Origin of the sequence: Vogesella aquatica, assembly GCF_028548455.1 — a bacterium.
Classification (GTDB): Bacteria; Pseudomonadota; Gammaproteobacteria; order Burkholderiales; family Chromobacteriaceae; genus Vogesella; species Vogesella aquatica.
Genome location: NZ_JAQQLF010000002.1, coordinates 1 through 56,324 on the forward strand (window position 1 = coordinate 1; position 56,324 = coordinate 56,324).

Below are 56,324 nucleotides of genomic sequence, written 5' to 3' on the forward strand. Positions count from 1 at the left end.
ATCACCTGGACCGCCACGCTGACGCCAAGCGCCAACATCAGCGACGCCAGCAACACGCTGAGCGTCGACCTGAGCGGCGTGAGCGACGCGGCCGGCAACGCCGGCAGCGGCAGCAGCGAATCCGGCAACATCGCCATCGACACCGCGCGGCCAACGCTGTCGGTCAGCCTGTCCAGCAGCACGCTGCTGCCCAATCAGACTGCCGTGGTGACATTTACCTTCAGCGAGCCGCCGTTGGGTTTTGGCCTGGAGGATGTGCTGGCCAGTGGCGGGACCTTGTCTGAGCTGCGTCAGGGCGATAGCCCGACTATCTGGCTGGCGACCTTCACGCCAACCCCGGGCATTGTGGCGAATGGTAATGCCATTACTGTGCCGGGTGGCTGGACCGACCTGGCTGGCAATACCCAGCTGGCGTCGGTGCAATCGGACAGCTATGCGGTGAATACTTTTGTGGAAAACAGCAAGCCTGCTGCTCCCACGATTGAAGCGCCGGTGGTCGTTGAGGTAGTTGAAGTAACGCCACCTGCCGCGGCTATCGATAGCGCTAGCGTATTTGTGCAGAGCCAGACCGTGGTGGAGATCAGCAATGCGCTGTCGCCGGCGATTGCCCAGATTGCCCAGATTGCCCAGATTGCCCAGCCGGTACCTGCGGTGCCGCTGGATAATGCGGGTGGCCAGCCTGCCGGCAACCAGCCGGATCTGGCATTGACGCAGTCCCGTGCCGGTGCCTTCCAGGTCTTGGTACTGTCTAGAACGGGCGGTGACGATAATTTGTCGGTGAACAACCCGTTGCGCGATCAGACCGTGCAGCAGGGCGGCGGCGAGCAACAGATTACCTTGCCGGCTGATTTGTTTGCGCATACCAATCCGAATGAGGTCGTAGTGCTGCTTGCCACGCAGGTGGATGGTCAACCGTTGCCGGCTTGGGTACAGTTCGACCCGCTGACGGGCAAACTGGTGGTGGATGCCGATAAGGCACCGGCTGGTGAGGTGGTGGTGAAGGTGATCGCCCGTGACTCGCAAAACAGGGAGGCGGTGACGACATTCAAGGTGGTGGTGGGTGAGCGCCGTGCCGAACTGGAGCGCAAGCCTGCAGAAGGCAAGACCAAGCTGTCGGCACAGTTGCAGCTGGCCAGCCGGGCGCAACAACAGACCATTATGGAGAAGATCGCCAGCGGCCTTGGTCGCCTGGTAAAGCAAGGCTGACATGACGCAAGAGTTTGAACATAACCCGTTGTTGATTGCCCTGGACCTCGCGCACCGTGCCAGGCAGGTGACCGAGATCCAGGAGCTGTTTTTTTTGCTCGTGAATGACAGCAAGCGGCTGCTGCCCTACCGGCAAGCCGTGCTGTGGCGTGAAGGGCAAGGGGTGGCTTGTGTATCGGGGGTGTCGCAGTTTGATGCCAGTTCGCCCTATATGTTGTGGCTGGCCAAACTGTGCCGGCTGCTGTGCGCACAAACGGCGATGCCGCGTGTGCTGGAGGCCGCCGATGTTGACGCGCTCGACCCGGTGTTGGCCGCAGAGTGGTCGCAGTGGCTGAGCGGGCCGCTAGCCTGCTTTGTCCTGCCGGCCGATGGCGATGTGCCTGGTTTGCTGTACCTCGTGCAGCTGGAGCCTGCGCAGCACACTGCCGGCATGCCACTGCTGGAAGAGTGGTTTGCTACCTGGGCGTATTGTTACAAGTCGGTTGCGACGCCCCGTTTTCACCTGCGCCACCAGCTACGCCGGCGCTGGCAGCAGTGGCACAGCCTGGGTGCCGCTCTGCCGTGGTGGCAGCGCCGGCGGGTGGTCATCACGCTGGGGCTGACGGCGCTACTGCTGTTCCCCGTGCAGCTTACCGTGCTGGCACCGGCGGAAATCGTGCCGGCCAAACCGGTGATGGTGCGGGCGCCGCTGGAAGGCGTGATCAAGCAGTTTTTCGTGCAGCCGAATGCGCAGGTCAAGTCTGGCCAGCCCTTGTATGCCTACGACGATGAAGCCCTGCGCGCCAAGCTGGACGTTGCCAACCAGGCGTTTCAGGCGGCCGAAAGCGAATATCGCCAGTACGCCCAGCTGGCCTTGAGCGACCAGAAGTCGAAAAACCAGATTGCCGCCTTGCAAGCCAAGCTTAACGAAAAGCAGATCGAACTCGACTATCTGCAAGGTCAGCTGGCGCGCGCTACCGTGCTGGCCACAACGGACGGCGTGGCGGTGATCGACGAGCCTACCGAGTGGATAGGCAAGCCGGTGCAAGTGGGCGAGCGGGTGATGAAGCTGGCGCGCCCGGATGAGCTGGAAGTGGAAGCCTGGCTGTCCTTGTCTGACCGGCTGGACTTTGGCCGCGATGCGGATGTGCGCTTTTATCGTGCCGCGCAGCCGTTTTCACCACTGGATGCGCGCTTGCGTTATATCGCTTACGAGGCCCAGGCCAGGCCAGAGGGCCACTTCGCCTACCGCATTCGCGCTGCGCTGGCCGGGCAGCCCGATACGGCGCTGCAAATCGGGCAGCGTGGTACGGCCAAGCTGTATGCCGGCTGGACGCCCATGGTCTACTGGATCTTGCGCAAGCCGATTGCCACCGTACGCCAGTACCTGGCGCTGTAGCGCGGAGTGGCAATGGATAGCATGCTGGACCCGCTGCGTGAAGACCTGGAGCTGCTGGGCGATGGCCGTCTGGCCAATGGCCAGCCGGCCTGGAAGCTGTTCGACCCGCTGAAAAACCGTTTTTATCAACTGGACTGGCTGTCGTTCGAGATCCTGTCGCGCTGGCACCTTGGCCAGCCGGGCCGGGTACTGGACGCCATACAGCAACAGACGACCTTGCAAGCCAGTGCGGACGATATCGCGTCCTTGTACCAGTTTCTGCAGCAACACGAGCTGTTGCAATTGCCTGCCGGCCGCCATGCCGAGAGCCTGGGCCGCTATAAAAAGCAGCAAGGCAGCATTGGCAGCTGGCTGTTGCACAATTATCTGTTCTTCCGCCTGCCTTTGTTTAGGCCGGATGCGCTGGTGAGTCGCCTTGCTACCTGCAGCCAGGTATTTTTCAGCCCCCGTTTTTACGTGCTGACCTTGCTGGTGGGGGTTTTTTCCCTGTGGCACGTTGGCCGGCAGTGGGATGCCTATAGCGCCACCCTGGTGGACATGTTCAGCCTGCAAGGGCTGCTGTACTACGGTTTGGCGATTACCTTTGTCAAGGTGGCGCATGAGTTCGGCCACGCCATTGCGGCAAAGCGCTTCGGTTGCCGCATTCCTACCATGGGCCTGGCGTTTCTGGTGCTGTGGCCGGTAGCCTATACCGACACGAACGATGTCTGGCGTCTGCCCGACAAGCGCCAGCGCTTGCAGGTCTCTGCTGCGGGCATCGTCACGGAGCTGACGATTGCGGTGTGGGCCACGCTTTGCTGGCTGTGGCTGCCGGATGGCGGTTTACGGACGGTGGCTTTCCTGCTGTCGTCCACCACCTGGGTTTCTACCCTGCTGATCAACGCCAGCCCTTTCATGCGCTTCGACGGTTACTTTATCCTGTCCGATGCGCTGGGGGTGGTGAACCTGCACGAGCGCTGTTTTGATTATGCACGCTGGCATTTGCGCCGCGTATTGTTCGGCCTGCAGGATGCCCCGCCGGAATACCTGAGTCGTACCCATCATGGCCTGGCCATCCTGTTTGCCTGGGCCACGTGGTTATACCGCTTGGTGGTATTCCTGGGTATTGCGGTGCTGGTTTATCACTTTTTCATCAAACTGGTAGGCATCCTGTTGTTCCTGGTGGAGATTGTCTGGTTTGTGGCGGGCCCTGTCTGGAAAGAAATACAAGTGTGGATCACCATGAAATCTCGGATACAGGCGGCTGGCCGCTACCGCATTGTCTTGTTGTTGCTGGCGCTGGGCTGCATGCTTTGCTTGTTGCCTTTGCCAGGCCATACCCGCCTTACCGGCATGATCTATCCCGCACAGCTGCAAACCGTGTATGCCCCGGCCGATGCCTATCTGTTACAAAGCCAGATACGGCCAGGGCAGGTAGTCAAGGCCGGGCAGCCGCTGTTCGCCATGACCTCGCCCCAGCTCAGGCAGACCTTTCTGCTTAACGAGCAGCGCAGCAGCCAGTTGGCCGCACAGGAAAGCGGTGCCAGTTTTGACGACGACAGCCGCAGGGACTGGGATGTGCTGAACAGTAAATGGCAGCATGCGCAGAGCGAGGGCGGCTATTTGCAGAAAGAAATGATCAAGTACTTCCCGGTTGCTGCTTTTGATGGCCATGTGGTGGATGTCAGCCAGGACGTGCAGCAAAAGGGCTGGCTGAGTGCCCGCGAGCCCATGGCGGTGATTGCCGGCAACGGCCCTTACGAAGTGGTGGCTTACCTGCCGGAAAGCCATCTGCCTTTGCTGGCGCCGGGGGCTGACGCGATGTTCATCCGCAATGGTGTGCTGCCTGCCAGGCTGGTGCTGGACATCGTGTCGGTTTCCGCCGATGCGGAAAGCGAGCTGAGTGTGCCCGAGCTGGCGCTGGATGCCGGGGGCGATGTTGCCGTCCGCAGCCGCAACGGGCGCTTCTATCCGGAGAAAGCCGTTTACAAAGTGGTATTCCGTTCCCGCGAGGCAGTGGATTTCAGCCTGCCAGTGTCGCGCGAGCGCGGGGTGGTCGTCGTCAGCCTCAAGCCATCCTCTTCCATACTGGCATGGTTGCAGGATATCGCCGCCGTGTTTTACCGCGAATTCGGTTTCTGAGGATTTAGCTGCACAAGGCGGGTATGGTCTCTGCCGTGCAAAGGATGGTGCGGGCTGACGACCGGTGTCAGCAAAGTGGTACTGGGCGGGCCGCTTGCCGCGCGTCGTGCAGCCGCTGCCAGCGGCCGCCCCGCGCGGCGGGGCTTACCACAGGTGGCCGGGGACATAGGTCACACCCGCGACCAGCGGGCGGGCGGTGCGTACCACGCCTGCCTTGCTGATGTGCGGCCAACCTTCGGCGTCGGTGCCGGCTTGCGTTACCTGGGTATGCAGTTGGCCGCCGGGGTGTTCGATGGTGACCTGCTGCGGCGCAGCCGGGTCGAGCTGTGCCAGGCGGTGTGCCAGCGTGCCGGGGATGTGGCAGGCCGCGGCCACGCACAGCGCGCCGGTGACGGCGTGGGCGGCGTGGCAGTTCCACGGCACAAAGTAGCGCGAGCAGATCTGGCCGCCCGCCGTCGGCGGCGACAGCAGTACCACCTTGGGTAGCACCTTGTCGCTGACATCGCCCAGCCCCATGCGCAGTGCAGCGGCGCGGCGCAGTGTTTCTATGCGTGCCAGCAGCGCGTTGTCCGCATCCAGCTCGGCCTTGCTTTCGTCACCGCGTTTGCCTAGCGCGCTGGCGGCGATGAACACGATGGGGGTGGAAAAATCCACGCAAGACACTTCCACGCCGTCGATGACATCGATGGCCTGACCGGTGGGCATCAGCTTGCCGGTTTTGGCACCGGCGGCGTCCATGAAGTTGAGCAGGATGGGCGCGCCGCTGCCGGGCACGCCATCAATGTGTACCTCGCCTTCGTAGTTCACCTTGCCACCAGGCGTTTGCACGATGGCTTCCACCATCTTGCCGGTGTTCTGGTTGTAGATGCGCACCGATGTTTGTGGTTTGTCGGCGGCCACCAGGCCGTGCTCCAGCGCAAACGGGGCGACCCCGGCCAGCATATTGCCGCAGTTGGGCGAGGTGTCTACCGAGGCATTGTCTACCGATACCTGGGCAAACAGGTACTCCACATCGATGCCGGGCCGGCTGGAGGCCGACACCATCACTACCTTGCTGGACAGTGAGTCCCCGCCGCCCAGGCCGTCGATCTGGCGGCGGTCGGGCGAGCCCATCACGGCCAGCAACACCTGGTTGCGGCGTGCTTCGTCCTGCGGCAGGTCGCTGTGCAGAAAGAACGGGCCTTTGGAGGTGCCACCGCGCATGACGACGCAGGGAATGGGGATCAACATGGTTGTTACCTCGGTAGATGGATCATTTACCGGGGCATTGTCGGCACGGCGGTCACATAAGAGAAATGAATTTATTTCTGCAATTGATGCGCTTTTGTAAATTATAGATTTTGTGCCGGATAGGCTTTCACCATTTCGTACAGCGCCTGTGCTGCCGGTGACAGCTCGGCGGTTTTGCGGGTAATCAGCACCAAGCCGCGCGATACCACCGGGTTTTGCAGCCGCATCACGCGGATATGCGGGTAGGCATCCTGCTGCAGTGCCAGGCCGGGCAGTACTGCGGCACCCACGCCCTCGGCCACCAGGCCCAGCGCGGTAGACACACGCTGCACTTCGTACAACGACTGCAGCGTGACCTGGTTTTCTTCCAGTGCACGGTCCAGCAGCGGGCGGTTGCCGCTGAACTGGCCGATGGAAATCAGCGGGTAGGGCTCCAGATCACGCCATTGCAGCGTTGGCAGGGCGGCCAAAGGGTGGTCGTCGCGGCAGACCAGTACGAATTCGTCCTCGATCAGCGGCACGCCCAGCAGCTCGGCGTGGTGGCTGCCGGCAATGGTGATGCCGAACTCTGCCTCACGCTGCAGTACGGCGCTGGATACCCCGGCCGAGGTGTGGTCCAGAATCTTGATGTGGTTGTCCGGGTACTGTGCCGAATAGGCCTGGATGATACGTGGCAGGAAGCGCACGCCTACGGTAGGGACGCAGGCAATGGTGACACTGCCGCGCTTGAGGCGGCCTGTGTCGCGAATCTCGGTCAGCGAACCGGCCAGCTCCCCCAGCAGACGCTTGGCGTGCGGCAGAAACTCTTCGCCCACCCGCGTGAGCGCTACCGAGCGCGTGGTGCGCTCGATCAACTTTACCCCCAGGTAATCTTCCAGGTTTTGCAGGCGCCGGGTAATGCCGGCCTGCGACAAAAACAGGCTTTCGGCAGCGGTCTGGAAGCTGCCGCTCTCGGCGATGGCGATGAAAGCCTGTACGCCGATGGTGTCGATTTTCATGCGCTCAGCTCAATAATCGTGAAGATAAATTTACTTTACTACGGTCTGTAGGATTTGCACACTGGGTGCTGTCTGCTCCGGCAGTACAGCAAAAAGTACTCCCTTGTGTTGGCCACCTGACGAGGTGGCCATTTTTTTTGACGGATTACTTATCAGTTTTTAGCAATAATCATAAAAAACAATGCATTTAACAAAACAAAAAGACGCCACCACAATGCAGCGCAAGCAGCTGGCAAACGCCTACGCTGTAGGGCAAACACAATACGGAGAGACACCACCATGAAAAAACTGACTACCCCCTTCCTCATGGCCACCTTGCTGCTGGGTTCCCACGCGGTGTTGGCCGCAGAGCCTATCGTGATCAAGTTCAGCCACGTGGTGGCAGTGGATACACCCAAGGGCCAGGCGGCCGAGTATTTCAAGAAACTGGTGGAAGAGCGTACCAAAGGCCAGGTCAAGATCCAGATCTACCCCAATAGCCAGCTGTACAAGGACAAGGAAGAGCTGGAGGCGCTGCAGATGGGTTCGGTGCAGATGCTGGCACCCACCACCAGCAAGTTCGGCCCGATGGGCTTCAAGGAGTTCGAGGTCTTCGACATGCCCTACGTGTTCATGAACGAAGACCAGGTACACAAGGTGACCCGCGGCCCGGTGGGCAACAGCCTGATGCAAAAACTGGAAAGCCGCGGCATCAAAGGCCTGGCGTTCTGGGATAACGGTTTCCGTGTCTTCAGCGCCAACAAGCCGCTGAAAGTGCCTGCAGACCTGAAAGGCCAGAAGATCCGTATCAATTCATCCAAGGTGAACCAGGCCATTATCCAGTCGGTGGGTGCACTGCCGCAGACTATGGCACTGTCCGAGGTGTACCAGGCTATGCAGACCGGCGTGGTGGATGGCGCCGACGGCAACGTATCCAACCTGTACACGCAGAAGCAGTACGAGGTGCAGAAGTACGTGGTGGATACCCGCCATTCTTACAGCGGCTACGCCGTGGTGGTGAACAAGCCGTTCTGGGACAAGCTGCCGCCGGACATCCGAACCACGCTGGAAGGCGCGATGCGTGATGCTACCGTCTACAACGACCAGATGGCCGAAAAAGATACCAATCTGGCATACGAGCGTATCAAGGCCAGCGGCAAAACCCAAGTCTACGTGCCCAGTACTGCCGAGAAAGCTGATTGGGTAAAAGCCATGCAGCCAGCGTTCAACGACATCGCGCCACGTATCGGCATGGCCACCATCAACGCCGTGCGTAGCGCCATCGCCAAGTAAGTCTTTTCTGCGGGTGGCCGTGCCACTCGCACTCTCCTGCTTTCTGCGAGGTTGTCGTGAAATTCCTGGATCATCTGGAGGAATGGCTGATTGCCATTCTGATGGGCGCTGCCACGCTCATCACTTTCGTGGCCGTGCTGCACCGTTACGGTAGCGGCACCGCCTGGCTTAACCCTCTGCTGTCCGGCATCCATATGAGCTGGGCGCAAGAGCTCACCATCTACCTGTTTGTGTGGATGGCCAAATTCGGCGCGGCCTACGGGGTGCGTACCGGCATCCACGTAGGCGTGGACGTACTGATCAACAAGCTGTCCGACCGCAACCGTGGCCGCTTCATTGTCATTGGTCTGCTGGCTGGCGCGCTGTTTACCGGCATTGTCGGCACCCTGGGTGCCAGTTTCGTGTGGGAAATCGCCCATACCGACCAGACCTCGGTTGACCTGGAAATCCCGATGTGGCTGGTTTATCTGGCGGTGCCGCTGGGCTCTTACCTGATGAGCTTCCGCTTCTTGCAGGTCATGGTGAATTTCCTGAAAACCAGCGAGCTGCCCAAGCATGACCACAGCCACGTGGAAGGCATGGAAGACGTGGCTGAAAACAGCAACTGGTACGCGATGGACGACAACCTGCATCCGCAAGACGTGAAGCGCGGAGGAACACACTGATGAGCACCCTGATTATCTTTGGCCTGCTGATTACGCTGATGCTCACCGGCATGCCGATCTCCATTTCGCTGGGCCTCACGGTCCTGACCTTTCTGTTTACAATGACAGATGTACCTATCGAGTCGGTGGCACTGAAGCTGTTTACCGGCATCGAGAAGTTCGAAATCATGGCGATTCCGTTCTTCATTCTGGCGGGTAACTTCCTCACCCACGGCGGGGTGGCAAAGCGCATGATCAACTTTGCCACCAGTATGGTGGGCCACTGGCACGGCGGCCTGGGCCTGGCCGGCGTATTGGCTTGCGCCCTGTTTGCCGCCGTATCCGGCTCCAGCCCGGCTTGCGTGGTGGCCATCGGCTCCATCCTGCTGCCGGCCATGGTGAAGCAGGGCTTTCCGCCACGCTTCGGCGCAGGCGTGATCACCACCTCGGGCGCGCTGGGCATCCTGATTCCGCCGTCCATCGCCATGGTGATGTACTCGGTGGCGACTAATACCTCGGTAGGGCAGCTGTTTATGGCCGGGGTGATTCCGGGCCTGATGCTGGCCGGCTTGCTGGGCTTTACCACCTGGTACCGTGCCCGCAAGTTCGGTTACCCGCGCCTGCCCAAGGCCAGTTTTGCCCAGCGCATGCAGGCGCTGCGCGAAAGCTTTTGGGGCTTGTCGCTGATCGTGCTGGTGATTGGCGGTATTTATAGCGGCATCTTTACCCCCACCGAGGCAGCGGCCATGTCTGCCGTGTACGCCTTCATCGTGGCCGTGTTCATCTACAAGGACCTGACGCTGAAGCAAGTACCGAAGGTGCTGCTGGATTCGGCCAGCATGTCGTCCATGCTGCTGTACATCATTACCAACGCGGTGTTGTTCTCTTTCCTGATGACCAGCGAGGGGGTGCCGCAGGCCATGGCCAGCTGGCTGATCGACGCCGGCCTGGGCCCGATCGCCTTCCTGCTGGCCGTGAACGTGATCCTGCTGCTGGCGGGTAACGTGATGGAACCATCGTCCATCGTGCTGATCTTTGCCCCCATCCTGTTCCCGGTGGCTGTAGCCCTGGGCATCGACCCGGTGCACTTCGGCATCCTGATCGTGGTGAACATGGAAGTGGGCATGTGCCACCCGCCGGTGGGCCTGAACCTGTACGTGGCATCCGGCATCACCAAGATGGGCATTACCGAGCTCACCATCGCGGTATGGCCGTGGCTGCTCACCATGCTGGTGTTCCTGGGCTTGGTGACTTACGTACCGGCCATCTCGCTATGGCTGCCCAAGACGCTGGGCATGATGTAAACCGCCGCCGGGCCTTGCCCATTGCTTACCCCGCGTCAGACGCGGGGTTTTTTATGCAGCTTGGCCGCAGGCAGGGCGCGCTCCTTGCGCTAGCGGTGATGGCCCGGCACTTTTTGCATGGGGCAGACGGCGGTTTTACTGTGGCACAGAAAAATCCCCCCATCTTCTCCCTGCAGTGCGGGGAGAAGATGGGGGGATTGTTTGCTGCATCAGCGGCTGGGCTTCAGCCTGCCCGGCGGTGTAACCAGGCAACCTGTTGCCATCTTGAGTCTGGTGTTAAAGCAGCTTGGAAATATCCTTCGCGTCCCAGTGCGGGAAGCGAATTATTTATGGTTTTTATATAAAAATCAGCTATTTAGTGTTTTATTCTTTTGAATTGGGGGTACGTTGGGGGGTTCGTTTGGCCGTGACTGAGTTTTTGAGTCGCTGTGCCTCCCCAGACACAGAGTGGCTCTATCCTGCAATGCAACATTAGTTGAGTTCGGCCATACCTTTGTGAGTCAACTTCGTAACATCCTTGCGTCGATACTCTCCTGACGGTAAGCAAATCTCGACCTAGTAGAGCTGTTGGTGTCGGATCAGGCCGCTACCTTGATGGTGCTGTTGGGTGACAGCATGATCGGAGAGGTTATCGGTACCGGCGATATTCTGATCGTAAATTGTAGCATTACCCAGTCACACGGCATGACCGTGCTTGCCGAGGAGTTCACCGTTAAGCGCCTGTTCCGGCGCGGCACCCGCGTGGCGCTGATTCCCGAAAATCCCCCACCAGCCTATCGAGCTGCACGACGGGCAGGGACTGTAGATCTGGGGCGTGATCAAGTCCTGCATCAAGCAGTTCTGCTAGCCATGCCGCTGTTTGCCTTGGTGGACGACTGCAGCGTTTACCCCAGCTGTGAGCGAGTGTTCTATCCAGATTTCAGCAAGTCAATTGTGGTGGTTACGGCTGTTCGCTTGTGCATCAACCAAGAATGTATGCCGATCTTATCACTCTGATACGTATTCCAGATGTGCATGAGTACGTCACTTGGCTTTCTCGTGACACCGCTGTGCCGGAGGTGTCTGAGAACTCAATGTCGCTGACAATGCGTGGCTAGTTCTTTGGTCTTAATGTTAGCGTGCATATATTTTTTCTACATGTTGAATTAATTGCGATCATGGTTGTGATTTTTTATATTTTTTAAATAATATATTTCATGTCCTCTGGGTTTGGTAATGTATTAATTTCTCTATCCTCCCTTTGGATGAACTCTCTGATCGCTTGGCTAATAACTGCATTCTTCTTTTTGCCATGCTTAACCAGGTAATCAACTAGCATTGTTGATGTTAGGTTGTCTAATTCTATATTTGTTTGATTTCTATCTTTGTTTTTTCTTATATTGTTTATTTTTTTATCGTACTCAAGTTTAATTGTTCTTAATATATCAACTCTATTTCTGTGTGAAAACATGAGTGTCTTTATGATGTTGTCTAATTTTGTTTCTTGTTTAAATCTTGGTATTGATTGTGGTATTTCAAGTGCATGACGTCTGTTCTCTATGAATTTTATACTCATATCAAGTTTATCATTTTCATCATTAATGCTTGATTTAATCCATTTTTCAAAGTTTAACTTGAATTTAATGTGGCGAATCCAGGTTTCTTTTATTGTCAGCGAGAAGTTAAATCTGTCTGTGGCTGATTCTTGCATGACGTCAAAGTATGCGCATAGTTCTTCTTGTATATTCTTGAATTCCAAGTTTTTATTTCGGCCATGCATAGATATTTCTGCTATTTCTCCAGTGTAATATTCTAAGAATAATTCTAAATCGGCATGGTCACTTTCTTGTTTGATTATGAAGTCTAATGCCAGGCGCTGGCTTGCATTTGAAATAATGCTCATGGCTTGAAGTGTCTTAGGGTCTTTGACTCCTTTTTTGAAAGCCTCTTGTATGCTCGCTAGATAGTCGTTGTCTAGTCTAGGTACATGCTTAGTAACTTGAGTGGGCGTATCTGCTTCGTAAAGATCCAATAGGGAAAATGCATTGAATAAACGAGTTTGATAGTTATTTTTCATTTAAAATCTTTCATGACAAATAGGTAATTGCGGGGTTTGATTAGTTTTCTATCTTACTGAACTAGTATAGTGAACTAGTTCAGTATTGCTAGAGAAAAAAATCATTACTCTGCCTTCTTTAGGACTACTTCTTCCTTGAACAGCCTGAGCAGAATTTCTCAGACATGAGTTGGTTTTTCGTTGTACTTTTGCGTGCTCTGTAAAAATTTACACAGTGTCACCCATGGTGTGTTCTAACCCACAGGTGACCACCATGAAGATCCTTCGCATCAACCAAGTAATCGAGATGACTACACTGGGACGCTCTACCATCTACAAGTACATCAAGGAGGGTACCTTTCCGAAGCAGATCAAGATGGGTGCGCGAGCATCAGGTTGGCTGCAAGCTGACGTCGAAAACTGGATCCTTACTAGGCGATGTGGAGGCCAGGAGGTCCAGGAGAGTTGTTCTTCTTAGTGCGGCGATAGACTGGGATGGTGACTGTTTTGCCAAAGCCAAACACCAGAAGGCGTAAGCGCCTTCTGGTTCACTGTCTGGATGATTTAACTTGGTAGTCCTGATGGAGCCACTTTGTGCTTTGCTTCGAATGTATATATCTAATGTAGGCAATCTTGCTGTTTTGGCTGTGATTTTGTGTAGGGTATAATAGTATCTAGCAAATAAGTACTGTCAGGTACTCTACTGGCAGATACCCACTACCAGGTATCTATCCCCAAGTAACCATCCCTAAGTCTTCAGTCTCAAGTATCCATCCATAACCTGCAGAGTGATCTCAATCATCACCCTTAGCCAGAGTTGATGCTAAGCGATCTATGATCAGCACTGTGTTTGTCACGCAGAGCAATGCATCATGCTGTGCACCGGCAGAGTCAACTCTTGGATCAATACACAGCCATGCTACCGAGCATGGGCTGATGGGCGTTTAGATCTTCCCCGATTGTTTCCCTTAAGCAGATCCAGCATGCAGGCAGTATCGCTAAGATTAACTGCCTGATGCCTCGTCTCGTATTCTTCGATAGTCCCTTTAGCGGTTTATCTGCGTTGACCGTTGATGAGCATCCTGTAGCAGATCAGTCTGGTATCGATCATTATCCTACGATACCTCTTGGCTCGATCATGCTCTGCCATTCATTGGCTTTGGTTGCCATGAATGCCAGCTTTATCATCCGGGTCATTTACCAGGTTAAGCAGGTGAAATAGAAAGTGAACGGTGGGGGAGGGGAAAGGGTATTCCCAGGCTAGCAGGCCATCATCTGGGTGGATTGGCCTGTGCGGGTAAGGGTTAGGGGTGTCATGGCTGTGCAATCGCTGCTATTGGGCTTGGCAGGGCTGCAATACGCTCAGTGCCAGATGGCTGTATCGACCAGCGTGTGGTCTGCTTCAGTAAAAATTTACAGTGTTCGTGATCGTGTGAGACCAACCATCAGAAGCACTCACATGACACGTCATCCCGAGAACCGTAACTTACGTCTGCACTACGAAGACATCTTCCATAACCTGCCAGTGTTGGCCAGTGACGATAGGCCGCTGGTGGCAAACTATCTGGAGACCATGGAGCAAGTCATGAAGCAGGCGATGGAAGATTATTCCCGAGTCTTTGTCTTCAGGCTAGATCTTCGCTTTCCCTACGACTACGACCAAGACGTCAGCAACAACACAATCAGGCGTTTCCTCGACTCATTCACGGCCAAGCTTGAAGCCAGTGAGCAGCGCAGACGATCTAGCACGCGTGTGCAGGATAACCGTGTTCGCTACCTATGGGCGCGGGAGCAGGTGTCGTCTGACTATGCCCATTACCATCTGGCGATCTTGCTCAACGGACATGCTTACCGACGAGTCGGCAGCTACATGGCAGAGCACGGCCTTGCCAGAGCGATCAAAGAAGCTTGGGAGCGTGCTTTAGGCCTGGATAAGTCAGCAGACAATGCAGGGCTGGTCTCGTACCCAAGGGATAGCGAATTCATTCTGACACCTGACGATGAGCGTACCCGGCATAGTTGCTTCAGTCGGTTGAGTTACCTCTGCAAGGTAGCAAGCAAGCGCTACGGAGATCGTAGCCGTAACTTTGGCTACAGCACTAGGTAAGGGGAGGGGGCAACCCCTTCACTTTGAGTAAAAAAATACAGAGTTCATTAACCATGTGACTACAACCCACCAGGGCAATCACATGGCACACCTAGCATCGAACCCAATCCCTTCCCATCAGCAGATCGTCACCACAGATCAGTACCACTACTTGGCAGCGCAGCGCCAAGCGATTGCACAGACCAAAGCAAGTTACGGTACAGCGATGGTGGTATCGCTAGAGCTTTACTTGCCGCAGGGCAGCCTGGCACCTAGCCTCAGCCGTAGTAACGACATGATTGAACGTTTTCTGGAATGCCTGCAGGGGTCCATCGACCACGCCATGATCAGCCGGTCAAAGCTTGAGGGGCATCCGCTTCATTGCCGTGTGCGGCATGCATGCCAGTGCATCATGGCTGACGATGAACAGCCCGCCTTTGAGATGACGCTTTGCCTGAATCCCGACGCATTCAATGGCCTGGGTCTGTTGGACATGACAGGCAGGGGCTTGATATCGCAGATCAAACAGGCCTGGGCTAAGGCGCTGGGTATCTCGTTAAGTCAGGCTGCTGAACTGGTTAGATCAGGAGTACATGGTGTGGATTGCCGATAGTCACAACCTTGCTTAAGGGCCAGTGCCCATTGGGCTTCTCTTCCATGCCCCCTGAAGGGATCAGCGGCAAGACGCTGAACATTGCGTGCTAATAAGCTGGGAATTAAGGAGGGCCATCTCCCAATGAGAGGTGGTCATAAGTCTGTTCAGGGCATCTAGCGCACTGAATCTTCCCAGTGCCCGGGAATCAGACGATCTTCTACTTCTGGCGGGCGCTCGTGAATGCTGACCATGTGGGGCAGGCGGCCGCGTCTATCTTCGCCCTGGCTACGTTTGCGGCGACCATCGTGCCCCTGGCGCAGGCAACGGATCAGTTCTTTGCGTAGTTCACCGCGCGGGGTGGCGTAAATGGCAGCGTAGATGGTTTCGTGGGACACGTGATAGTTGGGGTCATCAGGATAGCGTTCACGCAGTCTGCCTTGAATCTGCTGTGGCGACCATCCTTGGTGCAACAGCTGGGTGACGACGAGAAAGGCGGCGGAGTGAGGCTGGAGCTTGCGAGGACGTTGTGGCTGACGTCGTCGCTGCCTGGCCTGACGCCCGGCGACTGCCGCATCGTAAGCGACGGTTGCGGTGGTATGGCGACGGATCTCGCGACTGATCGAACTGGGTGCACGCCGCAGCAGCGCAGCAATCTTGCGCAGGCTGTGCCCCTGGGCAGTCATCTGCATGATGGAGGCGCGTTCTTCTGCGCAAAGTTGGTGGTAGTGGGATGCCATGGCGACACCTTATCAGGGTGTTGCACTTGGTTCCTGAGACCGCCAAGCGATCACTAGATTTGGAATCCTGGATATTCAAGTGAGGTAGGATGGCTGCGTTTTATAGTTATCCTTAAGCAAATATTGCTATGATCTGAAGGGAAATGTAAAAAAGTATACTGACGGAGAGACACAATGCGGTTTATCGACAACCTGACCATGCGCGGCAAGTTCATGGTGAATTTCATCCTTAGTGGCGGTATTTTGGTAATGGCCATGCTATTCCTGCTATGGCAGGTAGGTAGCATTCGGCAGTCTGTACAAGCAGTCGCCGACAACGCCCTACCGTCTATCGAAGCGACCGGCGATATTAGTCAGTTACGATTGCGTTATCGAGTACGAAGCTTGGAGATGCTGCTCGCAACCACGCCTGAAGAACAAGCCAAGTTAGCTAAGTCCTTGCAGGAGCTTGATGGCAAGTTAGGCGAAGCACTAAAAGCATATGAGCCGCTAATCACTAATGATGAAGAGCGCCAGACTCACCGGGAAACTGTAGCTGCTGTTGTAGCCTATCGCGAAGCGGTAGAAAAAGCGCTGGTGCTGCGAACTCAGGGCCAAGATGCCGAAGTGCTGGCGCTGTCCAAGCAAGAATGGGTCACACTGGCAAATCAGTTACGCGACCAGACCGATAAGCTGGGCAAACTCAAGCATGACTACGCTGCTCAAGCGGCTACAGCCGCCCGTGACTCTGTTTCCAGTACGCTGTTGGTTGGTAATAGCGCGCTCGTACTGGCCCTCTTGTTGGCCATCCTAGTATCGTTCTGGATGGCTCAGCGCATCAGCCGTCGCCTGCGTGAGACGATCGATGCTGCCAGCCATATTGCTGAAGGTAACTTGTGCAGTGCTATGCCTGCTGCCACCCGAGACGAAATTGGCCAGATGATCCAGGCGATGTCGCGTATGCAGCAGCAATTACGCGAAGCAATGCTAGAAACTCGTGAAAGCGCGCACACTCTGCTGCAATCGTCACAACAGCTACATCATTCGGTGAAAGATATGGAAGCAGCGGTTAGCTTGCAAAGTGAAGCGGCTTCCGGTATTGCGGCCAACACTGAAGAGTTGACGGTTTCTATCAGTCATGTAGCTAGCAATACTCAGTCGGCTGCAGCTCTGACCCGTACTTCAGACGAACAGGCTGAGCATGGTTACGCCATGCTTCAGGATTTGGTTCTACGGACGAATGAAGTCGCGAGTGTAGTTACGGCAGCTGCGGCACGCATCAATCAACTGCAAGATGACTCTTCTCGCATCTCAACCATCGTTGCGGTCATCAAAGATATTGCTGATCAGACCAATTTGCTCGCGCTGAACGCTGCTATTGAGGCAGCTCGAGCTGGCGAAATGGGTCGTGGCTTTGCTGTAGTGGCCGACGAGGTCCGTAAGTTAGCGGAACGTACTGCGCAATCTACAAATGAGATTGTTGGTATGGTTAACAGCATTCAGCGGTCTACCCAGCAGGTGGTGGCGGAGGTCGGTAATGGTGTCGATATGGTAAATAGTAGCGTGACAGATGCCCGTGTTGCCGGGGAAAGTGTGGCTAATTTGCGCAATATGTCACAGCAAATAGCAGGTATTGTTGATGAACTGAGTAGTGCGTTGCATCAGCAATCTGCGGCATCTACTGAAGTGGCACAGAGGATTGAAAGCGTAGTGAATCATGCTCATGAGGTGACCAATACTGCCCTGCAGACCACTCAGACGGCAGATACCATGGAGCAAGTGGCACTGAGGATGCAAAAGCTGGTGGCTCGCTTCCAAGTCTAACTCAACTTTGCCACTTCCTTACCGTACGTAATAGTACGGCGTCCAAATGTATCTCGCAGATTCGAAGGTGTCGGGTGTTGCCAGGCTGGGGCCTGTCCGAATTTTTGTGTAAACGGGGTTTGGGTTACGCCTGTGGAATGCGTTCCTCGAATTGAATGGTAAAGCGAGTCAACGCCGCCTTCCAATCCCGAATCGGCATGGTCCACTTCTGGCTGATGTTCTTCAGCGCCAGGTAGAACAGTTTCAGCAACGCCTCATCACTCGGGAATGAGCCCCGATTCTTCGTCAGCTTGCGCAGGCTCATATTCACCGACTCGATGGCATTGGTGGTGTAGATCACTTTCCTGATCTCCGGTGGGTAGTCGAAGAATGGCGTCAGCCGAGCCCAGTTGCGCCGCCAGGACTGACCAATCGGCAGATACTCGTCATCCCACTTGGCCTCAAACTCGCCCAGCAGCTGCTCTGCTTCGTCCAGGGTCGCGGATTGGTAGATTCGCTTCAGGTCGGCCGCCACCTCCGGGCGCCGCTTCCACGACACGTAGTTCAGGCTGTGCCGCACCATGTGCACGATGCACAACTGCACGGCCGCTTGCGGGAAGACGGCCTCGATCGCTTCCGGGAAACCTTTCAGACCATCGACACAGGCGATAAAGATGTCCTGTACGCCACGGTTCCGCAGCTCGGTCACGACCTGAAGCCAGAACTTGGCCCCCTCTGTCTGGGCCAGCCACATCCCCAGCACCTCCTTCTCCCCGGCCAGTGTAACGCCGATGGCCAGATAAACGGCCTTTACGCGGACGGCCCCTTCACGCACCTTCACGTGAATGCAGTCGAGGGGTAATCCCCCCGTTTTTAAGGGGAGTCAGAAGTAGAGCTACGCGGCCATGGCCAGCCGCTGCTTTGGTGTAATGCCGCCCAAGGCCATATTTGGGCGCTCATGATTGTAAAGCCAGAGCCAACGGGTGGCGTAATCCTGTACCTCAGCGACTGACTCGAACAGGTAGTGGCCTAGCCAGTCGTAGCGAACAGTACGGTTAAAGCGTTCGACATACGCGTTTTGCTGTGGCTTGCCGGGCTGGATGTGGTCGAGCCGCACGCCGTTTTTCTGCGCCCACTCGGCCAGTCTCTGACCCACGTACTCCGGTCCATTGTCGCTTCGAATGGCGATCGGCTTGCCCCGCCATTCAATCACTTGGTCCAGCGCACGCACCACCCGCTCAGCAGGCAAAGACAGATCAATCTTCATTGCCAGCGCCTCGCGGTTGAAGTCATCAATGATGTTGAGTAACCGGAAACTACGCCCATCGGCCAGCTGGTCATGCATGAAGTCCATCGACCAGCACTGGTTGATTGCCTCGGGCACCACCAGGGGTTCAGGCTTCTCGCGCACGATCCGTTTGCGCGGTTTGATGCGCAGATTGAGTTCGAGCTCGCGATAGATCCGGTAGACCCGCTTGTGATTCCAGCGGTAGCCCTTCACATTGCGCAGGTATAGAAAGCACAGCCCGAAACCCCAGTTGCGTTGATTGTGCGTCAGGCGAATCAAATGGTCGGCGATTTCGGCATTTTCCGCTGAGCACTTCGACTGGTAACGATAGCAGGTTTCACTGATACCAAACGCCGCACACGCTACGCGAATGCTCGTGCCGCAGTGCTGCACTGCCTGGTGTGCCATCTCGCGTCGGCGAGATGGTTTCACCACTTTTTTTCGAGGGCTTCCTTGACGATCTCGGCCTTGAGCCGCTCTTCGGCGTACATCTTCTTCAGCCGAGCGTTCTCGGCTTCGAGTTCCTTGAGCCGCGCCATGAGCGACGCATCCATACCGCCAAACTTGGCTCGCCATTTGTAGAACGTCGCTGAACTGATGCCGTGCTCTCGGCATAACTCCGGAACCGGCTTACCAGCCTCTGCCTGCTTGAGCACCGCAATGATCTGGCTGTCCGAAAACCTTGATGTCTTCATCTGGTAAAACTCCCTCGATTCGAGAAAATTCTACTTCTAACGCCGCTGGTTTTCAGGGGGGGATTACCAGTAAAATGCACCCCATGAATGCGAGGGTCAACAGCGATCAACATGGGTAGTCGCCATGGTGGGCATGGTGTCATGGTTGACATTGCACTGTATTGGCATATTGTTGTAGTCGGGATTGGTTTCGATAAATTTAACGTATGGCAAGGCTTCTCATGAGAATGACGGTGTTGATTGTCGATGACAATCCGGCCAACTTGATGGTGCTGCGCCACTTGGTTGGCCGCATAGACCATTGCGAGCCAGTCACGATGCAAGACGCACTCGCTGCGTTGGCATGGTGCCGCAATAACACCCCGGATCTCATCCTGACCGACTACATGATGCCTGGCATGGACGGCCTGGCGTTAATCCAGGCGCTGCGGGCCATGCCGCATATTCACGACATCCCCATCATCATGGTGACCACCAGTGATATGAAGGGGGTGCGCCAAAGTGCGCTGGAGGGTGGGTCAACCGATTTTCTGACCAAGCCGGTAGACCCGCCGGAAACCCGTGCCCGTATCCAGAACCTGCTGCAGCTGCGTCGTGCCCAGCGCCAGCTGCGCGAGGTGGCGGCACAGGATCTGGTGATCCGCCTGTCGCATATTGCCGAATCGCGAGACCCGGAAACCGGGCGGCACATTGAGCGCATGGCCTACTACGCCCGCATTATTGCCAGTGGCTTGCAGTTGGGGCTGGAAATCGAAGAGCGTATTTTTCTGGCGGCACCGATGCACGATATCGGCAAGGTGGCGATTCCGGACCATATCCTGCTCAAGCCGGGCAAGCTCACCCCGGAAGAGTTTGACATCATGAAAACTCACCCCACGCGCGGGGCAGAGTTTCTGCAGGACAGCGAGCTGCCGCTACTGCGCATGGCATACGATATTGCGCTGGGCCACCATGAAAAGTTTGATGGTAGCGGCTACCCCTCAGGCTTGCGCGGCGAGGCCATCCCGTTGGCCGCACGCATCGTGGCCGTGGCCGATGTGTTTGATGCGCTGACTTCGGCCCGTCCTTATAAACCGGCCTGGGAAATAAGCCGTGCACTGGATTTTATGCAGAGTCAGCGGGGTGTGCATTTTGATCCTGCCGTGCTGGACGCCTTCATGGTGAGCCTGGAGCAGGTACTGGATATCCAAGCCCGCCTTCGAGATGACGCTTTGCCTGAATCCTGACGCATTCAATGGCCTGGGTCTGCTGGACATGACGGGCAGGGGCTTGATTTCGCAGATCAAGCAGGCCTGGGCCAAGACACTTGGTATCTCGTTAAGTCAGGCTGCTGAACTGGTTAGATCTGGGCAACCTAGTGTGGCTTACCCTTAAACCAGAATGTAAGCGAGCACCGTGCATGTCAGCGCAGGTCGAAATATCTCGCAATCTAGGTCGCAGGTATTGAAACCACTGGCTAGAGCTGTTTTTGTTTGCTGATTCAGTCGGCTAACTATCAGTTAGGAAGTCGCAAGGTAAAGCAATTCACACCCGTGGCTGAGTCGACGGTAATGTGCCCACCGTGCAGCTCGACAATCGACCGGGTAATGGCCAAGCCCAAGCCTGCGCCATCGGACTCCCCCGCGACGCGTGCAGGGTCTGCTCGGTAGAACCTGTCAAACAAGCGCGGGATGGCCGCTTCGGGTATGGCGTCCCCTTCGTTGCGTACCTGGAGGGTCCTACCGGTAGCGTCTTCTGCCATGACGATGCTGACGACACTGCCGGGATAGGCGTGGCGCAGTGCGTTGGACAGCAGGTTGCTGAGTGCCCGTCTCAGCATCAGACGGTCACCTTGCAACTGACTGTGACCCGTTTGCTGCAAGCAGATGTCTTTCTCTTCTGCTAACGCGTCGTAAAACTCGAACAGTGCCGCGACTTCATCCTCGATGACAATCGTCTCGCGGCTAGGCAAAACCAGACCATGCTCGGCTTTGGCCAGAAAGAGCATGTCTGACACGGTTCGGGCAAGGCGCTGAAACTCTTCTGCATTGGATGCCAGTATCTCTCGATACGCTTCCGCGCTACGCGGTTGGGCGATGGCGACCTGTGTTTCGGTCAGCAGATTGCTGATGGGCGTACGCAACTCATGGGCCAGATCGGAAGAAAATTCAGACAGTTTGTGAAAGTCGTTCTGCAGCCGGCGCAGCATGGCATTAAGGGTGTGCGCCAGGTCGGCCATTTCTGGTGGCACCGAGTCAACCGGCATTTGTGCGTCCAGATGTTGCCCGGTGATTTGCTGCGCTTTGGCTTTCATGTCACGCAGCGGGGCCAGACCATTGTGCGCCACCCACCAGGCCAGCAAACCGCCCAATAACGCCGAGAAAACGATGTATCCCAGCAGTGAGTGGCCGACGGTATGCATGAAGTGCTCATGCCTTTTGGTGTCAATCACGGCGCAGATGGTCAGCTCGGTCCGTTGCTGGTCGGCCAGTTGCCCTGTACCGCACAGGCCATGGTAGTTGGCACCCTTGTGCTGCCAGCTCTGCATGCTCTGGTTGGTGCTGGGCCGGGTATCGGGAAAGTAAAATCCTGCTGGCACGGGGGAGGTGTACACCGGGTAGCCCAGACGCTGTAATTGCACGTAAAGGTCGCGGTGGTTATGTACCACGTCATCGAGCCGGGTAGCCAAAGCGCCAAGGTTGGCCGTGGTGCGCATGACTTCCTGAATCAGGCCAATCTTGTCGCGCAGGTCATCTGCATCTTGCTCATCGAAGTGGCGATTCACCATCACGCCGACCAGCATGCCCAGGCCTGCCAGTAACAGAACGGAGACCAGCGCGTACAGCAATGTCAGTCTGGCCGTGAGTGACAGACGGTACGTCATGCATCCGTCTCCGGCACTTCCAGTACGTAACCCATGCCGCGTACGGTATGAATGAGTTTGGGTTCGAAGCCGTCGTCAATTTTTACCCGCAACCGGCGCACGGCCACATCGATGACATTTGTATCGCTATCGAAATTCATGTCCCACACCTGGGAAGCGATCAGGCTACGCGGCAGGACCTCGCCTTGGCGGCGCATGAGCAGTTCCAGCAAGCCGAACTCTTTGGCAGTCAACGTAATCCGCTTGCCTTCGCGACAGACCCGTCGCCGTAGCAGGTCCAGCTCCAGCCCGGCAATCTGCAACGTTGTCGTCTCTTGCTGGCTGCGACCACGGCGCAAGATGGTGCGTACCCTGGCCAGCAATTCTGCGAACGAAAAGGGTTTGACCAGATAATCGTCTGCGCCCAGCTCCAGGCCCTTGACCCGGTCCTCTACCTGGTCGCGTGCAGTCAGGAAGAGGGTCGGCATGGTTTTATGCCGCAGCCGCAACTGCGTCAGCACTTGCCAACCATCCATGGTAGGCAGCATCACGTCCAGAATCAGCAGGTCATACATCCCCTCCAGGGCAAGGTAAAACCCCTCCTGCCCGTCTTGTGCCAGATCCACCGTAAAGCCGGCCTCGCGTAGCCCCTGGCGCAAATACTCCCCGGTCTTGAGTTCGTCTTCGACAATCAGAATTTTCATCGCCATTCCCGTATCAAGCCGACAGTTTGCCATTTCCCGCGAAGGAATGCGCCAGATGACAGATTTGTAATCTGACTGTCAGTTTGTTGTTGGCTGCCGTCGGCCAGACTAGGCGTACTGAATACGGACCTGATTTTCTGCCAACGCGACGCAAGGTTTGGGCGGTGGCAGAAAAGGAGAGTGGAGTATGAATAAACACACAACATGGCTGGCCATCCTGTCACTGCTGGCCAGCCTGGCGCAGGCACAGCAAGCCCCGGAAAGCGAGTGGCGGCAAGCCAACCGGCGCGTGGCCGAATTCCCGCGCGGGCATGCAGATGTTTTGAAATGGGAACAGCAGCAGGCAGTCGCTGCCGTGCCGACTGTCACCAACGTTGCCCCATTGCGGATTGGGCAACTCGCCGAGGGCGTACGCCTTGCTTGGCAAGCTCACCCTGAGCTGGCGAGATCACTGAACCAGCTGGGCGCCGAGCAAACCGAGCTGCTAGCGACTGGGCAGTGGCAGGCCTTGTCGCTGACACAGTTGCGCCGAGTGGAAGACGCCGCAGAACTGATCGAGATTGCTCATGGTTCGCGCAAGGTTCTGCTCGCCGCTGTTGCCGCTACACAAGCGCAGCCGTATCAGCATCAAATCCTGAAGGCCGCCGAAGCCGCATCCGAGCTGGGTGAGCGTATGGCGAAAACCGGTAACTGGAGCCAGCTACAGGCGGCGCAGCGGCAGCTGATTCATCTTGATGCGCAGCAGCAGTGGCAGCGCGACCAGTATGCCGTGGCGCAGAACGAGATGGCGGTACTCAAGACAATGCAGCAATGGGCTCGCACCACCCCACGCAGCTTGCAGCTGCCAACCGCACTGCCCGAACTGCCGGTTACCCCATTGAGCGAGCAAGCCATGCAAAGCCGGCTGGCTCAGGTGCGAGATACGCTGCCTCAGCGTGAAAAAGTCACCGCGCTTCCCAATGCAGAGATGGCCTACCGCGCCTACCGTACCGCCCATGCGCTGGCTAGCAAACAGCAGCAGATACAGACATTGAAGCAGTTTGTGTATGACGAAACGGTGCTGCGTTACAACGGCATGCTGATGAATACCTGGGAATTGCTGGACGAAGCGCGAGCCTTGGCGGAAGCAAGGGTCCGGGCCATCAACGCCATTCGCGACTTCTGGCTGGCAGAGGCAGACCTGCAACTGGTTCTGCTGGGTGGTCAGCCCGAAAGCTTTGTAACGTTGGCCGCAGGCAGCGGCGATAGCCCTGCTGCTGCGGGACATTGAAAGGATAAGGCATGAGTATTGATCAATCCCGCCGCCAATTTTTTGCGGGCGCTGCCACCGCCGTCGTTGGTGCTACTGTCGCCCGTTCGGCACTGGCTACGTTACCGGAGCCCGTCATTCAGACCTCGGTAGAAACCGCGCCACCACTCATTCCCGATACCGGCCGCCCGTACAACCCGGTGGTAACCCTTAATGGCTGGACGCTACCTTGGCGAATGAACAATGGCGTCAAGGAGTTTCACCTGGTCGCCGAGCCGGTAGAACGCGAAATGGCCCCCGGCTTTACTGCCCAGCTGTGGGGCTACAACGGGCAGAGCCCGGGGCCGACCATTGAGGTTGTCGAAGGTGACCGCGTACGTATCTTCGTCACCAACAAGTTGCCGGAGCATACCAGCGTGCACTGGCATGGCCAGCGCCTGCCTAACGGCATGGACGGGGTGTCCGGGCTGACCCAGCGCAGCATCAAGCCCGGTAAAACATTTGTTTACGAGTTCGAAGCACGGCGCCCGGGAACATTCATGTACCACCCGCATGCCGACGAAATGGTTCAGATGGCCATGGGCATGCATGGTTTCTGGGTCACCCACCCCAAGGGCAAGCACCCGCTGATCGATGAGGTCGACCGTGACTTCTGCTTCCTGCTTAATGCCTTTGATGTAGAGCCCGGCAGTAAGACGCCCAAGGTCAATACCATGACCGATTTCAATATCTGGGCGTGGAACAGCCGCATCTTCCCGGGTATCGATTCGCTGAATGTGCGCCTGAACGACAAGGTGCGCATCCGGGTGGGCAACCTGACCATGACCAACCACCCGATCCACCTGCATGGCCACGAGTTCCTGGTGACCGGCACTGATGGCGGGCCAACACCCAAATCCACCCGCTGGTACGAAGTCACCACTGATATTGCCGTCGGCCAGATGCGCCAACTGGAGTTCATTGCGGACGAGGAAGGCGATTGGGCCATCCATTGCCACAAAAGCCACCACACCATGAACGCCATGGGGCATGACGTACCAAACATGATTGGTGTCGATCACCGGGGACTGGTGGGCAAGATCCAGCAAGTAGCACCGGATTACATGCTGATGGGCGAGCGTGGCATGGCGGATATGGGGGAGATGGAAATGCCGATTCCCGATAACACCGCACCCATGATGACCGGGCAAGGCCCGTTTGGCCCGCTGGAGATGGGGGGCATGTTCAGCGTGCTGAAGGTGCGCAAAGACCAGCCTGCCGGCAGCTACAAAGACCCGGGCTGGTTTCAGCACCCGGCGGGTACGGTGGCGTACGAATACCGGGGGGAACTGCCTGCGGCCTCACGTCAGCCCGCTGCGGCCAACCCGGCCGCTGCCACGGTAAAAGCCAAAAAACCGGGGACAACGCCCGGTCACCACTAATCACACCCTCAGGAATAAACCACATGAAAACCACCCGCCAATTGATCGCCATTGCCTTGCTGGCTAGCGTGGGGATTGCCCCAGCCTGGGCTGCCGGCAGTCATGCAGGCAGCCATGACGAATCTGCCATTGGTTTGCCGGGTAAGGCTGCTAATGTCACTCGCACCATCCAGATGGACATGTCTGACAACATGCGCTTTTCAGCGCCGTTGATTCGTGTGAAGCAAGGCGAGACTGTCCGTTTCGTTGTGCAAAACCTGGGCAAGGTAAAGCACGAGTTCAGTCTGGGGACAGAAAAAGAGCTGCTTGAGCACTACGAGCAAATGAAGAAATTTCCGGACATGGAGCACGACGAGCCCAGCAAGGTATCGCTCGCTCCGGGTGCCAAAGGCGAGGTGATCTGGCAGTTCACCAAGGCAGGTACGGTTCACTTTGCCTGCCTGCACCCCGGGCACTACGATGCCGGCATGAAAGGCTTGGTCAAAGTAAACAAGAAGTAAAACCATGCGGGCGAGCAGAAAGCCTGCCCGGCGTATTGATGTTTGAGGAGTATGAAACCATGACCATTCGTACCGTGTTTTTCGCTACCGCTTTGGGGTTGGCTGCGTTCAGCCCTGTCGTTCAAGCTACCCAGCACACCATGGCAGGCAGCCACATGAGCGCCAGCAATCACATGAACATGATGGCTGACGGTGAAGTCCGCAAGCTGGACCTGGCTGCCGGCAAAATCACCATCAAGCATGGCCCGATTGCGCATATGGACATGCCAGGCATGACCATGGTGTTCACCGCCAAAGACAAGGCATTGCTGGGTAAGGTCAAGGTGGGGGACAAAATCCGCTTCATGGTCAGTCATGAGGACGGCAAGATGATGGTTACCGACATCCAGCCAACCAACTGATACCCGTGCGGCCGTGTCACCACGGCCTTTTTCACCTTGCAGGATGTCGACTCAATCATGTCGTTGCTGATGTCTAAACCGAAAATGGCCTTCATCGTGTTACTCGGGCTGGTGGCTACAGGGGTTGCCGTTTATTTGACGACCGATCGCGGACCGGTGGCACAACCGTTTGCACTACGCCCGGATGATGCGGCACTGGTGACACGTGGCCATCAGGTGTACCTGGAAAACTGCGCCAGTTGTCACGGCAGCGAGGGTGAAGGGCAGGCGAATTGGCGTGAGCGTAACGCGCAAGGCATGTTGCCGGCGCCGCCACACGATGAAAGCGGCCATACCTGGCACCACCCGGACGAGATGCTGTTTGCGCTGACCAAGTACGGCGTTGCCAAGGTGGCCAATATGCCGGGCTACCAGTCCGCCATGCCAGCATACGAAGGCAAGCTCAGTGATAGCGACATCATCGCGGTGTTGTCCTGGATAAAAAGCCAGTGGCCAGAAGAAACGCGCAAGCTACACGATCAGGTAAATCAACGCGCACAGGTAAAGTGAGGGCATTGCCATAGCCTTTAGCGAGGCTTTAGTTTGGTGTCCGATTGCCATCAGGTTGCTGATTAGAGAGTGCCATGATGGCTATTGCCTTTGGTGTGGCATTTCTTTTTGCTCGAACAGCCCATCACCTCTCTGTACTAGCCACTGCTTTTTATTAAATCCAGTCGCTACTTGCTTGCGTATATCCCCCCAGGTAGGATGCTGAGCCATGAGCACACATACTTCCCATCCCGACATTATCAAGCGGCTCAAGCGTGCCGAAGGCCACCTCAGGAGCATCGTCACTATGCTCGAAGAGGGGCGCAGCTGCCTGGAGATCGCCCAGCAGCTACAAGCCGTAGAAAGCGCCGTGACTAATGCCAAAAAGACGCTGGTTCACGACCATATCGAGCACTGTCTAGAACACGCTGTGCGCGAAGGCGCGCAGACTGCAGACGATACCCTGCGCGAATTCAAAGCCATCACCAAATACCTCTGAGGCGCTACCTGCATGACTGAGTTTGCAACCCTTCTGCAGCAGGGCAATGCCTGGCTGTTTGTCCCTAGCGCCATCCTGCTGGGGGCGTTGCACGGTTTGGAGCCGGGCCATTCCAAGACCATGATGGCCGCGTTCATTGTGGCCATCCGCGGAACGCTGGGGCAGGCGGTTTTGCTAGGCCTGTCGGCGACCTTGTCGCATACCGCCGTGGTGTGGGCCGTGGCCATGACTGGCCTGTACTTTGGCCAGAACTGGGACCCGGGCAAGACCGAAGCCTATTTTCAGCTGGCATCTGCCGTGATTATTGTTGGTGTAGCCGCCTGGATGATCTGGCGCACCTGGCGCAACCAGCAATGCGCGCACGCCCATGACCATCATCACGACCATGACCATGATGAAGGCCAGACTATTGATACCGGCCACGGCAAGGTAAGGCTGCAGGTTTTCCAAGACGGCGTGCCGCCTCGTTTTCGCTTATATCACGCAAGCCAGCGCGGCCATGTCTGGGCGGCTGAACATATCCGCGTGGAAACCCTGCGCCCAGATGGGCAACGGCAGGCTTTTACTTTTGTGCCGCGAGATGGTTTTGTGGAGTCCGAGCAGCTCATTCCCGAGCCGCACGAATTCGTGGCGCGCCTGAGTTTGGGGCATGGGCAGCATAGCCACGATTACGAAGTGCAATATGTAGAGAATGGCCACGATCACGCTGTTAATGACTCGGATGGCCTGAGCATATCGGCAGACGGTTACCAAGACCCGCACGAATTAGCCCATGCAAACGATATCCGTCGCCGCTTTGCAGGCCGGGAGGTGACCACCGGCCAGATTGTCATGTTTGGCCTAACGGGCGGGCTGATTCCGTGTCCGGCTTCTATCACTGTCTTGCTGCTATGTCTGCAGTTGAAGAAAGTCGCACTGGGTGCGGTGCTGGTGCTGTGTTTCAGTATTGGCCTGGCGCTGACCATGGTGGCTTCTGGGGCGTTGGCCGCACTCAGTGTGCGCCATGCCCGAAAACACTGGGGCGGCTTTGGGGATTTTGCGCGTAAAGCGCCGTACTTCTCTGGTGGCTTGATCATGCTGGTGGGGCTGTACGTGGGCTATCACGGCTGGCTTGCGCTGCCAGTGGCCTAGCAATGCACCCGCAAAGATTGTTCTGTGATGCGATGCAAGGTCTGTCTATGGATGCCGCGATGATGAGCGAAGCCGATGATGCACCGTGGCAAATCGTCATGGCGCAATTGCCATTGGCTTTTGGCCTGGCGGGTCATAATTTTCTTGTGCTGCTGGATGGCAACGTGCATGTAGCATCAGAAATCAATGGCTTGGCCATAGGTCAGAATGGCAGCGTGCGGGCTATAGGCTGGCGGCTTGGCGACCGATTGCGGGCGGTGGTCAGTAGCGGTAGTTGTTACTATCAGGAAGCTTTGGGCCAAGCTGTGCTGTATGTAGGTCCGCGGCAGGCTGCCATGCGGCTGTGGCTGAAAGCCGAAGAGAAAGCATGCGCCATCAACGCCCTGGCCCTGAAATATCCGTTTTTAGGGTGCGGTAAAAATAGCAACTCCGTAGCCAGCACCTTGATCCATGCCATGGGTCTGGCAGAGTGCCGGCCTTCCCGGTCAGCAGTCATCGATTTTGGCCGTGGCAGGATATTGGTTTAATCACTTTCAAGCTGTTGTCGTGCGGATAGCAAACAAGCGACTTCTTGCAAACAGGCTGTTCTGGCATGTGACATGCCAGAACAGCCTTTGTCAGGAAGCATTTGCTTGTTCCATCTATAGCCCACGGCCTAGGTGGATAGTTGTGGGCTGGGTTGTTGGAAGAGGGAGAATGGAACAGGGCTGGTCTGACGTATTTGGCCTGTTTTTTGCCATTTTTAATATAAAATAATTATAAGTCATTCACTTCGCTGCTCCGTCTATCGCTGTGCAGCCTGCCGCTTTACCATGTCTTCACCTCTCAGGAGCCTTCCATGCTTTCCAGACTAGGAATTGGCCATAAATTGCTGTTACTTGTCTTGCCTTTCGGTGGTGCGGCGTGTGTATTGGGTGTGACATTGTCACTGCAGCGCTATGAAGTGTTCTCTGAAATGCGCAGCGCACAGGAGCTGGTTGCTGTTGCAACGCAAAGCGCCAACCTGATTGATGGTTTGCAGACCGAGCGAGGATTAAGTAATGGCTATCTGAGTGGTCAGGGCCCCTTGCCGGACAAGCTAAAAGAAGCCAGGCAGAAAACCGATCAATCCCTTTCCAGTTTGGCAGGGGTGGTCGGAACGCTATCTGCTGGTGACCTGGCTGGTAGTAGTCAGCGGGTGGTGACTGATGTGCAGAACCTGCTAACCAAGCGCGGGTTAGTAGACAGCCGCGGGATCCCGGCGACAGAGGCTTTTGCAGCCTATAGCGAGCAAATTGATGCCCAACTTGCCTTAATGGCTAGCCTTGGTCGAGCTACAGATGCTGGTGATGTGATTCGCTACAGTACTAGCCTATCTAATCTGTTGTGCGTAAAAGAGTACGCTGGGCGTGAGCGGGGCTTTGTGAATGGCTTGTTATCGGGTGGGCCAATATCTCTTGCTGGACTTGAGCAAGCTGCAAGCTTGCAGGCACGTCAGGATATGTGTGCCAGCCAGCTATTACTTCTATCGCCAGTGTATATCAATGATGCAATGCGACCGTATTTGCAATCCGATGCGGCTACGGCACTCAAAGCCTTGCGCCAAGCTTTGCACGCAACCGAGCCGGGCACTGCCGCCTCAATAGAGCCTGAGTTATGGTTTACTGCGGCTACTGCACAGATCGTTCAACTGAAAAAAGCACAGGACGATTTACTGTTAAGGTTGAGTAATACAGTAGAGCAGCATCAGGACGATGCGAGTCGCAGCCTGATCGTAACGCTGGCCTGTTCCGTGGTGTTGCTGGTGCTGTTGATTTTTGGTGGTGGTGCGGTATATCGCAGCATCCGTTACCCGATAGTGAGGCTGTCCGGCTTGATGCAGGATATGAGTCACAATCTTGACCTGGCTGTGCGTGCCAAGCTGGAGGGGAGTGATGAAATCGCCGGCATGGGCCAAGCATTCGACCGGTTGGTGAGCGCTTTTGGTGAAACTCTGAAAGATGTGAAGCTCAATGCCCACCAGCTTGTAAAAGCTTCTGATGCCTTGCAGGCGGTCTCTGCTCGCGCGGCGAATGCTGCCGAGGCGCAAAGCACCTCTTCGTCGGGTATCGCTGCTGCCGTTGAACAAATGACCGTCGGCATTGCTTCTGTTAGTGACAATACGCGGGATAACTTACAAGTCGTGCAGCAAATGCAAGAGGGCGTCAATGTTGGCCGTCACCGTATGCAAGCGACTGCCGCTGCGATGACACAGACTGCTAGCAGTGTGGAGGGGGCGGGGCAGGTCATACAGGATTTGGCCGAGAAGTCGCAAAATATCCGGCGTATTATTACCGCCATACGCGAGATTGCTGATCAGACCAACCTGCTGGCATTAAATGCTGCTATCGAGGCTGCACGAGCAGGGGAGATGGGACGTGGTTTTGCCGTGGTGGCTGATGAGGTGCGCAAGCTAGCGGAGCGCACTGGGAAGGAGACCGTGGAAATTGCCAGTCTGATAGAGACAATGACAGCCGGTACGAATGATGCATCCAGCCGAATGCAGCAAGCACATAGTCAGATGAGTGAAGGGCTGCAGCTGGTGCAGGCCAGTCTGGACGAGTTGGGGCGTATTCACCAAGAGGCTGACCTTAGCGCAAGTAAGAGCCAAGACACTGCAGCCGCCATGCAGCAGCAGTCGGCTGCCAGCAATGAGGTAGCTGTTAATGTCAGCCGTATTGCATCACTGGCAGAGGACAATGCCGCTATTGTGGATGAGGCAGCCCAACTGGCCAACCAGCTGAAGCAAACTGCTACTACCTTGGTTGGTTATGTTGATCGCTTCAAGCATACATCCAGCTAGCCGCTATCTATCGAATCAACAAAAGCGCACTGTTCGCAGTGCGCTTTTGCTTTTATATAGGATCGTGCTGTTTGCCGATTGGGTCTATCTTATTGTTAGATATGGTGTTTGGTAGTCGTCTCTGGCGTGTGCTGATGATTTTTCATGACAAAGAGATTGGGTGTGGCGGGTAGTGGCTTGATGTTCTCAGATCAAGCAAGCTTGTACCAAGACACTAGGTATCTCATTTATGCAGGCAGCTGCGCTGGTTAGATCTGGCCTGTCTAGCTTTAACTACTCAGGGAGTGCCGGATACGCCCATTTAGGTCTAAAGATCTAGCTGGTCTACGCACTCTAGGTCAGAGGTGTTGAATGTACTTCCTGATATTCTTTCCGGGCTCAAGGGGTACGCAGCGGCGAGTCAGTGTTGCTGTCGTAATGTAGATCAATCCGGAGTTAGCAGAACGATACGTCGCGAAGATATTTAGTCTGGCTGTTGCGTAGTGCTGCTGACTCTGAAATAGCAGATTAGGTCATTTAGCGTGCAGATGTGTGATATGGCTACACCACTTCTTGTGTTGGCGGGTTGGTCTGGAAGTGGCAAGACCACGCTGCTGGAGCAGTTGTTGCCCTGCTTGACCGCAACCGGTTTGCGCGTGTCCGTGGTTAAGCACAGCCACCATGCGGTGGATTTCGACACCCCAGGCAAGGATAGCTACCGCCACCGAGCAGCCGGTGCGGCACAGGTAATGCTGCTGGGTGAACGCGGCCTAGCCGTCTATGAAAACCTGTCAGCGCCCTTAGACTTGGCAGCACAACTGGCACGGCTACACCCGGTAGACCTGGTGATTTTGGAAGGGCAGAAGTGGCTAGCGGTGCCTAAGCTGGAGGTACACCGCTCGGCGCTGGGTAAGCCCTTGCTGCAACCGGACGATCCAGACATTCTCGCGGTAGCTAGCGACGCTACCTTGCCGGCACTGGCAGTGCCACAACTCGACCTCAACGATATCGATGCCATTGCCGCCTTTGTGCTGCGCTGGTGGGAGCAACAAGCATGAGTAGCATCCGCATCCTGTACTTTGGTCGCCTCAAAGACGCCGTCGGTCGTGCCGACGAAAACCTGGACTGGGCTGGTGGTAGCACCAGCCAGTTGCTGGCGCAACTGCGTAGTCGTGGTGAGGCGTGGGCCGGCGCGCTGGCCGAGGGCCAGGTGTTCCGCCTGGTCGTCAACCAACAGATCGTGCGCGGTGACGCCGACATCCCCGTCGGTGCCGAAGTCGGCATTCTGCCGCCGGTAACAGGGGGCTGACATGCATTGCGATATCACCATACAGACCGCGCCGTTTGACCTGGGCGCCGAAGAAGCGATGCTGCGTGCGCAAGCCGGCGATGCCGGCGCGCTGGTGGCGTTCCAAGGCATGGTGCGCGGTCACGACGCTGCCATCCCGCTGACGGCACTGTTCCTGGAGCACTACCCGGGTGTGACCGAAGCCGAAATCTGCCGCATCGCCGAGGACGCCGCAGCACGTTGGCCGCTGACGGCGGTGCGGGTCATTCACCGCGTGGGCAGCCTGGCGCCGGGCGAGGGCATCGTGCTGGTGCTGGTGGCGTCCGGCCACCGCGCGGCGGCGTTCGCCGGCGCGGCCTTCCTGATGGACTACCTGAAAACCGAAGCACCGTTCTGGAAGCGCGAACACTTTGCCGACGGCAGTCTGCGCTGGGTGGACGCCAAGGCCAGCGATGATGATGCCGCTGCACGCTGGGCCTGATCTGTAGATTCTGCTTCCGGTACGCCGCTGCGTGGTGTCTTGCTGTCTGTTTTGCTTGGCCCCTATCGTTGTGGCCAACCTTGTCATCTACTTCAGGATTTGTTACCTGGAAGCGTGGCTGATGTCGCCTGTGCTTTTGTAAAAATTACTGCGTAAATTACCTCTAGTTATTCCGGCTTAGTTCTGGACTCCCCACCTGCTTATCTGGCTACGTCATCGGCAGGGTTGTTCTTACTCCTCCGGCCAATACCCGTACACGTTGACGGGGCATAGCATGCCTCTGACTCTTTCGTACAGGTAATGTGTCATGGCATCCCCGGCTTATAAGCAATACGCGGTGCTGGCTAGTAGCACTGTGGCGTTCACTGTCTGTTTCATGATCTGGATGATGTTTGCTGTACTGGGCATTCCGATCAAGCAGCAATTGGGCTTGAGTGAAACCCAATTCGGTATTTTGGCGGCCACACCGGTGCTATCAGGCTCGTTGATCCGCGTGCCGCTGGGCATCTGGACGGACCGCTTTGGCGGTCGCATCGTGCTGTTTGTGCTAATGCTGGCCAGTGTTGTACCCATTTACATTATGCAGTTTGCCACTGCGTACTGGCACTTTCTCACCATCGGTCTATTTGTCGGTTTGGCTGGGGGTTCGTTTTCAGTAGGTACGCCTTATGTAGCGCGCTGGTTCCGGAAGGAACAGCAAGGCATGGCTATGGGTGTTTTCGGTGCAGGTAATGCGGGCTCTTCGCTTACCAAGCTGGTCGCACCTGGCATCATTGCTGCCGCTGGCTGGCAGATGGTGCCTACCGTGTACGCCGTAATTATGTTGGTGACTGCCATTCTATTTTGGGTTTTCTCTTACCACGATCCAAAGCATGTTGTGTCCAGTAAGGCTAGTTTGAGCCAGCAGTTGGCACTAATGAAAAACCCAGCAGTGTTACGCTATTGCCAGTACTACTCCGTGGTGTTTGGCGGCTATGTGGCACTGGCGTTGTGGATGACGAAATACTACGTGGCCGAATATGGCTTCGATATCAAGCATGCAGCTTTTCTTGCCGCCTGCTTCTCCTTGCCTGGTGGCGTTTTGCGTGCGCTGGGGGGGTGGTTATCAGACAAGTATGGTGCTTACAAAGTGACTTGGGGCGTGATGTGGGCGTGCTGGGTTGCTTTCTTTATCTTGTCTTATCCGCAAACTCACTTTGTCATTCAGACCGTTAAAGGCCCCCAGGGCTTCGAGATTGGTTTGAGTGCTACTTGGTTCACGCTGCTGCTGTTTGGTGTAGGCGTCGCCATGGCTATCGGCAAGGCGTCGGTGTTCAAGTTCATCGCGGACGAGTTTCCCGACAATATCGGTGCCGTCTCTGGCGTAGTTGGTTTGGCCGGCGGCCTGGGTGGCTTTCTGCTGCCCATCCTGTTTGGTCTGCTGGTGGACCTGACTGGTGTACGTTCTAGCTCGTTCATGTTGTTGTACGGTACTGTTTGCGTCAGCCTGGTTTGGATGCACTTCTCGTTCAAACCGGTAGCTCAGGCTCGACATGCCGTGCTCAAACCTGCGGCTAACAACTAGCAAGGCACCTGTTTTCTCGGTTAACAAACCGGGGCGGCAGGGGCCGCCCCGACAAGGGAGCGAATCATGTCTGAACACGTCCTTCACCGCTGGGAGCCGGAAAACCCGGCCTTCTGGCAACAACAAGGTAAGCCGGTGGCACGCCGCAACCTATGGCTGTCTATCCCCGCGCTGACACTGGCCTTCATCATCTGGCAAGTGTGGAGTGTGGCGGTACTGAACATGCCCAATATCGGCTTCAACTACACGCAAAACCAGCTGTTCTGGCTGGCAGCGCTGCCGGCGCTGTCCGGCGCCACGCTGCGCATTTTCTACAGCTTCATGGTGCCGATCTTCGGTGGTCGCAAGTGGACGGCTATCTCCACCGCCAGCCTGCTGATCCCGGCCATCGGTATCGGCTTTGCAGTGCAGGACACCTCCACCAGCTACGTCACCATGCTGATCCTGGCGCTGCTGTGTGGTTTTGGCGGCGGCAACTTCAGCTCGTCGATGTCCAACATCAGCTTCTTTTTCCCCAAAGCCGAAAAAGGCACCGCGCTGGGTCTGAACGCCGGCCTAGGTAACCTGGGCGTATCGGTGGTGCAGTTCGTGGTGCCTATCGTCATCACCATGGGCCTGTTCGGCAGCTTTGGCGGCGAGCCGCAAACCTGGGTAAAAGGTGCGGCCAGCAAGCAGATGTGGTTGCAGAACGCCGGCTTCGTGTGGGTGCCGTTCATTGTGCTGTCCACGCTGGCGGCCTGGTTCGGCATGAATGACCTTGCCTCGGCCAAAGCGTCGTTTGCCGATCAGGCGGTGATCTTCAAGCGCAAGCACAACTGGCTGATGTGCTGGCTGTATATCGGTACTTTTGGTTCCTTTATCGGTTTCTCGGCGGGCTTCCCGTTGCTAGTCAAAGGCCAGTTCCCCGATATCGACCCCACCAAATACGTGTTCTTCGGCCCGCTGGTGGGGGCGTTGGCACGTCCGATTGGCGGCTGGTTGGCCGACAAGATCGGCGGCGCTCGCGTGACTCAGGTGGTGTTTTTACTGATGATCGCGGCTGTATTTGCTGTAATCGGTTTCCTCCCTCACGCTGGCCAGGGTGGTAATTTCCAGGGTTTCTTTGCGATGTTCCTTTGTCTGTTTGCGCTGACGGGTATTGGTAATGGTTCCACCTTTATGCAAGTGCCAGCCATCTTTCTGACACTACACAAACGTATGGCAGGTCGTAGCGAATCAGCACAAAAGCAGGCAGTGGCCGATGCAACTAAGGAGGCGGCTGCGGTGCTGGGCTTTTCCGGTGCCATCGGTGCCTACGGTGGTTTCTTCATTCCCAAAAGTTACGGCACGTCGATTGCCCTGACGGGGGGGGTAGAAGCCGCGCTGTATGCTTTCATCGCTTTTTATGTGACCTGCATGCTGGTGAACTGGTGGTTCTATGCCCGCAAAGGCGCGGAAATTCCGTGTTGAGCTAAATCGTTTTCTCCAAGCGGTGCGACGCGCTGCTTCTTTTCACGCGCCCTACGGGGCGCGTTTTTTTATGCGCTGTTCGCTAAGCCGGACGGTGAATGTACGGATGGAGATAGCGTTGGTGGCTAAGCCTTTGGGAGTAGGAGGACTCCTCCCTCTGCCGCTGCAGTTTGCCACCAGTGGGGAATGGGAGGCGAGCTGGCCTGCGCCTAAGCTTGGTAGCGTGAATCGGGGTATCCGCATACCGCTTGCGGCCAACCTAAGCAGGCCGCAGCGGCGGCAAACACACGGAGGCAAAATGAGCCACTTTCTCGACAGACTAAATTTTCTTGGCAAGGTAAGGTCCACCTTTGCTGATGGCCACGGCGCAGTAGTAAACGAAGATCGTAAGTGGGAAGACGGTTACCGGCAGCGCTGGCAGCACGACAAAATTGTGCGCTCCACCCATGGCGTAAACTGTACCGGCTCTTGCAGCTGGAAGGTTTACGTGAAGAACGGGCTGATTACCTGGGAAACCCAGCAGACAGACTACCCGCGCACGCGGCCGGATCTACCTAACCACGAGCCGCGCGGCTGTCCGCGTGGTGCGTCGTACAGCTGGTATGTTTACTCGGCACAGCGTGTGAAGTACCCCATGGTACGTGGCCGTCTGATGAGGATGTGGCGAGAGGCCAGGCAGAAGATGGGTGCTATTGATGCCTGGCAGCTCATTAGCCAGAATCCTGAAACTGCCAATGAATATAAGAGTAAACGTGGCCAGGGTGGCTTTGTTCGTGCTAGCTGGGACGAAGTAAACGAAATAATTGCGGCAGCAAACGCGTTCACCATCAAAAACTATGGTCCTGACCGCGTTGTAGGCTTTTCACCCATTCCAGCGATGTCGATGGTGAGCTATGCCGCTGGCAGCCGTTACCTAAGCCTGATCGGGGGGGTGCCGCTATCGTTTTATGACTGGTACTGCGACTTGCCGCCAGCCAGCCCGCAAATTTGGGGCGAACAGACTGACGTAGCCGAATCGGCAGATTGGTACAACAGTAACTACCTGATGGTGTGGGGCTCCAACATTCCGATGACGCGTACCCCGGATGCCCACTTTTATACCGAAGTGCGCTACAAGGGCACCAAAACGGTGGCCGTCTCGTCCGACTTTGGCGAAATGGCTAAGTTTGGCGATATTTGGCTCGCACCGAAGCAGGGTACCGACGCGGCATTGGCCATGGCTATGGGCCACGTTATCTTCAAAGAATTTCACCTCGATAAGCCATCCGACTACTTTACCGGCTACATACGCCAGTACACCGACATGCCGATGCTGGTGACGCTGAAAGCTCAGGATGGTCGCTATGTGCCGGACTACTTCCTGCGTGCATCCAACCTGGTGGACAACCTGGGCCAGGACAACAACCCCGAATGGAAAACCCTGGTGCTGGACGAGCTTAGCGGCGAGCTGGTAGCGCCCAATGGTTCGGTGGGCTTCCGTTGGGGCCAAAGCGGCAAGTGGAATCTGGAAGAAAAAGACGGTGCCGGCAATGGCCGCGACATCAAGGCCCGCCTGTCTCTGATCGACCAGCGTGACGCCGTGGTGGGTGTGGGCTTCCCGTACTTCGGCAGCGAGCATGACGAGCTGTTGGAGCGTAACGTCCCGGTAAAACGGGTTCGTCTGGCCGACGGTAGCGACGCGCTGGTGGCCACTGTGTTCGACTTGATGGCGGCCAACTACGGTATCGACCGTGGTCTGGGCGGCGGCAACGTGGCGCGCGACTATATGGACGACGTGCCCTACACCCCGGCTTGGCAGCAAAAGCATACCGGCGTAAAACCAGAGATGGTGATCCAGGTGGCTCGGGAATTTGCTCGTAATGCCGACGAGACACATGGCCGCTCGATGGTAATCGTCGGCGCCGCGCTGAACCATTGGTATCACATGGATATGACCTACCGCGGCATCATCAACATGCTGATGATGTGTGGTTGTATCGGTCAGAGTGGTGGTGGCTGGTGCCACTATGTGGGCCAGGAGAAGTTGCGCCCGCAGACAGGATGGGCACCGCTGGCTTTTGCCTCTGACTGGGTACGCCCATCGCGCCAGATGAATGGTACTAGCTTCTTCTATGCCCATACCAGCCAGTGGCGTCACGAGAAACTGGGAGTTGGTGAAATCCTGGCTCCTACTGCCGATGGCAAAATGGGCAATATGGCGCTGATCGACTACAACGCCAAGGCCGAGCGCATGGGCTGGCTGCCGTCTGCACCACAGCTCACCACCAACCCGCTTGACGTGGTGCGCGATGCTGAAGCCGCAGGGCAAGACCCGGTGGCCTACGCCGTGTCGCAGCTGAAATCTGGCAAGTTGGATATGAGCTGTAACGACCCGGACAACCCGAAAAACTTCCCGCGTAACATGTTCGTGTGGCGTTCCAACATCCTGGGTAGCTCTGGCAAGGGCCACGAGTATTTCCTCAAATACCTGCTGGGTACTCAAAACGCGGTAATGAATGGCGAGGAAGGCTGCATCAAGCCTACCGAAATCAATGTGCGACCGGCAGCCGAAGGTAAACTCGACCTGTTGGTTGTGCTGGACTTCCGCATGTCCACCACTTGCCTGTATGGCGACATCGTGCTACCGACGGCTACGTGGTATGAGAAGGATGACCTGAACACTTCCGACATGCATCCCTTCATCCACCCGCTGTCCGAGGCCGTGCAGCCGTTGTGGCAAGCTCGCAGCGACTGGGAGATCTACAAGGGTTTTGCCAAGGCGCTCACTAACGTTGGTGGTGACTACCTGGGTACCCGTAAGGATCTGGTACTGACCCCGCTAATGCACGATACGCCAGAAGAGCTAGGCCAGCCGTTCGACCCGCGCGACTGGAAAAAAGGCGAGTGCGAACCAGTGCCTGGCAAAACCATGCCCAAAATGACGGTGGTTGAGCGCGACTATCGCAAGATTTATGACAAGTTTACCGCTATTGGCCCCTTGCTGGAAAAAGTGGGTAACGGCGGCAAGGGTATCGGTTGGAAAACTGCGCACGAAGTAGATGTATTGCGCGGCCTCAACAAGACGGTGCAGGGCGGGGTGGCCGACGGCCAGCCGCGTCTGGATAGCGCTATCGACGCTGCCGAGATGATCCTGACACTGGCTCCGGAAACCAATGGCCACGTGGCGGTAAAAGCCTGGGATGCGCTGTCCAAGGTAACCGGCCGTGATCACACTCACCTGGCCTTGCCGCGCGAGCACGACAGCATCCGCTTCCGTGACGTACAGGCCCAGCCGCGCAAGATCATCAGTTCGCCAACCTGGTCCGGTCTGGAAAGCGAGGAGGTGAGCTACAACGCTGGCTACACCAACGTACATGAACTGATCCCATGGCGCACGCTCACCGGCCGCCAGCAGTTCTATCAGGATCACCAGTGGATGCGCGCCTTCGGCGAAGGCCTGTGCGTGTACCGCCCGCACGTGGACCTGAAAACCACGGCTGCCATCTTGGGCAAGAAGCCCAATGGCAACAGCGAAATCGTACTGAACTGGATTACGCCGCACCAGAAGTGGGGTATCCACAGTACTTACTCCGACAACCTGCGCATGCTCACCCTAAGCCGTGGCGGCCCACACGTGTGGATCTCCGAGATTGACGCCAAGAAGGCCGGCATCGTGGACAACGACTGGATCGAGGTATTCAACGTAAACGGCACGCTCACTGCCCGCGCCGTGGTATCGCAGCGCGTGCCAGAAGGCATGAGCCTGATGTACCACGCCCAGGAAAAGATCGTGAACGTGCCTGGTGCCGAAATCAGCGGTAAGCGCGGTGGCATCCACAACTCGGTGACACGAACAGTAACCAAGCCCACGCACATGATCGGCGGCTACGCACAGCTGGCCTGGGGCTTTAACTACTACGGCACCGTGGGCGCAAACCGCGACGAGTTCGTGGTGATACGCAAGATGAAGAACGTGGACTGGATGGATCGTCCACTGGCCGAGTAAGCCGTCTCAGACTGGATACGTGACGCTAGCAGGCCGCAGCCTGCTAGCGTCACAAGACAAGGAGTTTTTCACATGAAAATCCGTGCCCAAATCGGTATGGTGCTCAACCTCGACAAGTGCATCGGTTGCCATACCTGTTCGGTAACCTGCAAAAACGTGTGGACCAGCCGCGACGGTATCGAGTACGCCTGGTTCAACAACGTGGAAACCAAGCCCGGCATCGGCTATCCCAAGGACTGGGAAAACCAGGATAAGTGGCAGGGCGGCTGGGTACGCAAAGCTAATGGCAAGCTGGAGCCGCGTCAGGGCGGCCGGCTGAAGATTCTGGCCAATATTTTTGCTAACCCCAACTTACCGGCTATCGACGAGTATTACGAGCCGTTTACCTACGACTACGAGCACCTGCAGAACGCGCCGGAAATGATCACGCCGCCTACCGCCCGTCCGGTATCGGTGCTGACTGGCAAGAAGATGGACAAAATCGAATGGGGCCCGAACTGGGAAGACGACCTGGGTGGTGAATTCAGCAAGCGCAGCAAGGACGCCTTGTTCGAGGGCATCCAGAAGGAAATGTACTCGGCCTTCGAGAACACTTTCATGATGTACCTGCCGCGCCTGTGCGAGCACTGCCTGAACCCGGCCTGCGTGGCCAGCTGCCCGTCTGGCTCCATCTACAAACGTGAAGACGATGGTATTGTACTGATCGACCAGGACAAGTGCCGTGGTTGGCGCATGTGTGTGTCTGGCTGCCCGTACAAGAAAATTTACTACAACTGGACCACCGGTAAGGCCGAGAAGTGCATCTTCTGCTACCCGCGCATTGAGGCCGGCCAGCCTACTGTGTGTTCGGAAACCTGCGTTGGCCGCATTCGCTACCTGGGTGTGCTGCTGTACGACGCAGACAAGATCGAAGCCGCCGCCAGTGTGGAAGACCCGAAGAGCCTGTACGAGGCGCAACTGGGTGTGTTCCTGGACCCGCACTCCAGCACCGTGCAGGAAGAGGCTCGCAAGCAGGGCATTCCGGAAGCCTGGCTCACCGCAGCGCAAAAGTCACCGGTGTACAAGATGGCCATGGAATGGAAAGTGGCATTTCCACTGCATCCGGAATACCGCACGCTGCCGATGGTGTGGTATATCCCGCCGCTATCTCCCATCCAGAGTGCTATGGAAAACGGTTTGATCGGCGAAAACGGCATCATCCCAGACGTGAAAGACCTGCGTATCCCGATTCGTTATCTGGCCAATTTGCTGACTGCCGGCAAGGAAGAGCCGGTGGTGAGAGCGCTGGAGACCATGGTCGCCATGCGCCGCTACATGCGCGCCAAGAGTATCCATAAGCAAGTGGATGAGACCACGTTGAAAGGCACGCACCTAAAACCTCTTCAAGTCGAAGAAATGTACCAGGTGATGGCCATCGCCAACTACGAAGACCGCTTCGTTATCCCGTCCAGCCATAAGGAAATGGTGGAAAACACCTTTGATGACAAGGCCAGCTGCGGCTTCACCTTTGGTAACGGCTGCTCTGGCGGATCATCTGAATCTAGCTTATTTGGCAAGAAGAAGGCCACGCCTATTGTGTTCCACGATATGCGGCGCGATCGCAAAGCCAACACCGGGAGTAAGTCATGACACCAAGCATTGTTTACCGTGCACTGAGCACATTACTGGTGTACCCGGAGGCTGAATTACAAGCAGCTATTCCAGAATTGGCCAACACACTTGCCGTGGAGCCGGATGTATTACGTGGTGTCCAGCCGTTACTGACAAGGTTATCAGAAGGGGACTTGATAGAGTTGCAGCAAGACTATGTACAGCTATTCGACCGCAACCCCAGTCATTCGCTGCACCTGTTCGAGCACATTCATGGCGAAGATCGTGCCCGTGGCCAAGCCATGGTGGACTTAATTGATGAGTATCGTCGGCATGGCTTTGAGCCAGTAGCTGATGAGCTGCCTGATTATGTGCCGCTATTCCTTGAGTTCATTTCGCTGTGCGAGGCTGACGAAGCCGCTCGTTTACTGGGTGATGCCGTACATGTGCTGGCCCACGTGTCCAAGAAACTGGCAGATAGCGGCTCGGCTTACGCCGGGGTGCTGGATGCGCTGGTGTGGTTGTCGCCAGTGGCCCCCGAGCCGTTGACGGTACCGCCGGTCCGCGACATGGACGAGGCTCTGGAAACCTTCGGCCCCGGAGTCGACGGTGTGGAGCCTCTACTGAAGCCAGCTATGCCGTCTGTGGCCACAGTCAACTTTTATCCTAAGGGCCACGCTGCTACCCGTTAACCACGCATGTGGCCAGTCGTTAAGGTTGGCCACAGCAAGGAGAAAACAATGGACTATCTGCATCAATTCGTTTTCGGGATCTACCCGTATATCGCGCTGGCGATCTTCCTGCTGGGTAGCTTGGTGCGCTTCGAACGCGAACAGTACAGCTGGAAAAGCGAATCCAGCCAGCTACTGCACCGTGGCAGCTTGCGCCTGGGCAACATCCTGTTCCACGTCGGCATCATTGGTCTGTTCTTCGGCCATGCAGTGGGCCTGCTGACCCCAGTAGCGGTATGGGATGCACTGGGTGTGACTCACAGTTTCAAGCAAGCTTTTGCCATGACTGCTGGCGGCATTATGGGTACGTTGTGCCTGATTGGTGTGCTTATTCTACTGACACGCCGTTTGGGTAACGATCGCCTGGCTGCCAACACCACCTGGCGCGACAAGTTGGTACTGCTGTGGATTCTGGCCACGCTGCTACTGGGCCTGTCCACCATCGCCGTCTCCGCCCAGCACATGGACGGTCACGAAATGGTGCTGTTGATGACCTGGGCGCAACACGTGGTGACCTTCCGTGGTGATGCGGCCAGTTTCATCGCTGACGCCTCGCCAGTGTTCAAGGCCCATCTGTTCATGGGAATGAGCTTGTTCGTGATTTTCCCGTTTACCCGTCTCGTACACGTTTGGAGCGGCTTTGGTGCCGTTGGCTACCTGGGTCGCAGCTGGCAGCTGGTGCGTCCTCGCCGCTAAACCAGCACCGGCTTTTGCTGGTTGCAGCGCTAACGACGCCGGCTTGTGCCGGCGTCGTTTTTAATGACTTCACAAGAAAGACAAGTATGCAAAGCGTGGATGCCACCCGCGATGCGCTGTTGGCTTGCGCCCGTGCGCCGGCCCAGAGCGAAATCCTACCCCTTTTGGATATTGCTCATCGAGTGCTAGCCCGGCCTTTAGTGGCACGTTTGGATGTGCCCCCGCACGATAATAGTGCTATGGATGGCTACGCCGTGCGAAGCAGCGAACTAAAACCAGGCGTGGCTTTCGAGGTTAGCCAGCGTCTGCCCGCCGGCAGTCTGCCTTCACCATTATTGCCAGCTAGTGTGGCACGCATTTTTACTGGCGCAATGCTGCCCGAAGGTGCCGATGCCGTGGTGATGCAGGAGCACACCAGCACGCTACCCGATGGACGTGTGATGTTTGACGACGTGGTGAGGTCCGGGCTGAATATACGCCGCCGTGGCGAGGATATCACCGACGGCAGCAGCGTACTGGCCGGTGGTCTACGCCTTAAACCGGCTCATCTGGGTTTGGCCGCATCTGTGGGCGTGGCCTCATTGCCGGTCTACACGCAGTTGCGTGTGGCTGTGTTTTTTACTGGTGACGAACTGCAAGAACCGGGGAGACCTGCTTTGCCTGGGCACATCTATAACGCTAATCGCTACTGGCTGGTACCTGCCCTGCGGGCGTTGGGTTGTGAGGTGCTGGATTTGGGTATTGTGCCGGATCGACTGGCCGACACGCGGCAACTGTTGCGCGATGCTGGCCAGGCTGCCGATGTGGTAATGACCTGTGGCGGTGTATCGGTTGGCGAGGAAGATCACGTCAAGGCGGCGGTTTGCGCCGAAGGCGAGCTACAGCAGTGGCGAGTCGCGATCAAGCCGGGCAAGCCGCTGGCATTTGGGCGCGTAGGGCAGGCTGACTTTATCGGTTTGCCCGGTAATCCAGTGGCTGCCTGGGTGGGCTTTATCGTGCTTGTGAGAGACTTTCTGCGTGCCCGTCAAGGCGAGGTGCTACCTCGCTGGCAGCCGCAGGGTTGGTTGCCAGCCAGCTTTCGCTGGCCAAGGCCAGACCCGCGGCGGGAGGAATTCTTGCGGGTACGCGTGGTGCCAGATGGCACCAGCCACGTGTTGCATGCCTACCCACAACAGGGCTCGGCAGTGCTGTCGTCCTGCGTATGGTCAGACGGGCTAGCGCGGCTGCAGCCTGGGCAAGTGGTAGAGCCAGGTACCTTACTGCCAGTATACGGCTGGGGTGCAGGCGTATGAGCAATCTTACTCATTTCGATGCTAGCGGCCAAGCCCACATGGTGGATGTTGGCCATAAGGCAGAAACCCGCCGCACGGCGGTGGCCTGCGGTCATATCGACATGCATGCCGACACATACGCTGTACTGCAGGCCGGCAACAGTAAGAAGGGCGATGTGCTGGGCATCGCCCGCCTAGCGGCTATTCAGGGCAGTAAGCGTACGGCTGACCTTGTTCCCCTTTGTCATCCGCTGGCGTTGACTCATGTTGCTGTCACCTTTCGCTATAACGATACGGCGTGCCGTCTGAGTTTGGTGGTGACGGCTGAGACTGTTGGCCGCACCGGTGTGGAAATGGAAGCGCTGACCGCGGTGATGGCCGGCTTGCTCACGGTGTACGACATGCTGAAAGCTATCGATCGAGGTATGCGGATCGGTGGCATACGACTGTTGGAAAAGCAAGGGGGACACAGCGGGCACTGGCAAGCCGAGACCGCCTTGCCGAGCTGAAATCCTTATCCTGTCTCAAGGAAGTATGACTCTGCTCCCCGTAACACGCTAAGCAAGTTCAACCCTGTGGATAGCAAATATGCAAGACCTAACCGTACATTTATTCGACGCACGTGGCGTCGCCAAGCGCTTTCGTCATGCCGCCATATTTGGTGCGCTGGAGCAACTGAATCGCGGTGAAATTATGCGCTTCGTCAACGATCACGAGCCTGTGCCACTGCTGCAGCAAATTCGTCAGCGCTACCAGGATCAGGTGCAGATCGTGGCTGTTTCGCAGCAGCCTGGTGAAGTGGTATTCGATTTCTCGGTCTTCCCGGCCGGTTCGGACCAGGATGACGCCACGCCGCCGCCAGTCGGCAGTTGTGGTGGTGGGGGTGGTGGCTGCGGTTGTAGCGGGGGCTAAAACATGCGGCCAACCCTGAATGTGCAGCCTGCTGCCTCTGGGCGCATCAGGCTCAGCCCGCAAGCGGTGCCATCAGCACCGCCGCTGAGTTTACGTACCCGTCTTGATAGCGTACCTCACCGAGCGTTCTTTCTGGCGGGCGTGCTGGCTGTACTCAGCCAAGGCCTCTGGTGGGCGCTGACCTGGCTACTGGCACCTCAACAGGCCTACGCGGCTGTTCCGGTGCACGGGCTGTTGACACCACTGGCTGTGTTTCCTCTGTTCATGCAGGGTTTTGTGTTTACCGCTGGTCCGCGTTGGCTGAGCGTAGCCGATGGCACGCCCAAGCGGGGAAATCTGTCGCAGGCGCTGCTAGCCCTCGTGGGTATCTGGCTAGCGCTGCTCGGTTTCATGCTGGGCGGTGTCTGGCCGTTGCCAGGGCTGCTGCTGATTGTGGCCCAATGGGCTGGTAGCTGCTGGCGCTGGGCGGCAATCTGCCATCGCAGCCAAATAACTGATCGGCTTCATGGAGTTGCCATACTGCTGGCTATGCTTGGCGGGTTAGGTGCTATGCTGTTCGCTTGCTGCTGGGTGATCAGCGGCAACGACATCTGGTGGGCAGCAGCTCGGCAGGGCTTGTTTTGGTGCTTTTTACTGCCGGTATTCCTGACGGTTTCGCATCGCATGCTACCGTTTTTCACACAGGCGGTCTTACCCACTCATCAATCGTGGCGGCCTGCGCATTTGTTGCACTGCTGGCTGGCCTGCTGCGTATTGCTGGCGGTGGCTAACTTGGCCGGATTGCATAAGTTGGAGGCGGTACTTGCTATGCTAATGGCTGGTAGCCTGGCCTACACTAGTGCTCGCTGGGGCCTGCGCGTCAGCTTGCAGAACCGCCTGCTGGCCATGTTGCATTTCAGTTTCGTTTGGTTGGTACCTGCGCTGTTGCTGCAAGCCGCTTCTGCACTAGGTCAGCCGGTGGGGTCTGCGCCAGTGCATGCATTGGGGCTGGGTTTTGCGGGTACCATGCTGATGGCGTTTGTCACGCGAGTCAGTCTTGGCCACAGTGGTCGCCCACTACAGGCTGACCGCGGCTTTGTGGTTCTTTACGTACTGTTGTACCTTATCGCTCTATGGCGTGTCTTTCTGGCGATAGTTGGTAACCACGCCGGTTGGCTTGCATTTGCGTCACTTGCTTGGTTGGCGGTGTTGTTTGTCTGGGCGGTACGTGTGATTCCCATGTACCTTCAGCCGCGGTTGGATGGTAAGGTTGACTGAGTCCTGTGTACTCTTATCACAAAAAAGCCACGCGTTAAGCGCGTGGCTTTTTTAATACTTAAGAGACACTACAAACAGACAAGAATATTGTAATTCTTGCCAAGGTATCCGGGCTAGAGCTTCTCCAGGCCGTGCTCTACTGCGTACACAGCAGCTTGTACCCTGCTGCTGATGCCCAGCTTGCGCAGAATGTTCTGCACGTGCACTTTCACTGTGCTTTCGGCTAGGTCTAGAGCGCGAGCAATTTCTTTGTTGCTTCCACCGCGAGCAAGGTGGCTAAGTGTTTCGCGCTCACGCGGTGTTAGGCTGTCCAGCTCACTTTGTGGTGCGACAGGTATTGGTGTACGTAGTCGAGCTACTAGCTTGGCTGTCATTTCCGGTGATAACACACTATCGCCATCCACTGCACGACGGATGCTGTCCAGAAGGAAGTCAGCATTAATATTCTTCAGCAGGTAGCCCCGAGCGCCAGTCTTCATACACTCGGCTAGGTCTTCTCCGTCTTCGGATACGGTCAGCATCAGCACAGCTAACTCGGGTTGGCTAACGAGCATCTGTGCCAGTGCATCGCGGCCGTTCATGACCGGCATGTCCAGATCCAGTAGAACGATGTCAGGTTTGAGTTGCTCTGCTTTTTTGACACCTTCCAGGCCATCTGCGGCTTCGCCGATTACTTCCAAGTCAGCTTGGCGTTGAAGCAAGGCTTTGAGGCCGCTACGGAAAAGGGTGTGATCATCGACTAGCAGTATACGAAGGAGGGGGGTCATGCGGCTTGTCTTTCTGTGCGGGGCAGGGTAATTGTCACCATGGTGCCGTTGCCTGCCCGGGGGGTGAACTGAATGCTGGCATGGATGCGAGCCGCGCGTTCCTGCATGATGGAGAGTCCGACATGACGGTCTTTACGGGCTTCCATCAATTTGTCATCGAAGCCACAGCCATCATCAGCAATTTCCATGACGAAGTCGTCTTCGTTGCTTATACGTATATCTACGCGCTGCGCTTGTGCGTGCTTGCGTACGTTCGATAGTGCTTCTTGCAGAATGAAGATCATCTGTAGTTGCTGATCTGGCGTGAGTGGGAGACCGTTACCACTGATGTTGAATTGTGTCAGCACGCGAGCCTGAGTTTCAAAGCGCTGCAACAGGCTGTCTACAGCAGCTAGAAAGTCTTGCTTGCTAATGCGAGTACGGAAATTCAGTAGTAGCTCGCGCACGTCTTCGTAGCACTCTTGAACACCTGCTTGGATGAATGCTAGATTTTCACGTGCTTCAGGGCTGAGATAGGCAGGCAAGGCACTTTCCAGCATTTGTACCTGCAAGTTCAGAAATGATAGTGACTGCGCGATGCTGTCATGCAAGCCTTGCGCCATTAGATTGCGCTCTTCTGATACGGCAAACTGGCGGTCGCGTGCGGCCAGACGTTGGTTTTCTATGGCTACACCTAAGTGATTTCCTAGGGTCTCTATTAGAAACTGTTCATGCTGCGGTAGCTGTGTGGCGTGGCGGAAATAGAGGGTAAAGATACCAACGTTCTGCTGCTTGGCACGAATGTGGAAAATAGCTACGCTTGAGAAACCAGCTTGTTGGCAATGCTTCTCTTCATCGCTAGGTAGCTTGCGAAAGAGCCGTACGATGGCTTGTGGCTGAGCTACGGCATCGCCGCAGTAGCAGCCGTTAATTTGCTGGCAGTCATTCTCTTGCTGCAAAGGTACAGGTAAACCCAACTGTGCTAGGGGTTCCAATCGGCCTCGCTTACTGTCTACGAGTCGGATGCTGCCTGCATCAGCCCCGGTGAGTTTCATGAGTTGCTCGATAAAACCACGGCCCATATCTGCCAATTCGTGAGCTTCATGCAAGTAAGCGGTAATACCGTAAAGTGCAGTTAGTTGACGGTTCTTTTCGTCTAGGGAGCGGGTTTTGTCGCGTACTTTATCTTCCAGTGTGGTGTATAGCTCTTGCAAGCGGCTGGCCATCTGGTTGAATCCGTGTGAAATATCAGCCAGCTCATCGTTCCCTACTACGGGCACACGTGTAGCCAGCTGTCCGTCACGTAGCTGTACTATCCCTTCGCCCAAGGTATTTAACGGACGGATAATAAGCAGAAATAGAAGGTACATCATCGTGATGGCGCCGATGATGGCCATCGCCATCAGGGCCATTTGAAACAACCGAAGTAATGTAGTGTTTTTGGCGTTATCTTCTTCCACTAGGCGTACTAGGCGGTCTATTTGTTCTACAAATCCGCTGATATCTAGTATCGGCATGGTGGGACCTGTGACCTGGCCGCGCCTTGCTTGCTCCAGCATGGGGAGAATCTGGTATTGCCATTGTTTCAAGATCAATACGGCTTGCTGGCGCACTGCAGCATTGTCCGGTAGGAATAATGGTCGAGCAGGATCTCCGCGCTGTAGCCGTGTCATGGTGTCTGCAAACTGCTTTTCCTCATGGGTGATGCTGGCTGAGCTGGCACCTTCGCTGACCATCAGCGCCACACGATAACTACGCATGCGCAGGCTGCCCGCATCATTAATGGCAGCAGCACCTCCTTCAAGTTTCCAGGACAGAATAAGGGTATAGCCAATAGATGTCATGGCCAGTAGTAGCCAGACAATGGTGAGTCCCAGCAGCTTGCCGGATAGACTGCGCATGGCTTCGGGGGCGGAAAAGTGCATAGTGGGAGCGCGCGATTTGGGATGGTTTCACCTTAATGCGCTTTGATCGCTTCGGCAATCCGCCAAAAGGAGGAGGCGTTAGCAGTCTGCCCGTTCAAGCGGGCAAACTAGTGGAACGAAACGATGGCTTTCAGCGTCCAGACCCCAAAGTGCACCTTCATGCATATCGAAGTACCAACCATTCAGCATAAGTTGTCCCGTCTTGACGCGGTCGGCCAGCCACGGGTAGCCCAGCAGGTTGTTCAGCGACACCAGAATGGCGGCCTGTTCGCACTGGCGTGCCTGCAGCGCCGCGCTGGCGCCGGCGTGGTGGCGGTAGGTCAGTTCGCGCGCCGGCTCGGCAATGGCCAGCCAGCGGGTGAGGGCGCTATCGCGTGGGGTACTGCGCCGCAGCAGGGCCTGGATGCCGCCGCAGCCGGAATGGCCCATCACGATGATGCGGCCAACGTTGAGGCTAAGCACGGCAAACTCCAGCGCCGCTGCTACGCTGGCGTGTTCGTTGTGCGGGCTGTACGGCGGCACCAGGTTGGCCACATTGCGGATGACGAACATCTCGCCCGGCTGGCTGCCCATCAGCGCCGGCGGGTGCACGCGCGAATCGCAACAGGCAATTACCAGCGTCACCGGGTGCTGGCCCTGGCACAGGCTGGCGTATACCGGGTTGCTTGCGGAAAAGTATTGTTGCTGGAAGCGGCGAAAGCCCTGCAGCAGCGGGTCGTCCAGTGCCATGCTCAGCCCCCGGTCATCGACATGAAGCGCACCACGCGGGTGGGGGCTTCGTTGAAGGTGTGCTGTTGCGGCTTCAGCTCGATGGCGGCGCGGATAGCGGCCTCCAGCTCGGCGTCGCTACAGCCGGCGCGCAGCAGCGGGCGCAGCTCGAAACGCTCTTCCTGCCCCAGGCACAGGTACAGCGTGCCGTCCACCGACAGCCGTACGCGGTTGCAGCTGGCACAGAAATGCTGCGACAGCGGCGTGATCAGCCCCAGCGTGAACTGGCCGTCGGCGCTTTCCCAGTAACGGGCCGGGCCGCCACCCAGCGTCTTGCACGTTGGCCGCAGGCCAAAGCGTTGCTGCAGGCGTGCCAGCACCGGCTGCAGGTCCACGCCGCGTGTTTGCTGGCCGGTGCTGCCCATCGGCATGGCCTCGATCAGGCGCAGGATCAGGCCGTGCTCGATGCAATAGGCCACCATCGGCTCGATGTCGGCTTCGTTGACGCCGGCCAGCGGCACCATATTGATCTTGATGCTGGCAAAGCCAGCGTCGCGGGCGGCTTGCAGCCCGTCCAGCACCTGCTGCAGGCAGTGGCTGCCGGTAATGCCGTGCACGCAGTCGTCACGCAGCGAATCCAGGCTCACGTTCAGGCGGCGCACACCGGCGCCGTGCAAGGCTTCCGCCTGGGTAGCCAGCTGGGTGCCGTTGGTGGTTAGCGACAGGTCGTCCACGCCGGGCAGCGCGGCCAGCCTGGCGGCCAGCTGTGGCAGGTGGCGGCGCAGTAGCGGCTCGCCGCCGGTAAGGCGGTAGCGGCGGGTGCCCAGGCGGGCAAATACCGCCACCACGCGTTCGATTTCGTCGAAGGTCAGCCAGTTGGCCGGCTCTTCGAAGCCCTTGAAACCTTTGGGCAGGCAGTAGGTACAGCGCAGGTCGCAGCGGTCGGTCACCGAAATGCGCAGGTAGTCCACGCTGCGCCCGAAACGGTCGCTCAGCATGACGGGTCCTTTCAAATGCCTACAGGAAGCGCAGCGGCTGGCCGGCGCGGTTGAACGCCAGGTAGCGCGCCACGTCGCCGCCGGTCTGGATGGTCTGGATCATGCGCTTGAGCGGGCCGTCAGCGGCGGTGCTGCCGCTGTCGTCGATGGCGGCCACGAACACCACTTCCCAGCGCGGGTCCAGCGCGTCGGCGTCGTGCTGCAGGCGGTTGAAATCGGCCAGCTCGGCGGGGGTCTTGTCCACGCACAGCACCGGTTGCAGGATGCCGCCTTCGCCGGCGGCAAAGCGTTCGGCTTCGGCGGGCTGGTGGTCGTCGTGCAGACAGCGCTGGCAGAAGGCAAACAGCAGGCGCTGCGGCGCGGCTTGCTGGCGGGCGGCCTGCAACAGGCCGTTGAAGTCGTGGATGGCAGTCATGTCGGCTTCCTCGGGAGGTTTGCCGGCAGTGTAGGCGGCGGTCACGCGTTTGCCGATACGCTGTCGGCAGGGGTGGGCTACGCCGAAAGAGGTAGCCGCTGGCCGGAAGCTTGATCCGTATCATTCAGCCGGCAACGGGCGGCGGCGATACTGCGCCATCGTCACTTACCGGGGTACTCCGCCATGTTTGCTGCCCGTATATTGCCTGTTTGCCTAAGCCGGGAGGTGCGCCATGACGCCGCGTGACCTGCGCGGCCTGACGCCGCCACAACCGCTGGAAATCATCCTGGCCGAGGTGGACGCTGCCGCGCCCGGTCAGCAGTTAGGCTATGTACTGCCCCATTTTCCCGGCCCGCTGGTGCCGCTGCTGGCGCAGCAGGGGGTAGCGGTTGACAGCCAGATGCTGCCGGATTTCAGTGGTGTGCAGCTGACGTTGACGCTGCCGGGCTGACGTGCCGCTTCAGGCCGGCGGCCTCGCGGCGCAGCGCCGGGGCCAGTAAAGGGTAGAGCCGCACCACCTCGCCGATCAGCAGCAAGGCCGGCGGGGCAATGTGCTGGCGCTGCACGGTATCGGCCAGCCCTGCCAGCGTGGTACAGCACACCCGCTGCTGTGGCGTGGTGGCGTTTTCCACTACCGCCACCGGGGTGCCGGGCAGCCGGCCGTGCGCCATCAGACTGCCGGCAATGGCGGCCGCTTCGCCCAGCCCCATATACACCACCACCGTTTCGTTACAGTCGGTTCGGTGGGTCCAGTCCAGTGCCAGCTCGCCTTCGCGGCGGTGGCCGGTCACCAGGGTCACGCCCTGCGCGCAGTCCCGGTGTGTCAGCGGAATGCCGCAGCTGGCGGCCGCACCCAGCGCCGCGCTGATGCCGGGTACCACTTCACAGCGTATGCCTTCGGCAGCCAAGGCCGTCAGCTCTTCGCCGCCACGCCCGAACAGCAGCGGGTCGCCGCCTTTCAGCCGCACCACGCGCCGGCCCTGGCGCGCATGGTTCACCATCAGCTCGTGGATGGCAGCCTGTGGCAGTGTGTGTCGGTTGGCACGCTTGCCAACGCAAACCAGCTCGGCCTGGCGGTTGGCCAGCGCCAGGATGTCGGGGCTGACCAGCAAGTCGTACAGCACCACGTCGGCCTCGGCCAGGCGGCGCAGTGCTTTGAGGGTCAGCAGGTCCGGGTCGCCGGGGCCTGCGCCCACCAGGCTGACTTCGCCTGCCTGTAGCGGGGTGGCGTGGGAAAACGGTTGCGCGGTGTTCATGGCGGCTCCTCTGGTGTTGAGGTCATCAGTGTAGGAAGGGCAGCGCCTGGAAATCGTTGATTCGAATCAATGCTATTCGGATACCCCGAAACGTACAGTCCGCCCTGAATGCCGGGGTTCCGGTACACATGATGGGAGGCTGCGATGAGCACCAGTTTTACCAAGTCAACCGCACGAAACATCTTCTACGGAGGGGCGGTGTTTTTCTTCCTGCTGTTTGTCGCACTGACGTTCGACACCGTGCAGGCCCTGCCCAAGCGCGACAACCGCGCCAACCTCACCGAACAGGTGGCGCGCGGCAAGAACCTGTGGGAGGTGAACAACTGTATCGGCTGCCACACCTTGCTGGGCGAGGGCGCCTACTTTGCGCCGGAGCTGGGCAACGTCTACCAGCGCCGCGGGCCGGAGTTCATCAAGGCCTGGATCAAGGCGCAGCCCACCGGGGCGCCGGGTCGGCGCCAGATGCCCAATTTCCACCTGAGCGACGCCCAGATCGACGACCTGGTGGCGTTCCTGAAGTACAGCAGCCAGATCAACACCAATAACTGGCCGCCGAATATCGAAGGCTAGACCAGTCCGCCGTACCAGCGGGTGCGGCCAACGTATCCAGCCCTTTACCTTAACGGGAGAAACACATGACATCCCTTGCTTCGGCAGCAGGTCGGCAAACCACGCCGTCTGCGGCCAACGTCCAGCTCAAGTACCGCTCGCAGGCGGTGGCCAAGCCATATTTCACGGCCGCCATCGGCCTGTTTGTCGGCCAGATCATTTTTGGCCTGGTGATGGGCCTGCAGTACGTGATCGGCGACTTTCTGTTTCCGGCCATTCCGTTCAATGTTGCGCGCATGGTGCACACCAACCTGCTGATCGTGTGGCTGCTGTTCGGCTTCATGGGCGCCGGTTATTACCTGATTCCAGAAGAATCGGAACGCGAGCTGCACAGCCCCAAACTGGCCATCGCCACGTTCTGGGTATTCCTGGTGGCGGGGGCGCTGACCATCGTCGGCTATCTGGCGGTGCCGTATGCCACGCTGGCGCAGATGACGGGCAACGATCTGCTGCCCACCATGGGGCGGGAGTTCCTGGAGCAGCCCACCATTACCAAGATCGGCATCGTGCTGGTGGCGCTGTCTTTCCTGTTCAACCTCAGCATGACGGTACTGAAAGGCCGTAAAACCAGTATCAGCATGGTGATGATGCTGGGGCTGTGGGGGCTGGCGATCTTCTTCCTGTTCTCGTTCTACAACCCGCATAACCTGGTGCTGGACAAGTACTTCTGGTGGTGGGTGGTGCACTTGTGGGTGGAAGGCGTGTGGGAACTGATCATGGGTGCCATGCTGGCCTTCGTACTGGTGAAAGTGACTGGCGTGGACCGTGAAGTGATCGAAAAATGGCTGTACGTGATCATTGCCATGACGCTGATTACCGGCATCATCGGTACCGGCCACCACTATTTCTGGATCGGTACGCCGGCTTACTGGCAGGTGTGGGGCTCGGCGTTCTCGGCACTGGAGCCGATTCCGTTCTTCATGATGACCCTGTTCGCCTTCAATATGGTGAACAAGCGTCGCCGCGAGCACCCCAACAAGGCCGCCGTACTGTGGGCGCTGGGTACTGGCGTGATGTCCTTCCTGGGGGCGGGCGTGTGGGGCTTCCTGCACACGCTGGCGCCGGTGAACTACCTGACCCACGGCACGCAGATTACGGCTAGCCACGGTCACATGGCTTTCTACGGTGCCTACGCCATGGTGGTGATGACCATGATCTCCTACGCCATGCCGCTGATGCGCGGCCGCGAAGCCAACAGCAATCGCGCCCAGGTGGTGGAAATGTGGTCGTTCTGGCTGATGACCATCGCCATGGTATTCATCACGCTGTTCCTCACCGCCGCCGGCATCCTGCAAGTGTGGATGCAGCGCATGGGCGATACCCCGCTGTCGTTCATGGCCACCCAGGACAAACTGGCGTTCTTCTACTGGCTGCGTGAAGGGGCCGGCGTCGTGTTCTTCATCGGCCTGCTGCTGTACATCATCAGTTTCTTCGTCGGCAAGGACGAAGCCCGCTAAGCCGGGTAGCCGCGGTGCCGCGTCTGGCTTGCAGACCGGGGGCGGCACGTTGCGCGAGTGCGCAATCCGGCCCGCAGGCAGCGTCGGGCGCCAAATAGAGGGGGTGCGGAGGCGCACCCTTTTTCTGTTTTCCCGCCACGGCTTGCGGCCGGGTGCAGCCTTTATCTTCCTCATTCCGCGCTGCCCGCGCACGGCATGGCATGCGTCCGCCAGCGCGACCCTTTTGCGGAGGTGATATGTCCCACGCCATGCCGCGCCGGGTACCCGGCGACCTGGCCATGTGGTTTTTCATTCTGGCGGAGCTGGCCGTGTTCGGCCTGCTGTTTGCCGCCTGCGCTTACGCCCGCTGGCAGCAGCCACTACTGTTTGCCCGCCAGCAGGCCGGGCTACCGCTGGGGTGGGCGCTGGCCAATACCGCCTTGCTGCTCAGCGGCAGCGCCGCCGTGTTCAATGCCTGCCGTGCTTACGCAGCCGGGCGGGGGCGGGCCGGGCGACGCTGGCTGCTGGCCTGCCTGCTGTGCGGCAGCGGCTTCGTGCTGCTGAAAGGCCACGAGCTGGGGGCGCTGTTTGCTGCCGGCATCAACTTGTCCAGTAACAGCTTCTGGATGTTCTACCTGTCGCTGGCGGGCTTTCATTACCTGCACGTGCTGCTGGGCATGGTGATCGTCACGGCGGTGTGGTGGCGTGCCGGGCAGGGTGCCTACGCGGCCAACCATGACGGCGTGGAAACCGCTGCCGCCTACTGGCACATGGTAGACCTGGTGTGGTTGGTGCTGTTCGCCCTGCTGTACACCGCCCGCTAGGGGCGGGCAGCGTTTTCTTATTGCGCATCAAGGCAGCGCCGGCGGGGCGCAGGTAGGCTGCCGCCATGACATCCCCCCACCTTCACCGCATTTACTGGCGCCTGTGGCTGGCCTTGCTGCTGCTCACCGCCGTGCTGGCACGGCTGGCCGACACGCTGGCCCCCGGCCCGCTGTTGCTGACACTGGCGCTAGGTGGCGCCTGGCTGAAGGGCATGCTTGTGGCCGAGCACTACATGGGCCTGCGCCGCGCGCCGCTCTGGCTACGTGCAGCCGTGCACGGCTGGCTGCTGCTGGTGTGTGGCGGGATCCTGCTGACTTTCCTGCCGGAGTTGCCATGAACGCGCCCCACCGAGCCGCCGCTGCGGCACCGCTGCCTTTCTACCAACCGCTGGCCGACGAATGCGAGGTGTTCGAGGCGGCCTGGCGCCAGCAACTGCCCTTGCTGATCAAGGGCCCCACCGGCTGCGGCAAAACCCGCTTTGTGGCGCACATGGCCGCCCGGCTGGGCCTGCCGCTGTTTACCGTGTCCTGCCACGATGACTTGTCGGCTGCCGACCTGGTAGGCCGCCACCTGATCGCTGCCGGCGATACCCAGTGGTGCGACGGCCCGCTCACCCGTGCCGTGCGCGCTGGCGGCATCTGCTATCTGGACGAAGTGGTAGAAGCGCGCAAGGACACCACCGTGGTGCTGCACCCGCTCACCGACGATCGCCGCATCCTGCCCATCGAGCGCACTG

At 57.6% G+C, this 56,324-nt stretch carries 54 protein-coding genes and 1 pseudogene (1 of these 55 running past the window's edge); 41 read left to right on the top strand and 14 right to left on the bottom strand.

Annotation, left to right across the window (positions count from 1 at the left end; translation table 11 throughout):
- The 3 genes from PQU95_RS01530 to PQU95_RS01540 form a co-directional block, all read left to right on the top strand.
- A partial coding sequence (locus PQU95_RS01530; RefSeq protein WP_272750388.1) for an Ig-like domain-containing protein occupies positions 1-1,206 on the top strand: 1,206 nt, incomplete at its 5' end.
- Between the two features lies 1 nt (position 1,207).
- Positions 1,208-2,584 carry an efflux RND transporter periplasmic adaptor subunit gene (locus PQU95_RS01535; protein WP_272750389.1) on the top strand — a complete coding sequence of 459 codons (1,377 nt, stop codon included), beginning with the start codon at positions 1,208-1,210 and terminating at the stop codon, positions 2,582-2,584.
- A gap of 12 nt (positions 2,585-2,596) precedes the next feature.
- A complete protein-coding gene (locus PQU95_RS01540; protein WP_272750390.1) occupies positions 2,597-4,705 on the top strand; it encodes a site-2 protease family protein in 2,109 nt (702 codons plus the stop codon).
- A gap of 144 nt (positions 4,706-4,849) precedes the next feature.
- Here PQU95_RS01540 and PQU95_RS01545 read toward each other — a convergent pair whose 3' ends face one another.
- Positions 4,850-5,935, bottom strand: coding sequence for a 4-oxalomesaconate tautomerase (locus PQU95_RS01545; protein WP_272750391.1), 1,086 nt, complete (start codon positions 5,933-5,935; stop codon positions 4,850-4,852).
- Positions 5,936-6,036: 101 nt separating this feature from the next.
- Positions 6,037-6,933, bottom strand: coding sequence for a LysR family transcriptional regulator (locus PQU95_RS01550; RefSeq protein ID WP_272750392.1), 897 nt, complete (start codon positions 6,931-6,933; stop codon positions 6,037-6,039).
- Positions 6,934-7,212: 279 nt separating this feature from the next.
- Here PQU95_RS01550 and PQU95_RS01555 point away from each other — a divergent pair, with 279 nt between their 5' ends.
- The 4 genes from PQU95_RS01555 to PQU95_RS01570 all read left to right on the top strand — a co-directional run bounded on the left by PQU95_RS01555 (position 7,213) and on the right by PQU95_RS01570 (position 11,149).
- Entirely contained in the window at positions 7,213-8,205 is a 993-nt protein-coding gene (locus PQU95_RS01555; protein WP_373321358.1) for a DctP family TRAP transporter solute-binding subunit, read from the top strand.
- 56 nt (positions 8,206-8,261) lie between these two features.
- Positions 8,262-8,870 carry a TRAP transporter small permease gene (locus PQU95_RS01560; protein ID WP_272750393.1) on the top strand — a complete coding sequence of 203 codons (609 nt, stop codon included), beginning with the start codon at positions 8,262-8,264 and terminating at the stop codon, positions 8,868-8,870.
- Positions 8,870-10,153, top strand: coding sequence for a TRAP transporter large permease (locus PQU95_RS01565; RefSeq protein ID WP_272750394.1), 1,284 nt, complete (start codon positions 8,870-8,872; stop codon positions 10,151-10,153). Before PQU95_RS01560 ends, PQU95_RS01565 begins: the two co-directional genes overlap by 1 nt.
- 570 nt (positions 10,154-10,723) lie before the next feature.
- Entirely contained in the window at positions 10,724-11,149 is a 426-nt protein-coding gene (locus PQU95_RS01570; RefSeq protein ID WP_272750395.1) for a LexA family protein, read from the top strand.
- A 184-nt stretch (positions 11,150-11,333) separates the two neighbouring features.
- On the opposite strand, the gene PQU95_RS01575 is transcribed toward PQU95_RS01570, so the two are convergent.
- On the bottom strand, positions 11,334-12,209 hold the full coding sequence (locus tag PQU95_RS01575; protein WP_272750396.1) for a hypothetical protein: 876 nt from the start codon (positions 12,207-12,209) through the stop codon (positions 11,334-11,336).
- A 253-nt stretch (positions 12,210-12,462) separates the two neighbouring features.
- Between PQU95_RS01575 and PQU95_RS01580 the strand changes: the two genes are divergently transcribed.
- From PQU95_RS01580 to PQU95_RS01595, 4 genes are all read left to right on the top strand, one after another.
- The gene (locus tag PQU95_RS01580) at positions 12,463-12,666 is read left to right on the top strand and encodes a helix-turn-helix transcriptional regulator (protein WP_272750397.1); all 204 of its coding nucleotides are present in this window, start codon (positions 12,463-12,465) and stop codon (positions 12,664-12,666) included.
- Positions 12,667-13,203: 537 nt separating this feature from the next.
- Positions 13,204-13,410 (top strand): hypothetical protein, encoded by a 207-nt coding sequence (locus PQU95_RS01585; protein ID WP_272750398.1) that lies wholly within the window; start codon positions 13,204-13,206, stop codon positions 13,408-13,410.
- 237 nt (positions 13,411-13,647) lie between these two features.
- On the top strand, positions 13,648-14,295 hold the full coding sequence (locus PQU95_RS01590) for a YagK/YfjJ domain-containing protein (RefSeq protein ID WP_272750399.1): 648 nt from the start codon (positions 13,648-13,650) through the stop codon (positions 14,293-14,295).
- A gap of 82 nt (positions 14,296-14,377) precedes the next feature.
- Positions 14,378-14,887, top strand: coding sequence for a YagK/YfjJ domain-containing protein (locus tag PQU95_RS01595; protein WP_272750400.1), 510 nt, complete (start codon positions 14,378-14,380; stop codon positions 14,885-14,887).
- A 155-nt stretch (positions 14,888-15,042) separates the two neighbouring features.
- Here PQU95_RS01595 and PQU95_RS01600 read toward each other — a convergent pair whose 3' ends face one another.
- Entirely contained in the window at positions 15,043-15,606 is a 564-nt protein-coding gene (locus tag PQU95_RS01600) for an IS30 family transposase (RefSeq protein WP_272750401.1), read from the bottom strand.
- 174 nt (positions 15,607-15,780) lie between these two features.
- Here PQU95_RS01600 and PQU95_RS01605 point away from each other — a divergent pair, with 174 nt between their 5' ends.
- Positions 15,781-17,409: a methyl-accepting chemotaxis protein gene (locus PQU95_RS01605; RefSeq protein ID WP_272750402.1), complete on the top strand. Its 1,629-nt coding sequence runs from the start codon at positions 15,781-15,783 to the stop codon at positions 17,407-17,409.
- Between the two features lie 124 nt (positions 17,410-17,533).
- On the opposite strand, the pseudogene PQU95_RS01610 reads toward PQU95_RS01605, so the two are convergent.
- Both PQU95_RS01610 and PQU95_RS01615 read right to left on the bottom strand, forming a co-directional pair.
- A pseudogene (locus PQU95_RS01610) lies at positions 17,534-18,244 on the bottom strand (IS256 family transposase); the annotation flags it as partial.
- Positions 18,245-18,283: 39 nt separating this feature from the next.
- Positions 18,284-19,371, bottom strand: a protein-coding gene (locus PQU95_RS01615) for an IS3 family transposase (protein WP_272750403.1) whose coding sequence is annotated in 2 segments (ribosomal slippage) — positions 18,284-19,119 and positions 19,119-19,371 — 1,089 coding nt in all. Because the reading frame shifts where the segments join, the coding sequence is not laid out codon by codon here.
- 227 nt (positions 19,372-19,598) lie between these two features.
- Here PQU95_RS01615 and PQU95_RS01620 point away from each other — a divergent pair.
- Entirely contained in the window at positions 19,599-20,597 is a 999-nt protein-coding gene (locus PQU95_RS01620) for an HD domain-containing phosphohydrolase (RefSeq protein WP_272750404.1), read from the top strand.
- Between the two features lie 269 nt (positions 20,598-20,866).
- Here the strand turns inward: PQU95_RS01620 and PQU95_RS01625 are convergent, their stop codons facing one another.
- Complete coding sequence (locus PQU95_RS01625; RefSeq protein WP_272750405.1) at positions 20,867-22,234, bottom strand: heavy metal sensor histidine kinase; 1,368 nt, start codon at positions 22,232-22,234, stop codon at positions 20,867-20,869.
- On the bottom strand, positions 22,231-22,917 hold the full coding sequence (locus PQU95_RS01630) for a heavy metal response regulator transcription factor (protein ID WP_017507083.1): 687 nt from the start codon (positions 22,915-22,917) through the stop codon (positions 22,231-22,233). Before PQU95_RS01630 ends, PQU95_RS01625 begins: the two co-directional genes overlap by 4 nt.
- 187 nt (positions 22,918-23,104) lie before the next feature.
- On the opposite strand from PQU95_RS01630, the gene PQU95_RS01635 reads away from it, so the two are divergent.
- From PQU95_RS01635 to PQU95_RS01740, 22 genes are all read left to right on the top strand, one after another.
- Entirely contained in the window at positions 23,105-24,187 is a 1,083-nt protein-coding gene (locus tag PQU95_RS01635) for a TolC family protein (protein WP_272750406.1), read from the top strand.
- A gap of 11 nt (positions 24,188-24,198) precedes the next feature.
- Positions 24,199-25,587 (top strand): multicopper oxidase family protein, encoded by a 1,389-nt coding sequence (locus tag PQU95_RS01640; protein ID WP_272750407.1) that lies wholly within the window; start codon positions 24,199-24,201, stop codon positions 25,585-25,587.
- A 23-nt stretch (positions 25,588-25,610) separates the two neighbouring features.
- On the top strand, positions 25,611-26,087 hold the full coding sequence (locus tag PQU95_RS01645; RefSeq protein ID WP_272750408.1) for a cupredoxin domain-containing protein: 477 nt from the start codon (positions 25,611-25,613) through the stop codon (positions 26,085-26,087).
- Between the two features lie 59 nt (positions 26,088-26,146).
- Positions 26,147-26,488, top strand: a complete 342-nt coding sequence (locus PQU95_RS01650; protein WP_272750409.1) for a copper-binding protein — start codon at positions 26,147-26,149, stop codon at positions 26,486-26,488.
- Positions 26,489-26,557: 69 nt separating this feature from the next.
- On the top strand, positions 26,558-27,037 hold the full coding sequence (locus PQU95_RS01655) for a c-type cytochrome (protein WP_272750410.1): 480 nt from the start codon (positions 26,558-26,560) through the stop codon (positions 27,035-27,037).
- 208 nt (positions 27,038-27,245) lie between these two features.
- The gene (locus PQU95_RS01660; RefSeq protein ID WP_147683135.1) at positions 27,246-27,515 is read left to right on the top strand and encodes a metal-sensing transcriptional repressor; all 270 of its coding nucleotides are present in this window, start codon (positions 27,246-27,248) and stop codon (positions 27,513-27,515) included.
- Positions 27,516-27,527: 12 nt separating this feature from the next.
- On the top strand, positions 27,528-28,646 hold the full coding sequence (locus PQU95_RS01665; RefSeq protein WP_272750411.1) for a nickel/cobalt efflux protein RcnA: 1,119 nt from the start codon (positions 27,528-27,530) through the stop codon (positions 28,644-28,646).
- Between the two features lie 59 nt (positions 28,647-28,705).
- Complete coding sequence (locus tag PQU95_RS01670; RefSeq protein WP_272750412.1) at positions 28,706-29,173, top strand: hypothetical protein; 468 nt, start codon at positions 28,706-28,708, stop codon at positions 29,171-29,173.
- A 311-nt stretch (positions 29,174-29,484) separates the two neighbouring features.
- Positions 29,485-31,467 (top strand): methyl-accepting chemotaxis protein, encoded by a 1,983-nt coding sequence (locus PQU95_RS01675; RefSeq protein WP_272750413.1) that lies wholly within the window; start codon positions 29,485-29,487, stop codon positions 31,465-31,467.
- 536 nt (positions 31,468-32,003) lie between these two features.
- Complete coding sequence (gene mobB / locus PQU95_RS01680; RefSeq protein ID WP_038296597.1) at positions 32,004-32,504, top strand: molybdopterin-guanine dinucleotide biosynthesis protein B; 501 nt, start codon at positions 32,004-32,006, stop codon at positions 32,502-32,504.
- A complete protein-coding gene (locus tag PQU95_RS01685; RefSeq protein ID WP_017507094.1) occupies positions 32,501-32,755 on the top strand; it encodes a MoaD/ThiS family protein in 255 nt (84 codons plus the stop codon). The genes mobB and PQU95_RS01685 overlap by 4 nt, the downstream gene beginning before the upstream one ends.
- Before the next feature lies 1 nt (position 32,756).
- Entirely contained in the window at positions 32,757-33,215 is a 459-nt protein-coding gene (locus tag PQU95_RS01690; RefSeq protein WP_017507095.1) for a molybdenum cofactor biosynthesis protein MoaE, read from the top strand.
- A gap of 307 nt (positions 33,216-33,522) precedes the next feature.
- The gene (locus PQU95_RS01695; RefSeq protein WP_272750414.1) at positions 33,523-34,779 is read left to right on the top strand and encodes an MFS transporter; all 1,257 of its coding nucleotides are present in this window, start codon (positions 33,523-33,525) and stop codon (positions 34,777-34,779) included.
- Positions 34,780-34,845: 66 nt separating this feature from the next.
- A complete protein-coding gene (locus PQU95_RS01700) occupies positions 34,846-36,228 on the top strand; it encodes a NarK family nitrate/nitrite MFS transporter (RefSeq protein WP_017507097.1) in 1,383 nt (460 codons plus the stop codon).
- Positions 36,229-36,526: 298 nt separating this feature from the next.
- Complete coding sequence (locus PQU95_RS01705) at positions 36,527-40,213, top strand: nitrate reductase subunit alpha (protein WP_017507098.1); 3,687 nt, start codon at positions 36,527-36,529, stop codon at positions 40,211-40,213.
- Positions 40,214-40,285: 72 nt separating this feature from the next.
- Entirely contained in the window at positions 40,286-41,842 is a 1,557-nt protein-coding gene (narH, locus tag PQU95_RS01710) for a nitrate reductase subunit beta (RefSeq protein ID WP_017507099.1), read from the top strand.
- Positions 41,839-42,495, top strand: a complete 657-nt coding sequence (gene narJ, locus PQU95_RS01715) for a nitrate reductase molybdenum cofactor assembly chaperone (RefSeq protein WP_272750415.1) — start codon at positions 41,839-41,841, stop codon at positions 42,493-42,495. The genes narH and narJ overlap by 4 nt, the downstream gene beginning before the upstream one ends.
- Positions 42,496-42,543: 48 nt before the next feature.
- Positions 42,544-43,230 (top strand): respiratory nitrate reductase subunit gamma, encoded by a 687-nt coding sequence (narI, locus tag PQU95_RS01720; RefSeq protein WP_272750416.1) that lies wholly within the window; start codon positions 42,544-42,546, stop codon positions 43,228-43,230.
- 86 nt (positions 43,231-43,316) lie between these two features.
- Positions 43,317-44,522, top strand: a complete 1,206-nt coding sequence (locus PQU95_RS01725) for a molybdopterin molybdotransferase MoeA (protein WP_272750417.1) — start codon at positions 43,317-43,319, stop codon at positions 44,520-44,522.
- Positions 44,519-45,010 carry a cyclic pyranopterin monophosphate synthase MoaC gene (moaC, locus tag PQU95_RS01730; RefSeq protein ID WP_017507103.1) on the top strand — a complete coding sequence of 164 codons (492 nt, stop codon included), beginning with the start codon at positions 44,519-44,521 and terminating at the stop codon, positions 45,008-45,010. The genes PQU95_RS01725 and moaC overlap by 4 nt, the downstream gene beginning before the upstream one ends.
- 79 nt (positions 45,011-45,089) lie before the next feature.
- Positions 45,090-45,413 carry a DUF2249 domain-containing protein gene (locus PQU95_RS01735; RefSeq protein ID WP_017507104.1) on the top strand — a complete coding sequence of 108 codons (324 nt, stop codon included), beginning with the start codon at positions 45,090-45,092 and terminating at the stop codon, positions 45,411-45,413.
- 3 nt (positions 45,414-45,416) lie between these two features.
- On the top strand, positions 45,417-46,670 hold the full coding sequence (locus PQU95_RS01740; protein WP_081600539.1) for an NnrS family protein: 1,254 nt from the start codon (positions 45,417-45,419) through the stop codon (positions 46,668-46,670).
- 113 nt (positions 46,671-46,783) lie between these two features.
- Here the strand turns inward: PQU95_RS01740 and PQU95_RS01745 are convergent, their stop codons facing one another.
- The 5 genes from PQU95_RS01745 to PQU95_RS01765 form a co-directional block, all read right to left on the bottom strand.
- Positions 46,784-47,437: a response regulator gene (locus PQU95_RS01745; RefSeq protein WP_017507106.1), complete on the bottom strand. Its 654-nt coding sequence runs from the start codon at positions 47,435-47,437 to the stop codon at positions 46,784-46,786.
- Positions 47,434-49,317 (bottom strand): type IV pili methyl-accepting chemotaxis transducer N-terminal domain-containing protein, encoded by a 1,884-nt coding sequence (locus tag PQU95_RS01750; protein ID WP_272750418.1) that lies wholly within the window; start codon positions 49,315-49,317, stop codon positions 47,434-47,436. Before PQU95_RS01750 ends, PQU95_RS01745 begins: the two co-directional genes overlap by 4 nt.
- 102 nt (positions 49,318-49,419) lie before the next feature.
- Positions 49,420-50,070: a carbonic anhydrase gene (locus PQU95_RS01755; RefSeq protein WP_272750419.1), complete on the bottom strand. Its 651-nt coding sequence runs from the start codon at positions 50,068-50,070 to the stop codon at positions 49,420-49,422.
- 2 nt (positions 50,071-50,072) lie between these two features.
- Positions 50,073-51,047, bottom strand: coding sequence for a GTP 3',8-cyclase MoaA (gene moaA / locus PQU95_RS01760; protein WP_272750420.1), 975 nt, complete (start codon positions 51,045-51,047; stop codon positions 50,073-50,075).
- A 19-nt stretch (positions 51,048-51,066) separates the two neighbouring features.
- Positions 51,067-51,462 carry a ribonucleotide reductase subunit alpha gene (locus PQU95_RS01765; protein ID WP_272750421.1) on the bottom strand — a complete coding sequence of 132 codons (396 nt, stop codon included), beginning with the start codon at positions 51,460-51,462 and terminating at the stop codon, positions 51,067-51,069.
- 232 nt (positions 51,463-51,694) lie between these two features.
- On the opposite strand from PQU95_RS01765, the gene PQU95_RS01770 reads away from it, so the two are divergent.
- On the top strand, positions 51,695-51,913 hold the full coding sequence (locus PQU95_RS01770) for a DUF2249 domain-containing protein (RefSeq protein WP_272750422.1): 219 nt from the start codon (positions 51,695-51,697) through the stop codon (positions 51,911-51,913).
- Here the strand turns inward: PQU95_RS01770 and cobA are convergent.
- The gene (gene cobA / locus PQU95_RS01775) at positions 51,876-52,718 is read right to left on the bottom strand and encodes a uroporphyrinogen-III C-methyltransferase (RefSeq protein WP_272750423.1); all 843 of its coding nucleotides are present in this window, start codon (positions 52,716-52,718) and stop codon (positions 51,876-51,878) included. The two genes, PQU95_RS01770 and cobA, sit on opposite strands and share 38 nt — an antisense overlap.
- Before the next feature lie 144 nt (positions 52,719-52,862).
- Between cobA and PQU95_RS01780 the strand changes: the two genes are divergently transcribed.
- The 5 genes from PQU95_RS01780 to PQU95_RS01800 all read left to right on the top strand — a co-directional run.
- Positions 52,863-53,288 carry a c-type cytochrome gene (locus PQU95_RS01780; protein WP_272750424.1) on the top strand — a complete coding sequence of 142 codons (426 nt, stop codon included), beginning with the start codon at positions 52,863-52,865 and terminating at the stop codon, positions 53,286-53,288.
- Positions 53,289-53,353: 65 nt separating this feature from the next.
- The gene (locus PQU95_RS01785; protein ID WP_147683166.1) at positions 53,354-54,784 is read left to right on the top strand and encodes a cbb3-type cytochrome c oxidase subunit I; all 1,431 of its coding nucleotides are present in this window, start codon (positions 53,354-53,356) and stop codon (positions 54,782-54,784) included.
- A 236-nt stretch (positions 54,785-55,020) separates the two neighbouring features.
- Positions 55,021-55,587: a cytochrome c oxidase subunit 3 gene (locus PQU95_RS01790; protein WP_147683168.1), complete on the top strand. Its 567-nt coding sequence runs from the start codon at positions 55,021-55,023 to the stop codon at positions 55,585-55,587.
- Between the two features lie 65 nt (positions 55,588-55,652).
- The gene (locus PQU95_RS01795; RefSeq protein ID WP_147683170.1) at positions 55,653-55,925 is read left to right on the top strand and encodes a cytochrome C oxidase subunit IV family protein; all 273 of its coding nucleotides are present in this window, start codon (positions 55,653-55,655) and stop codon (positions 55,923-55,925) included.
- Positions 55,922-56,324 carry the start of a CbbQ/NirQ/NorQ/GpvN family protein gene (locus tag PQU95_RS01800; protein ID WP_272750425.1) on the top strand. It continues 407 nt past the right edge of the window, so the window shows 403 of its 810 coding nt (coding positions 1-403); it begins with the start codon at positions 55,922-55,924; its stop codon lies beyond the right edge, outside the window. The genes PQU95_RS01795 and PQU95_RS01800 overlap by 4 nt, the downstream gene beginning before the upstream one ends.

What these genes read in the sequence shown, in the direction of transcription:
- PQU95_RS01535 (WP_272750389.1), top strand. Translation starts at nt 1,208, where the DNA reads ATGACGCAAGAGTTTGAACATAACCCGTTGTTGATTGCCCTGGACCTC.
- PQU95_RS01540 (WP_272750390.1), top strand. Translation starts at nt 2,597, where the DNA reads ATGGATAGCATGCTGGACCCGCTGCGTGAAGACCTGGAGCTGCTGGGC.
- PQU95_RS01545 (WP_272750391.1), bottom strand. Translation starts at nt 5,935, where the DNA reads ATGTTGATCCCCATTCCCTGCGTCGTCATGCGCGGTGGCACCTCCAAA.
- PQU95_RS01550 (WP_272750392.1), bottom strand. Translation starts at nt 6,933, where the DNA reads ATGAAAATCGACACCATCGGCGTACAGGCTTTCATCGCCATCGCCGAG.
- PQU95_RS01555 (WP_373321358.1), top strand. Translation starts at nt 7,213, where the DNA reads ATGAAAAAACTGACTACCCCCTTCCTCATGGCCACCTTGCTGCTGGGT.
- PQU95_RS01565 (WP_272750394.1), top strand. Translation starts at nt 8,870, where the DNA reads ATGAGCACCCTGATTATCTTTGGCCTGCTGATTACGCTGATGCTCACC.
- PQU95_RS01575 (WP_272750396.1), bottom strand. Translation starts at nt 12,209, where the DNA reads ATGAAAAATAACTATCAAACTCGTTTATTCAATGCATTTTCCCTATTG.
- PQU95_RS01580 (WP_272750397.1), top strand. Translation starts at nt 12,463, where the DNA reads ATGAAGATCCTTCGCATCAACCAAGTAATCGAGATGACTACACTGGGA.
- PQU95_RS01585 (WP_272750398.1), top strand. Translation starts at nt 13,204, where the DNA reads ATGCCTCGTCTCGTATTCTTCGATAGTCCCTTTAGCGGTTTATCTGCG.
- PQU95_RS01590 (WP_272750399.1), top strand. Translation starts at nt 13,648, where the DNA reads ATGACACGTCATCCCGAGAACCGTAACTTACGTCTGCACTACGAAGAC.
- PQU95_RS01595 (WP_272750400.1), top strand. Translation starts at nt 14,378, where the DNA reads ATGGCACACCTAGCATCGAACCCAATCCCTTCCCATCAGCAGATCGTC.
- PQU95_RS01600 (WP_272750401.1), bottom strand. Translation starts at nt 15,606, where the DNA reads ATGGCATCCCACTACCACCAACTTTGCGCAGAAGAACGCGCCTCCATC.
- PQU95_RS01605 (WP_272750402.1), top strand. Translation starts at nt 15,781, where the DNA reads ATGCGGTTTATCGACAACCTGACCATGCGCGGCAAGTTCATGGTGAAT.
- PQU95_RS01620 (WP_272750404.1), top strand. Translation starts at nt 19,599, where the DNA reads ATGACGGTGTTGATTGTCGATGACAATCCGGCCAACTTGATGGTGCTG.
- PQU95_RS01625 (WP_272750405.1), bottom strand. Translation starts at nt 22,234, where the DNA reads ATGACGTACCGTCTGTCACTCACGGCCAGACTGACATTGCTGTACGCG.
- PQU95_RS01630 (WP_017507083.1), bottom strand. Translation starts at nt 22,917, where the DNA reads ATGAAAATTCTGATTGTCGAAGACGAACTCAAGACCGGGGAGTATTTG.
- PQU95_RS01635 (WP_272750406.1), top strand. Translation starts at nt 23,105, where the DNA reads ATGAATAAACACACAACATGGCTGGCCATCCTGTCACTGCTGGCCAGC.
- PQU95_RS01640 (WP_272750407.1), top strand. Translation starts at nt 24,199, where the DNA reads ATGAGTATTGATCAATCCCGCCGCCAATTTTTTGCGGGCGCTGCCACC.
- PQU95_RS01645 (WP_272750408.1), top strand. Translation starts at nt 25,611, where the DNA reads ATGAAAACCACCCGCCAATTGATCGCCATTGCCTTGCTGGCTAGCGTG.
- PQU95_RS01650 (WP_272750409.1), top strand. Translation starts at nt 26,147, where the DNA reads ATGACCATTCGTACCGTGTTTTTCGCTACCGCTTTGGGGTTGGCTGCG.
- PQU95_RS01655 (WP_272750410.1), top strand. Translation starts at nt 26,558, where the DNA reads ATGTCTAAACCGAAAATGGCCTTCATCGTGTTACTCGGGCTGGTGGCT.
- PQU95_RS01660 (WP_147683135.1), top strand. Translation starts at nt 27,246, where the DNA reads ATGAGCACACATACTTCCCATCCCGACATTATCAAGCGGCTCAAGCGT.
- PQU95_RS01665 (WP_272750411.1), top strand. Translation starts at nt 27,528, where the DNA reads ATGACTGAGTTTGCAACCCTTCTGCAGCAGGGCAATGCCTGGCTGTTT.
- PQU95_RS01670 (WP_272750412.1), top strand. Translation starts at nt 28,706, where the DNA reads ATGATGAGCGAAGCCGATGATGCACCGTGGCAAATCGTCATGGCGCAA.
- PQU95_RS01675 (WP_272750413.1), top strand. Translation starts at nt 29,485, where the DNA reads ATGCTTTCCAGACTAGGAATTGGCCATAAATTGCTGTTACTTGTCTTG.
- mobB (WP_038296597.1), top strand. Translation starts at nt 32,004, where the DNA reads ATGGCTACACCACTTCTTGTGTTGGCGGGTTGGTCTGGAAGTGGCAAG.
- PQU95_RS01685 (WP_017507094.1), top strand. Translation starts at nt 32,501, where the DNA reads ATGAGTAGCATCCGCATCCTGTACTTTGGTCGCCTCAAAGACGCCGTC.
- PQU95_RS01690 (WP_017507095.1), top strand. Translation starts at nt 32,757, where the DNA reads ATGCATTGCGATATCACCATACAGACCGCGCCGTTTGACCTGGGCGCC.
- PQU95_RS01695 (WP_272750414.1), top strand. Translation starts at nt 33,523, where the DNA reads ATGGCATCCCCGGCTTATAAGCAATACGCGGTGCTGGCTAGTAGCACT.
- PQU95_RS01700 (WP_017507097.1), top strand. Translation starts at nt 34,846, where the DNA reads ATGTCTGAACACGTCCTTCACCGCTGGGAGCCGGAAAACCCGGCCTTC.
- PQU95_RS01705 (WP_017507098.1), top strand. Translation starts at nt 36,527, where the DNA reads ATGAGCCACTTTCTCGACAGACTAAATTTTCTTGGCAAGGTAAGGTCC.
- narH (WP_017507099.1), top strand. Translation starts at nt 40,286, where the DNA reads ATGAAAATCCGTGCCCAAATCGGTATGGTGCTCAACCTCGACAAGTGC.
- narJ (WP_272750415.1), top strand. Translation starts at nt 41,839, where the DNA reads ATGACACCAAGCATTGTTTACCGTGCACTGAGCACATTACTGGTGTAC.
- narI (WP_272750416.1), top strand. Translation starts at nt 42,544, where the DNA reads ATGGACTATCTGCATCAATTCGTTTTCGGGATCTACCCGTATATCGCG.
- PQU95_RS01725 (WP_272750417.1), top strand. Translation starts at nt 43,317, where the DNA reads ATGCAAAGCGTGGATGCCACCCGCGATGCGCTGTTGGCTTGCGCCCGT.
- moaC (WP_017507103.1), top strand. Translation starts at nt 44,519, where the DNA reads ATGAGCAATCTTACTCATTTCGATGCTAGCGGCCAAGCCCACATGGTG.
- PQU95_RS01735 (WP_017507104.1), top strand. Translation starts at nt 45,090, where the DNA reads ATGCAAGACCTAACCGTACATTTATTCGACGCACGTGGCGTCGCCAAG.
- PQU95_RS01740 (WP_081600539.1), top strand. Translation starts at nt 45,417, where the DNA reads ATGCGGCCAACCCTGAATGTGCAGCCTGCTGCCTCTGGGCGCATCAGG.
- PQU95_RS01745 (WP_017507106.1), bottom strand. Translation starts at nt 47,437, where the DNA reads ATGACCCCCCTCCTTCGTATACTGCTAGTCGATGATCACACCCTTTTC.
- PQU95_RS01750 (WP_272750418.1), bottom strand. Translation starts at nt 49,317, where the DNA reads ATGCGCAGTCTATCCGGCAAGCTGCTGGGACTCACCATTGTCTGGCTA.
- PQU95_RS01755 (WP_272750419.1), bottom strand. Translation starts at nt 50,070, where the DNA reads ATGGCACTGGACGACCCGCTGCTGCAGGGCTTTCGCCGCTTCCAGCAA.
- moaA (WP_272750420.1), bottom strand. Translation starts at nt 51,047, where the DNA reads ATGCTGAGCGACCGTTTCGGGCGCAGCGTGGACTACCTGCGCATTTCG.
- PQU95_RS01765 (WP_272750421.1), bottom strand. Translation starts at nt 51,462, where the DNA reads ATGACTGCCATCCACGACTTCAACGGCCTGTTGCAGGCCGCCCGCCAG.
- PQU95_RS01770 (WP_272750422.1), top strand. Translation starts at nt 51,695, where the DNA reads ATGACGCCGCGTGACCTGCGCGGCCTGACGCCGCCACAACCGCTGGAA.
- cobA (WP_272750423.1), bottom strand. Translation starts at nt 52,718, where the DNA reads ATGAACACCGCGCAACCGTTTTCCCACGCCACCCCGCTACAGGCAGGC.
- PQU95_RS01780 (WP_272750424.1), top strand. Translation starts at nt 52,863, where the DNA reads ATGAGCACCAGTTTTACCAAGTCAACCGCACGAAACATCTTCTACGGA.
- PQU95_RS01785 (WP_147683166.1), top strand. Translation starts at nt 53,354, where the DNA reads ATGACATCCCTTGCTTCGGCAGCAGGTCGGCAAACCACGCCGTCTGCG.
- PQU95_RS01790 (WP_147683168.1), top strand. Translation starts at nt 55,021, where the DNA reads ATGTCCCACGCCATGCCGCGCCGGGTACCCGGCGACCTGGCCATGTGG.
- PQU95_RS01795 (WP_147683170.1), top strand. Translation starts at nt 55,653, where the DNA reads ATGACATCCCCCCACCTTCACCGCATTTACTGGCGCCTGTGGCTGGCC.